Annotated in this window: 52 protein-coding genes and 4 tRNA genes (1 of these 56 only partly in view); 25 read left to right on the forward strand and 31 right to left on the reverse strand. The window is 54.0% G+C overall.

All coding sequences use genetic code 11. The features are described from left to right. From E9531_RS11125 to E9531_RS11140, 4 genes are all read right to left on the reverse strand, one after another. A partial coding sequence (locus tag E9531_RS11125) for an electron transfer flavoprotein subunit beta/FixA family protein (protein ID WP_425293583.1) occupies positions 1–353 on the reverse strand: 353 nt, incomplete at its 3' end. A 75-nt stretch (positions 354–428) separates the two neighbouring features. Next, positions 429–1,622 (reverse strand): CaiB/BaiF CoA transferase family protein, encoded by a 1,194-nt coding sequence (locus tag E9531_RS11130; protein ID WP_211343422.1) that lies wholly within the window; start codon positions 1,620–1,622, stop codon positions 429–431. Positions 1,623–1,644: 22 nt separating this feature from the next. Next, a complete protein-coding gene (locus E9531_RS11135) occupies positions 1,645–2,805 on the reverse strand; it encodes an acyl-CoA dehydrogenase family protein (RefSeq protein ID WP_136573844.1) in 1,161 nt (386 codons plus the stop codon). Between the two features lie 18 nt (positions 2,806–2,823). After that, entirely contained in the window at positions 2,824–3,672 is an 849-nt protein-coding gene (locus E9531_RS11140) for an HTD2 family dehydratase (protein ID WP_136573845.1), read from the reverse strand. Between the two features lie 129 nt (positions 3,673–3,801). Here E9531_RS11140 and E9531_RS11145 point away from each other — a divergent pair, with 129 nt between their 5' ends. Beyond that, the gene (locus tag E9531_RS11145; protein WP_244610079.1) at positions 3,802–4,743 is read left to right on the forward strand and encodes a LysR family transcriptional regulator; all 942 of its coding nucleotides are present in this window, start codon (positions 3,802–3,804) and stop codon (positions 4,741–4,743) included. A gap of 11 nt (positions 4,744–4,754) precedes the next feature. On the opposite strand, the gene pyk is transcribed toward E9531_RS11145, so the two are convergent. The 4 genes from pyk to E9531_RS11165 form a co-directional block, all read right to left on the reverse strand. Next, the gene (gene pyk, locus E9531_RS11150; protein WP_136573846.1) at positions 4,755–6,218 is read right to left on the reverse strand and encodes a pyruvate kinase; all 1,464 of its coding nucleotides are present in this window, start codon (positions 6,216–6,218) and stop codon (positions 4,755–4,757) included. Between the two features lie 54 nt (positions 6,219–6,272). Next, on the reverse strand, positions 6,273–7,553 hold the full coding sequence (locus E9531_RS11155) for a glycerate kinase type-2 family protein (RefSeq protein WP_136573847.1): 1,281 nt from the start codon (positions 7,551–7,553) through the stop codon (positions 6,273–6,275). A 201-nt stretch (positions 7,554–7,754) separates the two neighbouring features. Then, positions 7,755–9,779 carry a DEAD/DEAH box helicase gene (locus tag E9531_RS11160; protein WP_136573848.1) on the reverse strand — a complete coding sequence of 675 codons (2,025 nt, stop codon included), beginning with the start codon at positions 9,777–9,779 and terminating at the stop codon, positions 7,755–7,757. A gap of 2 nt (positions 9,780–9,781) precedes the next feature. Further along, a complete protein-coding gene (locus E9531_RS11165; protein WP_211343423.1) occupies positions 9,782–11,512 on the reverse strand; it encodes a DEAD/DEAH box helicase in 1,731 nt (576 codons plus the stop codon). A 400-nt stretch (positions 11,513–11,912) separates the two neighbouring features. Here E9531_RS11165 and E9531_RS11170 point away from each other — a divergent pair, with 400 nt between their 5' ends. Next, positions 11,913–13,052, forward strand: coding sequence for an aminotransferase class V-fold PLP-dependent enzyme (locus tag E9531_RS11170; protein WP_136573850.1), 1,140 nt, complete (start codon positions 11,913–11,915; stop codon positions 13,050–13,052). Between the two features lie 92 nt (positions 13,053–13,144). On the opposite strand, the gene E9531_RS11175 is transcribed toward E9531_RS11170, so the two are convergent. From E9531_RS11175 to E9531_RS11185, 3 genes are all read right to left on the reverse strand, one after another. Continuing rightward, positions 13,145–14,593, reverse strand: a complete 1,449-nt coding sequence (locus E9531_RS11175) for a biosynthetic peptidoglycan transglycosylase (protein WP_158291769.1) — start codon at positions 14,591–14,593, stop codon at positions 13,145–13,147. A gap of 142 nt (positions 14,594–14,735) precedes the next feature. Next, on the reverse strand, positions 14,736–16,217 hold the full coding sequence (gene xrtQ / locus E9531_RS17800; protein WP_244610080.1) for an exosortase Q: 1,482 nt from the start codon (positions 16,215–16,217) through the stop codon (positions 14,736–14,738). A 13-nt stretch (positions 16,218–16,230) separates the two neighbouring features. Continuing rightward, entirely contained in the window at positions 16,231–18,432 is a 2,202-nt protein-coding gene (locus E9531_RS11185) for a VIT and vWA domain-containing protein (RefSeq protein WP_244610081.1), read from the reverse strand. Between the two features lie 265 nt (positions 18,433–18,697). Between E9531_RS11185 and lspA the strand changes: the two genes are divergently transcribed. Then, on the forward strand, positions 18,698–19,240 hold the full coding sequence (gene lspA, locus E9531_RS11190; RefSeq protein WP_136573852.1) for a signal peptidase II: 543 nt from the start codon (positions 18,698–18,700) through the stop codon (positions 19,238–19,240). A 30-nt stretch (positions 19,241–19,270) separates the two neighbouring features. On the opposite strand, the gene E9531_RS11195 is transcribed toward lspA, so the two are convergent. Next, positions 19,271–20,287, reverse strand: coding sequence for a hypothetical protein (locus E9531_RS11195; protein ID WP_136573853.1), 1,017 nt, complete (start codon positions 20,285–20,287; stop codon positions 19,271–19,273). A gap of 156 nt (positions 20,288–20,443) precedes the next feature. Between E9531_RS11195 and E9531_RS11200 the strand changes: the two genes are divergently transcribed. Further along, positions 20,444–21,157, forward strand: coding sequence for a DUF937 domain-containing protein (locus tag E9531_RS11200; protein ID WP_136573854.1), 714 nt, complete (start codon positions 20,444–20,446; stop codon positions 21,155–21,157). An 88-nt stretch (positions 21,158–21,245) separates the two neighbouring features. Here E9531_RS11200 and E9531_RS11205 read toward each other — a convergent pair whose 3' ends face one another. From E9531_RS11205 to E9531_RS11215, 3 genes are read right to left on the reverse strand one after another with little or no spacing between them, the layout of a single operon-like run. Beyond that, complete coding sequence (locus E9531_RS11205; RefSeq protein WP_136573855.1) at positions 21,246–21,800, reverse strand: YbaN family protein; 555 nt, start codon at positions 21,798–21,800, stop codon at positions 21,246–21,248. A 13-nt stretch (positions 21,801–21,813) separates the two neighbouring features. Next, positions 21,814–22,839, reverse strand: coding sequence for a hypothetical protein (locus tag E9531_RS11210; protein WP_136573856.1), 1,026 nt, complete (start codon positions 22,837–22,839; stop codon positions 21,814–21,816). After that, positions 22,836–23,486, reverse strand: coding sequence for a sigma-70 family RNA polymerase sigma factor (locus E9531_RS11215; protein ID WP_136573857.1), 651 nt, complete (start codon positions 23,484–23,486; stop codon positions 22,836–22,838). Before E9531_RS11215 ends, E9531_RS11210 begins: the two co-directional genes overlap by 4 nt. Positions 23,487–23,809: 323 nt before the next feature. On the opposite strand from E9531_RS11215, the gene E9531_RS11220 reads away from it, so the two are divergent. Further along, positions 23,810–24,685, forward strand: coding sequence for a sulfurtransferase (locus E9531_RS11220; protein WP_136573858.1), 876 nt, complete (start codon positions 23,810–23,812; stop codon positions 24,683–24,685). A 20-nt stretch (positions 24,686–24,705) separates the two neighbouring features. Here E9531_RS11220 and mutM read toward each other — a convergent pair whose 3' ends face one another. Then, positions 24,706–25,521, reverse strand: coding sequence for a bifunctional DNA-formamidopyrimidine glycosylase/DNA-(apurinic or apyrimidinic site) lyase (mutM, locus tag E9531_RS11225; RefSeq protein WP_136573859.1), 816 nt, complete (start codon positions 25,519–25,521; stop codon positions 24,706–24,708). A gap of 160 nt (positions 25,522–25,681) precedes the next feature. On the opposite strand from mutM, the gene E9531_RS11230 reads away from it, so the two are divergent. From E9531_RS11230 to E9531_RS11295, 14 genes are all read left to right on the forward strand, one after another. Continuing rightward, positions 25,682–27,523, forward strand: a complete 1,842-nt coding sequence (locus E9531_RS11230; RefSeq protein WP_136573860.1) for a tetratricopeptide repeat protein — start codon at positions 25,682–25,684, stop codon at positions 27,521–27,523. Next, on the forward strand, positions 27,520–28,071 hold the full coding sequence (locus E9531_RS11235) for a lipoprotein insertase outer membrane protein LolB (protein ID WP_136573861.1): 552 nt from the start codon (positions 27,520–27,522) through the stop codon (positions 28,069–28,071). Before E9531_RS11230 ends, E9531_RS11235 begins: the two co-directional genes overlap by 4 nt. A gap of 3 nt (positions 28,072–28,074) precedes the next feature. Continuing rightward, complete coding sequence (ispE, locus tag E9531_RS11240; protein WP_136573862.1) at positions 28,075–28,953, forward strand: 4-(cytidine 5'-diphospho)-2-C-methyl-D-erythritol kinase; 879 nt, start codon at positions 28,075–28,077, stop codon at positions 28,951–28,953. A gap of 36 nt (positions 28,954–28,989) precedes the next feature. Continuing rightward, positions 28,990–29,066: transfer RNA gene (locus E9531_RS11245), tRNA-Gln, on the forward strand. A 174-nt stretch (positions 29,067–29,240) separates the two neighbouring features. Further along, positions 29,241–30,203, forward strand: coding sequence for a ribose-phosphate pyrophosphokinase (locus E9531_RS11250; protein WP_136573863.1), 963 nt, complete (start codon positions 29,241–29,243; stop codon positions 30,201–30,203). Between the two features lie 91 nt (positions 30,204–30,294). Beyond that, entirely contained in the window at positions 30,295–30,891 is a 597-nt protein-coding gene (locus tag E9531_RS11255) for a 50S ribosomal protein L25/general stress protein Ctc (RefSeq protein ID WP_136573864.1), read from the forward strand. 286 nt (positions 30,892–31,177) lie between these two features. Then, positions 31,178–31,786 (forward strand): aminoacyl-tRNA hydrolase, encoded by a 609-nt coding sequence (pth, locus tag E9531_RS11260; RefSeq protein ID WP_136573865.1) that lies wholly within the window; start codon positions 31,178–31,180, stop codon positions 31,784–31,786. 107 nt (positions 31,787–31,893) lie between these two features. Continuing rightward, positions 31,894–33,702, forward strand: coding sequence for a type IV pilus assembly ATPase TfpB (gene tfpB, locus E9531_RS11265; RefSeq protein ID WP_211343424.1), 1,809 nt, complete (start codon positions 31,894–31,896; stop codon positions 33,700–33,702). A gap of 118 nt (positions 33,703–33,820) precedes the next feature. After that, entirely contained in the window at positions 33,821–34,864 is a 1,044-nt protein-coding gene (locus E9531_RS11270) for a type IV pilus twitching motility protein PilT (RefSeq protein WP_136573867.1), read from the forward strand. Positions 34,865–35,003: 139 nt separating this feature from the next. After that, positions 35,004–35,540, forward strand: a complete 537-nt coding sequence (locus E9531_RS11275) for a cyclic nucleotide-binding domain-containing protein (protein WP_158291770.1) — start codon at positions 35,004–35,006, stop codon at positions 35,538–35,540. Between the two features lie 94 nt (positions 35,541–35,634). Further along, positions 35,635–36,771, forward strand: a complete 1,137-nt coding sequence (locus E9531_RS11280) for a PilT/PilU family type 4a pilus ATPase (protein WP_136573869.1) — start codon at positions 35,635–35,637, stop codon at positions 36,769–36,771. A 13-nt stretch (positions 36,772–36,784) separates the two neighbouring features. Next, positions 36,785–37,750 carry an NAD(P)-dependent oxidoreductase gene (locus E9531_RS11285; protein ID WP_280177195.1) on the forward strand — a complete coding sequence of 322 codons (966 nt, stop codon included), beginning with the start codon at positions 36,785–36,787 and terminating at the stop codon, positions 37,748–37,750. Positions 37,751–37,760: 10 nt separating this feature from the next. Further along, complete coding sequence (aroQ, locus tag E9531_RS11290) at positions 37,761–38,231, forward strand: type II 3-dehydroquinate dehydratase (protein ID WP_136573871.1); 471 nt, start codon at positions 37,761–37,763, stop codon at positions 38,229–38,231. A gap of 201 nt (positions 38,232–38,432) precedes the next feature. Next, entirely contained in the window at positions 38,433–39,077 is a 645-nt protein-coding gene (locus E9531_RS11295) for a DUF6806 family protein (RefSeq protein WP_136573872.1), read from the forward strand. 71 nt (positions 39,078–39,148) lie between these two features. Here the strand turns inward: E9531_RS11295 and murI are convergent, their stop codons facing one another. Then, the gene (murI, locus tag E9531_RS11300; protein WP_136573873.1) at positions 39,149–39,943 is read right to left on the reverse strand and encodes a glutamate racemase; all 795 of its coding nucleotides are present in this window, start codon (positions 39,941–39,943) and stop codon (positions 39,149–39,151) included. A gap of 343 nt (positions 39,944–40,286) precedes the next feature. Between murI and E9531_RS11305 the strand changes: the two genes are divergently transcribed. Beyond that, positions 40,287–41,222 (forward strand): LysR substrate-binding domain-containing protein, encoded by a 936-nt coding sequence (locus E9531_RS11305; RefSeq protein WP_136573874.1) that lies wholly within the window; start codon positions 40,287–40,289, stop codon positions 41,220–41,222. A 38-nt stretch (positions 41,223–41,260) separates the two neighbouring features. Here the strand turns inward: E9531_RS11305 and E9531_RS11310 are convergent, their stop codons facing one another. The 4 genes from E9531_RS11310 to cysM all read right to left on the reverse strand — a co-directional run bounded on the left by E9531_RS11310 (position 41,261) and on the right by cysM (position 44,520). Then, positions 41,261–42,508, reverse strand: a complete 1,248-nt coding sequence (locus E9531_RS11310; protein WP_136573875.1) for an MFS transporter — start codon at positions 42,506–42,508, stop codon at positions 41,261–41,263. A 270-nt stretch (positions 42,509–42,778) separates the two neighbouring features. Beyond that, positions 42,779–43,012 (reverse strand): sulfurtransferase TusA family protein, encoded by a 234-nt coding sequence (locus E9531_RS11315; RefSeq protein WP_136573876.1) that lies wholly within the window; start codon positions 43,010–43,012, stop codon positions 42,779–42,781. Continuing rightward, complete coding sequence (locus E9531_RS11320) at positions 43,009–43,587, reverse strand: NUDIX domain-containing protein (RefSeq protein WP_136573877.1); 579 nt, start codon at positions 43,585–43,587, stop codon at positions 43,009–43,011. Before E9531_RS11320 ends, E9531_RS11315 begins: the two co-directional genes overlap by 4 nt. A 30-nt stretch (positions 43,588–43,617) precedes the next feature. Then, positions 43,618–44,520, reverse strand: coding sequence for a cysteine synthase CysM (gene cysM / locus E9531_RS11325; protein ID WP_136573878.1), 903 nt, complete (start codon positions 44,518–44,520; stop codon positions 43,618–43,620). Positions 44,521–44,557: 37 nt separating this feature from the next. On the opposite strand from cysM, the gene E9531_RS11330 reads away from it, so the two are divergent. The 3 genes from E9531_RS11330 to E9531_RS11340 all read left to right on the forward strand — a co-directional run bounded on the left by E9531_RS11330 (position 44,558) and on the right by E9531_RS11340 (position 45,012). Beyond that, positions 44,558–44,644: transfer RNA gene (locus E9531_RS11330), tRNA-Leu, on the forward strand. Positions 44,645–44,741: 97 nt separating this feature from the next. Further along, positions 44,742–44,828: transfer RNA gene (locus tag E9531_RS11335), tRNA-Leu, on the forward strand. Positions 44,829–44,925: 97 nt separating this feature from the next. Then, positions 44,926–45,012 (forward strand) — tRNA-Leu (locus E9531_RS11340). Positions 45,013–45,242: 230 nt separating this feature from the next. Here the strand turns inward: E9531_RS11340 and E9531_RS11345 are convergent. Next, positions 45,243–45,593 (reverse strand): helix-turn-helix domain-containing protein, encoded by a 351-nt coding sequence (locus E9531_RS11345; RefSeq protein ID WP_136573879.1) that lies wholly within the window; start codon positions 45,591–45,593, stop codon positions 45,243–45,245. Positions 45,594–45,838: 245 nt separating this feature from the next. Between E9531_RS11345 and E9531_RS11350 the strand changes: the two genes are divergently transcribed. Next, complete coding sequence (locus tag E9531_RS11350; protein WP_136573880.1) at positions 45,839–46,969, forward strand: acyl-CoA dehydrogenase family protein; 1,131 nt, start codon at positions 45,839–45,841, stop codon at positions 46,967–46,969. A 126-nt stretch (positions 46,970–47,095) separates the two neighbouring features. Here E9531_RS11350 and E9531_RS11355 read toward each other — a convergent pair whose 3' ends face one another. From E9531_RS11355 to rpsF, 6 genes are all read right to left on the reverse strand, one after another. Further along, positions 47,096–48,217: a S49 family peptidase gene (locus E9531_RS11355; protein ID WP_136573881.1), complete on the reverse strand. Its 1,122-nt coding sequence runs from the start codon at positions 48,215–48,217 to the stop codon at positions 47,096–47,098. Between the two features lie 163 nt (positions 48,218–48,380). Continuing rightward, positions 48,381–49,082 (reverse strand): HAD family hydrolase, encoded by a 702-nt coding sequence (locus tag E9531_RS11360; RefSeq protein ID WP_136573882.1) that lies wholly within the window; start codon positions 49,080–49,082, stop codon positions 48,381–48,383. Between the two features lie 213 nt (positions 49,083–49,295). Continuing rightward, a complete protein-coding gene (gene dnaB / locus E9531_RS11365) occupies positions 49,296–50,717 on the reverse strand; it encodes a replicative DNA helicase (protein WP_136573883.1) in 1,422 nt (473 codons plus the stop codon). A 345-nt stretch (positions 50,718–51,062) separates the two neighbouring features. After that, a complete protein-coding gene (gene rplI / locus E9531_RS11370) occupies positions 51,063–51,515 on the reverse strand; it encodes a 50S ribosomal protein L9 (RefSeq protein WP_136573884.1) in 453 nt (150 codons plus the stop codon). Between the two features lie 14 nt (positions 51,516–51,529). Further along, the gene (gene rpsR, locus E9531_RS11375) at positions 51,530–51,811 is read right to left on the reverse strand and encodes a 30S ribosomal protein S18 (protein ID WP_095538797.1); all 282 of its coding nucleotides are present in this window, start codon (positions 51,809–51,811) and stop codon (positions 51,530–51,532) included. A gap of 100 nt (positions 51,812–51,911) precedes the next feature. Beyond that, positions 51,912–52,289, reverse strand: coding sequence for a 30S ribosomal protein S6 (rpsF, locus tag E9531_RS11380; protein WP_136573885.1), 378 nt, complete (start codon positions 52,287–52,289; stop codon positions 51,912–51,914). Between the two features lie 476 nt (positions 52,290–52,765). Between rpsF and asd the strand changes: the two genes are divergently transcribed. Then, positions 52,766–53,893 (forward strand): aspartate-semialdehyde dehydrogenase, encoded by a 1,128-nt coding sequence (gene asd, locus E9531_RS11385; protein ID WP_136573886.1) that lies wholly within the window; start codon positions 52,766–52,768, stop codon positions 53,891–53,893. 104 nt (positions 53,894–53,997) lie between these two features. Here asd and E9531_RS11390 read toward each other — a convergent pair whose 3' ends face one another. From E9531_RS11390 to argF, 3 genes are all read right to left on the reverse strand, one after another. After that, entirely contained in the window at positions 53,998–55,338 is a 1,341-nt protein-coding gene (locus tag E9531_RS11390) for an MFS transporter (protein ID WP_136573887.1), read from the reverse strand. Beyond that, positions 55,335–55,580: a hypothetical protein gene (locus E9531_RS11395; protein WP_136573888.1), complete on the reverse strand. Its 246-nt coding sequence runs from the start codon at positions 55,578–55,580 to the stop codon at positions 55,335–55,337. The genes E9531_RS11390 and E9531_RS11395 overlap by 4 nt, the downstream gene beginning before the upstream one ends. 369 nt (positions 55,581–55,949) lie before the next feature. Continuing rightward, on the reverse strand, positions 55,950–56,166 hold the final stretch of the coding sequence (argF, locus tag E9531_RS11400) for an ornithine carbamoyltransferase (protein ID WP_136573889.1). 719 nt of this gene lie beyond the right edge of the window; only the last 217 of its 936 coding nucleotides appear in the window; the start codon falls outside the window, past its right edge; it ends in the stop codon at positions 55,950–55,952.

The following is a 56,166-nucleotide window of genomic DNA, read 5'->3' on the forward strand; positions in this document are numbered from 1 at the left end:
TTGCCCAGCAGCACAAGGCCGGGTTGCTCTTTATCAACCAAGGCTTTGAGGATTTTGGCAACGGCCAGTGGCTGAACTTCTTCTGCGGTTTCCACCAGAATGGCGCGGTCTGCACCAATGGCCAGCGCTGTGCGCAGGGTTTCTTGCGCTTGGCTCACACCAATGGAGACGACGATGACTTCAGAGGCGGCACCTTTTTCTTTGAGGCGAACGGCTTCTTCTACGGCGATTTCATCGAAGGGGTTCATGCTGTGCTTGACATTGGCTATGTCTACACCGCTGTTGTCAGACTTCACGCGCACTTTGATGTCTTTGTCGACCACGCGTTTGACGGGTACTAGGACCTTGGTCATTGGGGGGAACCTTTTCTAGCAAGAGGATGATGAAGAAATAGACATTGCATCAGTTCTGATGCATGGTTTGATGCGTCATATCGCGTGTTCGGCGTGCATACGTGCAATATCGCTAGTGCTGTAGCCCAGCTGTTGCAGGATGGCTTCGGTGTGCTGCCCGAGCGCGGGCACCGCATCCATGCGAGGGGCATCCGCGGAGTTCATGCCTGGCGGCAATAGTGCAGGAATCGGGCCTGCCGACGTATTGACCTGAGCCCAGCGGTGGCGCGCTTGCAGTTGTTGGTGCTGCCATACGTCTTGCATAGTATTGACGCGGGCGTTGGCGATGTGTGCTTCGTCGATGCGTGCCAACGCTTGCTCGGTAGTGAGGCTGGCAAAGTGCTGCACGATGATTTCGCGCAGTGCTTGGCGGTTCGCCACGCGTTTGGAGTTCGAGTCAAAACGCGCATCGGTGGCCAGCGCTGGCGCTTGCAGTACGGTTTGGCAGAAGGCCGCCCACTCGCGTTCGTTTTGCAAGCCCAACATGACCGTATTGCCGTCGCCGGTAGGGAAGGGGCCATACGGGTAAATGGTGGCGTGTGCGGCACCGGCGCGCACTGGCGGCTTGGCGCCTTCAAAGGCGTAGTACATCGGGAAGTTCATCCACTCCACCATGCTCTCAAGCATGGAGATATCGATGCGTTTGCCTTTGCCGGTTTTACCGCGCTCAAGGAGTGCTGCCAGGATATTGCTATAGGCGTACATGCCAGCGGAAATATCGGCGATGGAGCAGCCGGCTTTGGCAGGCTCGTCGGCGGTGCCGGTGACCGACAGAAAGCCCGATTCGCTTTGAATCAGCAGGTCGTAGGCTTTCTTGTCGCGATACGGCCCTGGATTGGCGGGGTCGTCGCCATAACCAGAGATATCGCAAACAATCAGCTTGGGGTGCTTGGCATGCAAGGCTTCAAACGACAGTCCCAAGCGTGCAGCTGCGCCGGGTGCGAGGTTTTGCACCAGTACGTCGGCGTGTTCCAGCAGCTTGGCGAGCACATCTTGGGCATCGGCTTGCTTGACATCCAGCGTGATGCTTTCTTTGGAGCGGTTGGTCCACACAAAGTGCGACGCCAAGCCTTTGACGCGCTCATCATAGGCGCGGGCAAAGTCGCCCACACCCGGGCGTTCGACCTTGATGACGCGCGCGCCCAAATCGGCCAATTGGCGGGTGCAAAACGGCGCAGCGATGGCGTGTTCGAGGGTGACAACGGTCACCCCTTCCAGTGGACGGGACATGATGAACTCCTGATAAAGGTGTTTAGAAGGAGCGCGGCAGACCCAAGATGTGCTCGGCCACGTAGGAGTAAATCAAATTGGTGGAGATGGGCGCCACTTGGTACAGGCGTGTTTCGCGGAACTTGCGTTCCACGTCGTATTCGTTGGCGAAACCAAAACCGCCGTGGGTTTGCAGGCATACGTTGGCCGCTTCCCAACTGGCTTTGGCGGCCAGAAATTTCGCCATGTTCGCGGTGGCGCCTGCGTCTTGGTGGGCATCAAAACGGCGCGCGGCTTCAAAGCGCATCAGGTTGGCCGCTTCAGTCTCGATCAGGGCATCGGCAATGGGGAATTGCACCCCTTGGTTTTTGCCAATGGGGCGGTCAAACACCATGCGCTCGTTGGCGTATTTGGTGGCGCGGTCAATGAACCAGTAGCCATCGCCAATGCATTCGGCCGCGATCAAGGTGCGCTCGGCGTTCAGGCCTTGGAGGATGTATTTGAAGCCTTTGTCTTCTTCGCCAATGAGGTTTTCTTCCGGAATTTCCAGGTTATCGAAAAACACTTCATTGGTTTCGTGGTTGACCAAATTGGCGATGGGGCGCACTTCCATGCCGTTGCCAATGGCTTGGCGCAGATCGACGAGGAAGATCGACATGCCTTCGGATTTTTTTGTCACTTCCGCCAGCGGGGTGGTGCGCGCCAGCAGGATCATCAAGTCCGAGTGCTGGATGCGGCTGATCCACACTTTCTGGCCGTTGACGACGTATTTATCGCCTTTTTTTACGGCGGTGGTTTTGATTTTTGTCGTGTCGGTGCCAGTAGTCGGCTCGGTCACTGCCATGGACTGGATGCGCAGTTTGCCTGCAGCAATGTCTGGCAGGTATTTGTCTTTCTGCGCTTTGCTGCCGCTGCGCAGCAAAGTGCCCATGTTGTACATCTGGCCGTGCACGGCACCTGCATTACCGCCGCTGCGGTTGATCTCTTCCATGATGACGGTGGCCGCTGTCAGCCCCAAGCCGGTGCCGCCGTATTCTTCCGGAATCATGGCAGCCAGCCAGCCAGCCTGAATCAGGGCATCGACAAATCCCTCTGGGTAGGCTTCTGCGGCATCAATCTTGCGAAAGTATTCATCCGGAAATTGTTTGCACAGTTGGCGCACGGCATCACGGATTTCCTGAAATTCGTCTTCTTCTTTGTACATGAGGGCTGCTCCTGAAAATTAAGCGAGGGTGGCGGTGGCATCCATGTTCAGATGCCCTTCGGGTGAACGCACCCATAAATGCACGGTGTTGCCGTCTTGCCGGCCGCACAGGTAAAACGGCGCAATATCAAACACGGGTTTGACGGCGCGGAACTGGAAGCTGGCCACTTGCGCGTTGGGCAGTTCGCGGCGCAGCAGGTCCATCAGCAAGGTAGCCAACAGCGGGCCATGCACGATCAGGCCCGGGTAGCCTTCGACTTGCGTGACGTACTGGCGGTCGTAGTGGATGCGGTGGCCGTTGAAAGTGAGGGCCGAGTATCGAAACAGCAGTACATCGTCAGGGACGATCTGGCGTTCCCATTGCGCACCGCTCGGCGCTGGCGTGGGGGCAGGTGCTGCTTCATCGGGCGCAGGCATATCTCGGTAAACAATGTCGTGCCGTTCAGATATAGCCAATTGCCCATCCGCGCTGAGGGCATGGTCCACTTTCACAAAGACCAAAGGGCCAGTACGCCCTTCTTTGAGACGCACGTCGGCAATGGTGGATTGGCGCGCCAGCGCTTGGCCGGCATGAATCGGGGCGTGGAATGTCAGTTGGCTGCCCGCCCACATGCGGCGCGGCAGTGGTACGGGGGGCAAAAAGCCACCACGTTTGGGGTGGCCGTCTTCACCAATTTCGGATTGGCGTGCCACGGGCAAAAAGTACAGCCAATGCCACAAAGGGGGCAGGGGCTGATGCGCCCCAATCGGTGCATCGGTGCGATCGAGCGTGGCGGTCAGCGCGCGCAATGGGGCTTCGGTGACTGTGTCGTGGAGGGTCTCTTGGCGACCGATCCACGCTTGTAGTTGTGCAATATCGACAGACAAGTCTGATCTCCTTGTGATGAACACGTCAGCGGCATTTAGCCTCTGTGGTGGAACGCATTCTAGGAATGGCCTATCTATCTGTAAAATACATGTTTAATCTATTTGTTAGCTGTTTTTTATATACAAACCATGATGGAAATGCGACAGTTGCGCTATTTTGTCGGGGTGGCGGAGGCGGGCAGTTTGCTTGCCGCTTCTGAGCGGCTGCACATCGCACAACCTGCTCTGGGGCAGCAAATTTCTGCGCTGGAAGAAGATGTGCAGGCCAAGTTGTTTGAGCGTTCACGCCGCGGTATGCAGCTCACGGAGGCTGGTAAGGTCTTTCTGGAGCACGCCCATCTGATCTTGGCAGACGCTGAGCGTGCGCGGCTGGCAGTGCGTGACATGGCCAGCATTCCACGCGGGCAAGTGGCGCTGGGTTTGCCCACCACGGTGGCCTTGATTGCCTCCATCCCCCTGCTGCAAGCATGCCGCGAACAGCTACCCCAAGTGCAGCTCAATATCGTGGAGGCCTACAGTGGTTTTTTGCGCGAGTGGTTGCAAGCCGGGCGTTTGGATGTGGCTGTCTTAATGGGGGATGCCGCCGATGCCAGCCTGACCCAAACCCCCATGTTGATGGATGAGTTGGTGTTTGTGGCTGGGCCGCAGGGGAAGAAGCTACCACGTCAACTGCCCATGCAGGCGCTGGCTCAATGGCCCATGATTGTCCCAAGTAAAGGGCACGGTTTACGCAAGATCATTGACCAAGCCAACCAAGGCCACACCCACGCATGGAACGTGGTGGCCGAGATGGATTCCCTGGGCAGTGTCAAACGTGCTGTTCAGGCTGGTTTAGGTTGCACGATTTTGCCTGCGGGGGCTGTAGCGCAAGAAGTGCAGCAAGGTTTGCTGCGCACTGCCCATATTGACAGTGCCTTGATGAATCGACGGGTGGTGTGTGCGGTGCATGCCGCACGCCCCATGTCTGCAGCAGGCACTGCCGTCCATGGTTTGGTGCAGCAGGTGTTGCGCCGTATGGTGGCACAAGGCAGTTGGCCTGCGCAATGGATTGGTGATGACCGCCCAGCGTGAGCGTTCTCAAGTCAAGGGGCTTTGGCACCCTCGGCTTCAATTTGTGCAATACGCAGCAAATTGGTGGTGCCTGGCGTGGCAAAGGGCAGGCCTGCAGAAATCACAATGTGTTCGCCTACTTTGGCAAAGCCTGCGTCGCGTGCAATAGTGGTGGCCACTTCAGACATGCGCTCCACACTTGTACCGACAGCCAATTCAGGCGTGATGATGGGGTGCACTCCCCATACCAATGCCAAGCGACGGGCCGTTTGCAGGCTGGGCGTCAGGCCAATGATGGGCGCGGCAGGACGCTCGCGGGCAGTGCGCATGGCTGCATAGCCAGAGCTGGTGAATGCAACGGTGGCTGAGGCTTTGAGCAAGGCAATCACATGGCGCATGGCCAAGCCAATGGCGTCTGGCACGGTGGATGCGGGGGCCGATTGTGTGGCCTCGATGGCATCGCGCCAACTGGGGTCGGCTTCGCTGTTGGCAATGATGCGCTGCATCATTTGCACAGCTTCAAGTGGGTAGCGGCCTGAAGCCGACTCGGCTGAAAGCATCACCGCGTCGGCCCCTTCATAAATGGCTGTTGCCACGTCCGAGGCTTCTGCGCGTGTGGGCACAGGGGATGCCACCATGGATTCGAGCATTTGGGTTGCGACAATCACGGGTTTGCCCAATGCACGGCATGTACGCACGATGCTGCGTTGGATGGCGGGGACTTGCTCGGCAGGCATTTCTACGCCCAGATCGCCACGGGCCACCATGACGGCATCGGTGGCATCCACAATGGCCTCCAGTGCAGCAATGGCTGCGGGTTTTTCGAGCTTGGCAACAATGCCAGCGCGGCCTTGGAGCAGCTCGCGCAGTTCGATGATGTCGGCGGCGCGTTGCACGAAAGACAGGGCTACCCAGTCCACCCCTAAGTCAAGGCCAAATTGCAGGTCTTCACGGTCTTTTTCCGTTAGGGCCGAAATGGGCAAAATGGCATTGGGAACGTTGACGCCCTTACGGTTCGACAGCATGCCCCCCACGACCACCTCGGTCAGAATGTGTTCGGTTTCACATTGCAGTACGCGCAAGCGCAATTTGCCATCATCGAGCAGTAAGTCGACGCCTGGGTGCAGGGCGGCAAAAATTTCTGGGTGTGGCAGTGCGACACGCTCTGCAGAGCCAACCGTGGTGCTGTCCAGGTGCAAGTGAAAATGCGCCCCTTCTGTCAGGGTGATGGGGCCTTCGGCAAATGTGCCAATACGCAACTTAGGCCCTTGCAAATCTAGCAAAACTCCAATGGGCGCGCCGCATTCCGTTTCAATTTCACGAATCCATTGCAGGCGACGGCGGTGGTCGTCGTGCGTGCCGTGGCTGAAGTTGAGTCTGAAAACGTCGACTCCGGCCTGTGTTAACGCACGAATACTTTCCAGCGTATCTGTGGCTGGACCTAGTGTTGCAATAATTTTGGACTGGTTGCGGGGTGGGCGGGCAAAAGTGGTCATGCAGATGGTTTTCGATAGAGGAGTGCGGTTGCAGAACGTCGCAGATGGTGTGGCTTACTCAATCAGAATGGCGCGGAAATCGTTCACGTTGGTCAAGGTCGGGCCGGTCACTACTGCATCGCCCAAAGCCTCAAAAAAGCCGTGGCCATCGTTGTTGTCCAGCAATTGGGTGGGCAGCAGCCCCAGCGCTTGCGCACGCGACAAGGTCTCAGGGGTGATGATAGCCCCTGCATTTTCTTCAACGCCATCCACGCCATCGGTGTCGCCTGCCAATGCGTGAATACCAGGGCTTGCACGTAAAGCAATGGCCAGTGCCAACAAAAATTCCACGTTTCGGCCACCACGACCATTTCCGCGCAGGGTAACCGTTGTTTCCCCGCCTGAGAGCAAGACACAAGGGCGTTGGAATGGCTGGCCGTGGCGTTGTACTTGCAGGGCAATACCTGCCAGCGTTTTGGCCACATCGCGGGATTCGCCTTCAATAGCGTCGCCCAAGATGTGAACGGGCAATCCGGCTTGCTCGGCCACTTTGGCAGCTGCTTCTAACGCTTGTTGTGGTGTCGCAATCAAATGGGTTTCAATGGTTGGCAAAGAGCCGTCGTTCGATTTGATACTTTCACCACGGCCCGACTCCAGCACCTGCCGTACATGGGCAGGAATGTCTAAGTGGTAGCGGTCGAGAATGGCCAGCGCGTCACTGCATAAGGTGTCATCAGGCACAGTAGGGCCTGAGGCAATATCGGCTGGCGCATCACCAGGAACATCCGAAATAATGAGGTTGAGTACTTTCGCTGGCGCACAGGCTTGCGCCAAGCGCCCGCCCTTGATGGCCGAGAGATGGCGTCGTACACAATTCATTTCTTGAATGCTGGCACCACTTTTGAGGAGCTGTTTGTTCAGGGCTTGTTTGTCTTCCAAGGTTAACCCTTCCTGTGGAAGGGCTAGCAGAGAAGAGCCTCCGCCGGAAATCAGGCAGATGACCAGGTCATCTGCAGTCAAGCCTTGTACCCGTTGGAGCATCTCGCGCGCAGCGCGCTCCCCAGCCGCATCGGGAACAGGGTGAGAGGCCTGCACTATCTCAATGTGTTGACACGGAACCTCGTGGCCATAGCGGGTCACTACCAGCCCCTCCAGTATCGGGCCTTGCCAAGCTTGCTCCAGCGCTTGTGCCATGGCTGCAGATGCTTTTCCCGCACCAATCACCAAAACTCGACCTTTTGGAACAGGTGGCAGAAACGATGCGATTTGCTTAGCCGGTTGTGCGGCTGCAATGGCGGCATCAAACATGGCACGAAGCAGCGCGCGCGGTGTGGAGGTATTCAAAGTGTTGGGCATGCAAAGCATCTCATCAAAAAAGAACGCAGCGATTATGAATGTTTAATTCACTGTCTGAGGAATTTAATTGTTACCCCCCTCTTTGATTGGCGTGCCAAATGCGCCGTTGATCAAACCAGTGTCAGCCGATCATTCGCAGGTTTTCTGAATATTCACGACTTTTGTGGCTGGTGGATTGTCTGAGGCATGAGGCGCGCTACTTCAGGCGGAATGAAATTGGCTTGCAATTGCAGGGGCAACCGGTTCAGAGGTCAACAGAAATAGCGATTGACCAGCACGTGTCATGGCCATATAGAGCTTGCGCGCATGCTCTTCTGTGGCGGTTGCACGGGCCTCTCGGTCAGCAACGGTCGACAGAGATGCAGATGCAGCAGAGGAGACCAGTTTTTCCATGCCAATGAGGAACACGACTCCTGCTTCTAGCCCTGTGGCGGAACCGACGCTGGCCATGCGCAGGTATTCACGCCGGTAGCCTTGCGGGGGATCGTATTTTTTTTCTTCGAGGTTGAAGCACCAAACGGCGTGTTCTCCCAAATGCCTGCTCAGCCTTTGGTGCAAGGCGTTTTTCGAGATGCTGTCACCAAATACCACCAGCATGTCCTCTACTGTGAGATTGTGGTTTTTGAGTGCAGCATCAATTTCGTTGATGAGTTTGTCGATGCAGTCCTGGACTGATGCACATTGAATCAAAACAGGAGGGAGGCCGGGCTCCATGCCTTGCATGTCCGGCTCTAGGTAGTCGTCGGCATCGGCCTTGGTGTGCTGTTTGAGTATGCTGTTGGCTGCTGTAAGAATGGCTTGTGTGGTGCGATAAGACCGGTAGAGTTTTTTGGTGCGCCCTGCCACTTCCAGACCCACGCTTTTCCAACTCAGGCGGCTTTTCATGAAGCCTTGGTTGGGATCGGCGCAAAGAAACAGACTGCCGTGTGGTTGCATCCCCAAGCGCACGACGTGAAACCACGATGGCGCAAAGAACTGGGCTTCATCAATCAATACGTGGTCAGCCAGAACTAGATTGGAGTGGTCTTTGGCCTTACATATATCGTGCGGCATGGCACTCCAGAGCATGGTAGGCAAAGGGGGCGAGGCCAGCGCTTTGGTTACGGCCTGGTACAGCCCCCACATGGCGATACGCTCTTTTTCACGGAGTGCAAAACCGCGTCCGGCACGACTGGCCTGGAGGTAGCTGTCGAGGCTTTCTTGCAGCGTTTCGTTAATGAAATCCAACTCGTCGCTCAATTGCTCACTGGTTTGTGTCAGTTCAGGCCATGCGGAACGAAGGCGCGCTAGCAAGGGTGGGAGTTGCCGTGGCTTGATGTAGTTTGGAAAGCGGCCATTGAGTTGCTTCCATTGATTTCCCGCCCAGCTAAAGAAGGTACAGATTTCAAGGTTTTTGGGTATGGCGCCTCGTGAGCGAATCAATTTGGCGCGCAGGTCGGCGACAATGGGGCGGTTGTGGATTAAGAACAGTACTTGCTGATCGGGGTACATCTCTGCGAGTAGTAATGCCCGGGCCATGGCAATCAAGGTTTTTCCGCTGCCGGCGACTCCATTGATCAAACGCAGGGAAAGGTCTTTGCCTGCTTCAACTTGTTCTTGTGGCGCTGTCAAGTCCAGCTTGGCTGCCCATTCCTGGTTGTAGTCCAGAAAATATTTTCCCAGTGTGCTGCTGCTGTTGCGCACGAAAAGGCGCCTGGTAGTGTTGTGAGCATGGACTTCGGCTTCGGGGAAATACAGGCTCAATAGCCTGTCAGACTGTGGGCCACTGATCGCAGAAAGTGTGCGAGAAAAAACTTGCCCGTCATCTTGGTCGAAAGCCTCTCTCGACAAGAAGTAAATACCATGCGATTGGCTGTAGCGTGTGCTGATTTGTTGTATTTCTTGAGTATTGCAGCGCCACATTACCACCAGCTTTTTTAAAGGTTTTTCACCTGCGTGTAGTCCTGCTTTTTCGAAGGACTGAAAGTTCTTGAGCAGTGCTTCGAAGCGTGTTGTTTCTGAGGACTCAAACAAGCCATTGTTTGTAATTTTGCTGTAAGGCGTATCGCATACGGCAATGGCCGACCAACCTTTGTTGGCGTGTTGTACAAAAAAATTGGGCAACCATTCCTGGCGTGGAAACGGGCTTCTTACAACGTGAGCATCGTCGAGCTGGCTGAGTTTGCGCTTGATGTGTACTGCCTGGGCACCGGCGGTGCCCAGTTTTTCAGGAATAAATATCGCCATGCTTAAAGCAGCACTTTCTTACATTGGGAAATCAGGCTTTGGTATTGCTGCATCCATTGCTGCAGCGTCGGATTGTCAGTGTCGTTGGGGTCTATCGTTTCCGGACCCATGATGATCAATTTGGTTTTAGCTCTGGTGATAGATACATTGATACGTTCGGGCTGGAATAAAAATGGTGCTGTCATACTGATAAAAGCACGGTCACCGCTGGCCAGCGAGAGGATGACTACTTCACGCTCTTGCCCTTGCATGCGCTCGACCGTGTCTGCAATCAGGGCACTTGCCTGTGCGGGGTGCAGGTGTCGTTTGAGTTGTGTGCGAATGGCGCGGCCTTGTGCACGAAAAGGCGAGACGATGCCGATGTCTTTTGAGGATAAGCCCGCCTCTATCAAGGCGTGGCATAGTTGCGCCACCCATTGCGCTTCTTGTTGGTTCACCGAACGGGCGTGGTTGTCTTGATTTGGAATAAATACCGCAGGTGCATCGGCGGCCAGTACGGGACCCCACGCGTCTGACATGTTGCGCAATTGCAGTTGGCGTTGGGCATTGGGGCCGGCTGCGTGCAAATGCCCGCCGTAATAGGTTTGGCTGGGCCAGGCAGCAAGCCACTGGTTCATCCGATAGGTTTGATTGAGCATGATCAGATGATCGGCTTCGTTGGAGGTGAGTCTTGCGAAAACCGAGTGTGACTGCCCATCCAGAATAGAGCGGGTTAAAAGTACGGGGGGCAGTTGTTGCTGGTCTCCTATGAAGATGTAGCGCTTGGCTTTACGCATTGCCATCAAGGCCAAAGTTAAGGTGATTTGGCTGGCTTCGTCAAAAATAACCGTGTCAAAACTGGTATGTGCCAAGCGGGCAGAGCACGTTGCAAACGGCGTAGCGCCTATAACATAGCCCTGACCTGGTTGAGTGGGACGGTCATCCCAGTCGTCGAAATTTTCAACGTGCGCGATGTTTTGGTCTAGCCCTTTGCATTGGGTAGAGCGGCCTATTTTGATCAATGGCACATGGTGCTTGGCAATCGCATTGAGTGCGTTGTTGATGGCCGTGTGGGTGTGCGAAGTCACCAAGATGCGTTCGCCACGTTCAACCGCCATGCGTGCGATTAGGCCGAGGACTCGTGTTTTTCCTGTGCCTGGCGGCCCTTGGATGCATGCCACATGGTGCGCGCCGTGGGCCCAACTCACGGCTTCAGCTTGCATCGCATTGAAGTCCTCACTACGGGCTATGCAGGTAGCCTGATCCATGTCGTTTTCGTCAAACGTCAGCTCTAGCTCTCCCATCAGCATGGGCAACACGATGTCTTGTCCAATGGCAGAGGTGGCAATGTCATCGAGTGTTTGCTTGTAGTAGCCGGTCAGGTCAAGCGTGTCAGGGTCAGCATAGCAAGAACCTCCTTGGTAGTCTTGCCAAGCTGTTTCACTGTGCGTGCTGCGGATGAGCCAGCGATCATCCTCTTCGTATTCAAACGCAACTTGTCGGCATAGAGGCTCAAGCGCTTGTCCCTGATGCAGGCAGAGTAAATCGCCTTCGCGAAAGCGTGATTCACTTTCGTCGGGATACACCCAAAGCGTACCCGATTCGGGGCCTTTTTCGAGTTTGTTGAATCCCTGCGTAATGCCTTTTCTGAGCTTTTCAGCCAGCGGGCTCTCCCAGGTTTCAAAGAGCCGGGCGTGCGCAGCGTCTTGTTCGTCTTCAACCAGTTGGCGTAAATTGTTGAGCAGCGTATTCATGGCTTGCAGATCAGGCTAAATGGAGACAGATGGCAGATGGGTTGGTATGTGCCTAGAGGTTCGACGGGGTGCCATGCACCTGTTCCATGAACATGTTTTGAAAACAGGATTGATCTCACTCCAGGCTCCCCATCAGTCGCTGCGCCATGTTTGGCTGCACGCGATGTGCAGTGAATTTACACATTGTTAATGTTTTTCCTGATCATAAAGCCAGATGGCATGGCCTACGCGCAGTTTGTGTAACCTAATCGCCGCGCACTCATTGCGAAAGCTGGTTTGAAGAGATGGCTGCGGTATGCTTGCTGCTTTTGGCGTTTGTGTGGATCATGTGGCAACCGGTTTGCTCCACTTCACCGGTACATACGAACGGCCATTCCAACTAAAAACAACAGGAATTTTTATGCCCGCTTTGTTGCCCAATGTAGACCCCGATGGTTTACTTGAATACTCAGTCGTGTACACAGACCGCGCGCTGAACCACATGTCTGCCCGTTTTGTGGGTGTCATGCAGGACATCATTCGCACGCTCAAAAAGGTGTACCAGGCGCAAGCCGTGGCGATTGTGCCGGGCAGTGGTACGTTCGGAATGGAAGCGGTGGCCCGCCAGTTTGCACACAACGAGAAAGTGCTGATTGTGCGCAACGGTTTTTTCAGTTTCCGTTGGTCTCAGATTTTTGAGGTGGGCCAATTTGGTATGCACGGTGGTGCAGTTGTGCATAAAGCGGTTCAGGTGGGCGCAGGGGCGCAGGCGCCATGGGCACCTGCCAGCGCAGAAGCCGTGGCACAGAGTATTCGTGACCAAAAGCCTAAAGTGGTGTTCGCGCCGCATTGTGAGACTGCCAGCGGCATTTTGCTGAGTGACGATTACATCCGCACCATTGCGCAAGCGGCGCACGATGTGGGCGCTTTGATGGTGCTCGATTGCATTGCTTCGGGCACGATGTGGGTGGATATGCAGGCGCTGGGTGTTGATGTCCTGATCAGTGCACCGCAAAAAGGCTGGAGCAGCACGCCATGCGCAGCCTTGGTGATGTTGTCCGCACGCGCACGTGAGGCGATTGAAACCACACAAAGCAGCAGTTATGCCTGTGACTTGAAGAAGTGGTTGCAGATTGCAGAGGGTTACGAAAAAGGCCAACATGCTTACTATGCGACGATGCCCACAGACAGTTTGCTGCGTTTGCGCGACACCATGGTGGAAATGCAGGCCATTGGTTTTGACGTGCTGCGTGAGCGGCAAATGGAGCTAGGCACGAAGGTGCGGGCGTTGCTGCAGTCGCGCGGCATGCCCAGTGTTGCCGCTGCAGGTTTTGAATCGCCCGGCGTGGTGGTTAGCTATACGACAGACCCCGAGATACAAAGTGCGAAGAAGTTCTTAAGTGTGGGCATTCAGGCAGCTTCTGGCGTGCCTTTGATGTGCGACGAGGGGCCTGATTTCCGCAGTTTCCGCTTGGGCTTGTTCGGTATTGATAAATGGAAAAACGTTGACCGTACGGTGCTGCATTTGCAGCAGGCGCTGGATCGATTGGGGGTGTCGTAAACACACTCTAAGTGGGCTTGCATAAATACAGCGCTATTGCAGTGACATCACTGGATGCGATCGCAACTTGGTGGTCTCGCTTCAATGCCTTCTCACGGTTGGCGCTGCCAATCGTGTGTGGCTGCAAAGCGTTGCCAGCGCTTGCGTTCACGTAGGGTAAAACGTTGCGAGGTCGGCATTCGCAATTGGTCGATGACCCATTGCGTGCGCCGCACGTCAATGCGGCCCGTGTCTTGCCAGCGCTGGGCATGGGCGTCAGGTTTGTGCAGCATGGCCGCCAGCCAGGCCGCTTGCGCAGGGTTGAGGGCATCAACCGATTGGTGAAAGTAGTGCTGCGCAGCGCCTTGTGCTCCACAGGTGCCTTCCCCCCAGTACACACGCGCCAAATACTGCTGCAAGATGCCTTGCTTGCCCAAGGTGTCCTCCATCTCTACGGCGTAGAGTAATTCACGCAGTTTGCGCAGCGCAGTGCGGTCCCCGTTGGTATAAACGAATTTAGCCAATTGCTGTGAAAGCGTGCTGCCGCCCCGCAAAGGTTGTGCCATAGCGTTATCACGCGCTTGGTTGTGTTGCAGGCTTTGCTGCCATTCCACCAAGTCGTAGCCGGGATGAAGAAAAAAGCGTTGGTCTTCAGTGGCGATGACTGCACGCGCGAGGAAACCATCCAACGCAGCAGCTTGGTCGCCGCTTTTGGCGCACGCATTGGGCGCTTGTGGCAATGTTTCGGTCCCCAAGCCCCGGACGGAGAAGTCGTGTACCTGCGGCTCGATTTGGATACGACCGCTAGGTAAAGTTACTTGGGCTTGTAATGAAAAATAGCCACTGATCTGTGCGCGTGCTACTTCAGGAATTTGACTTGCAAACAAGGCAAAGGCATCGTGCAGCGCTTGCTCTTCAAAGGCGAGGTGAATGCGCAGGGCTTGCTGGCTTAGCAGGCCAGACCAGCGGCCTTGGATATCACCGGCTTGAATGCGGCCTTGCAATTGGTTGTGGTCACGCTGGATGGACAAACTTACTGTGGGCCATCCGATAGGGCTGGCACCGAATGCGGGCAAGGTGCTGGTGCAGCCGGTGCACTCAATGGTCTGGGTCTGGGTGCTTGCATTCCATTCGAATGTGACAGTTCCCGAAGGCGTCACCCATTGCGAACCACTCAACAGGCGCGCGATGCTTGGTGTGGTCAACCACTGCAGCGTTGTGGTGATGCTGATCGGAATGCTGAGCGCGCTTGCTGGTGTTGGCACATTCACAGGTGCTTGCTGCCGGCTTGGTGTGGCGATCAAGTGCTGGGATCGTGGCTCTGGGATTTTTTCTTGACGACGTATCTGCCAACTGTCAGGTAGCAGGCGCATGGCAGAACCACTCGCCCAATCAGCAATAGGAGCGGGAATAGGGATGCGCAGTTGGGTTTGCCAATCCCCTGCTTGCGGGCGCAGGTGGTGCAGGGCCAAACCTGCCAATGCTATGAGCGCAGTCAAAACCATCACTGTGCTGACAATGGTCGTCAACAGTGTTGATAGTAAGGCGCGCAGGAGGGGCATGCAGGGCAACAGGAAAGCAATCAGAGGGCTATTGTGGCAGAGCGTTTTGGCCATTGCGACCTTCGGTGCAGCTGGGGTGGTCACAGAATGTGAAGTCCCAAAGACGCGATTGCAAAACAGACGAATTACTTTGATCAGGCGCTTACAGTGGACTGACAACAGTCCAGGCTTGCCATGCCCCTGTACTGCGACCGAGCAGAGCATCCCAATACCAAGCAGAGGTGTCGGTATAGGTTTTGCCGGTGTTGTCTTGAATCAGCTCACATACGCGTAGTCTCTGGCCTTGGAGTTGCGCCTCAAAACAGCGCCACACCCGTCCATCGGGGCGTTGCGTCAATTGTTCGTTGCGGATGCTGTAGCCCATGGAGCGGAAACAGTCTGTGGCGGGGTGCAGCATGCGCGTGGCTTGTTGAACATGTCGCCAGATCAGGGTTTCGCGGCCTGTGGTCAAGCGTTCAATACGACCGGGAAATTGGTCTGCAAAGCGTGCCTCAACAGCGCTGAGTGCCAAAGGCCACAGGGGCATTCCTTGCCAATCCCGTGGCGCCTCAACGTAAGCGCTGCTGTGCGATGAGGTTAGCTGCGTGGTGTGTGCCGCACTGGTATGCTGGCCCAATAAAGCAGTCATCCCAATGAGCGCCAAAATCAGTGCCATCAGGTGCACCGCAATGCGTTGCCTTATAGGTGTAGGCCAGCGCGCGGCAGGCAAGAATGACGTAACCTTGAAGGCGTGTTTGCCGTGGTTTCTTGCCATGCTGCGCCACACCCCTAGGCAGACCAGCAGCAACACCAGCAAGCCAACCCCTTCATGCAACCACGGTGCTGCTATGCGGCCATCAGTCTGTAGTGCCACGAGTATTGTGTTGCGCACAATGTTGCCGCACAGCAGCATCAGGCCAACAACGGGCAGGCGGCGCAGGAAAACCGCATTGGGCCGCTGCAGCAGCAAGGCCGTTATGCAAGCGGTGAAATAGCCCCACCATGCCATTTGTACACCAGAACATGCGGCATCCACTAAGATCAGTTGGTCGTTGATTTGCAGGCTGGCACCATGTCGACTCACATTAAAAAATGGCATCAGCAACCAGCGAGTAGCTTCTGCGACCACTGTGCGTAGCGGGTAGCCTGCATAAAACTGCAATGAAGCCACTAGAGGCAAGGCCAATACCGTGAGGCCAAGAATGGGTGTGCAAGCTAGGGAAGGTGGGCGCACGGCCAGCCAGAAACACACCAATGCGAGTAAGGCCAATAGAGCGCAGACCAGGGCTGGCCAGGTCGCCTGGCTTAACGCTGCGGCGATGAAGAACACACAGCCAGCACCTAGCCATAACAGGTTGGCCGGTTGAGCGAGCGCAGCTCGGGCATGCATGAGCATCAACCCCAACAGGCTGGCCATAGATACCAGACCCAATGGATTGTCCGAACCGTCTTGCATACGCGCGGCCAGCCACTTCCACTGTGGCCACAGGGCAATGGCCAGCATCACCAACACATACAGTGCAGCGGTCGCTTTCGCTACGGGGTCGTTGACGTTCTGCGGGGTTGCGAATCGGCGTGCAACTGTCCGTATATGGCAGCGCAGAGACTGGTTCGGTGTGCAGGTTGGCGGCACGGCAGGTTGCATGGCGCCTCTTCCTTCAACGGGTGTAGGTGCCGCGCTGTTGGCGTTTGCGGTGGCGCGCCAGTACGGCGATTAAAGAGACGACCAATGCCAGTGAGCCCCATGTTCCTGGTTCGGGCGTGCTGGGCACGGCTTGGCCTGCCACGGCAAGTGTGCTGACGCCTTCGGGCAATGGATTGGGTTGTTCTACCGTGAGGGTATCGTCAGGAGTATGTGTTCGCACACGTTCGTCCACGGCCAGAAAACTGGTGTAGGGCGTCAACAGAGAGTAATCCAGACCCAGTTGCGTGATGGCCGCTTTCCATTCGCTGCCGCCAGTCAACGCTTGCTGGTCGCTGAGGCTCGCGATTTGCTGGCGTGCCCACAGCAGGCGCAATGCGGCATTGGTGTTCGTGGGCATGGCCTGATTGGTTTGATTTTGAGTGGTTTTGCCTGTTGGCAGGCTCTGCGTGAAGGGCAAATGCATTTCATAGGCACCATCAGCACTGTGGCCGGTAAGAATGAGCTGACCGAGCGGTTTACCTTGCTGAGGGGCGCGCCATTTGCCCATGATGACAACAGGCCGTTGTGCCATGACATCGGGGATCTGCGCAGGGACCAGATCGTAGGCATCGATGCCGGTGAAGCTGGCTTGAATGTGGGTGAGCACAGGGCGCTCAACCATGGCGCGAAAACGTCGCGCTTGTGCTCGAGCTTGCTTGGGTTGCGTAATGACAAAAGGCTCACCCATGCCTGCGCGTGCCAGGCTTTCAATCAAATGGCGGTTGACCGAACTGCCAATGCCAAACGCAAAGACGTTGGCGCGGTGCAGGTTGTTACGCACCAGGGCATAGGCTTCGTTCTCGACGGAAACATACCCATCGGTGACAACAATGATGCTGCGCGAGACGTTATCAGCTTTGGGCATGTCAATGGCTCTGCGCAAGGCAGGAATCAACTCCGTGCTGCCACTGCCATAGGACAGGTCAATGGTTTTGAGTGCTTGCTCAATGTTTGCTTTGGTCGCTGGAACGGAGGCGGGACTGAGCATTTGGTTGTTGCCCGAGAACAGCATGACGTTGAAGGTGTCGCTAGGGCGCAGGCTACCAATGAGTTCACGCAGCATGGTTTTTGCAGTCTCCAGCGGAAAACCATTCATGGAGCCAGAAATGTCTACGACAAAAATGTAGTCGCGCGGAGTGATTTGGGGTGCTGAGACGGTTTTAGGCGGCTCAATCATGGCAAGAAAGTAGTTGTCGTCCCCAGCCTTTTCCCCTTGGTAGAGCAGCACCCCTGATGCAATGGATTGTCCGGCCAATTGGTAATGCAAGATGAAGTCGCGTGGCTGGCTTGCTAAATCCTGTGTGCCCAGTGTGATGTTGGCACGTGCATTGTGGTGGGCAAACTCGGTTTCAATCTGGTGGCTAGGGGATTGCAGCAGGGCAATTGACATGGGGGCATTGAGCACTACGCTGAGGTGGAATGTCGGCTCTTTACTCTGTTGCGTGGTGTCTTTCTTAGTGATCTGGGGCGGTGCGATGGCTTGTGCAAAGGGGCGGTCGTTGCCATCTGGGCCTGCTTGCGCTGCTTGTGGGCTGTTGTAACGAGGCCCGACGACAGTAGGGAATACGAAGTCGTATTGCCCGTCGGTAGGTACCAACAATTCGGTGTATTTGAGCTCGACCTCAATCTCATCGCCAGGCACGATATTGGCTAGGTTCATCTCAAACACGTTGGGCCTGTGCTGTTGCAGCAATGCCGCTGTTTTCCCTTCTGCTTTGGCTTGCGCATAGTGTGCTAGCGCTTGTTGTTTCTCTCGAATTTCTGCACGCACGACTCGATCGCCAAGGCGCATTTGCAATGCATGCACGGCAGACTGACTGGAGCCCGGGAATACATAACGCGCTTCAATGGTACGAGTACCTTCGTTGCGGTAAGTCTGGTTGACGGTGACTTCCGCAATCACGCCTGAGATGGTGACTTGCACATCGGTTGATTTCAGAGGCAGGGCATCCAGAGCGGGATCTCCTGATGGCAACACGAAATAGGGACTGCATATGGCGTCTTCCTGACAAACTGGTGTGTTCGCTGTGTTTACGGTTGCATGGGTTGGCGTGCCCACCACCATAAGCCCGATGAGGATCAGTGCAAGCCATTGGATGCAGGTATGCCAACACCAGCCTGTGTTGATAGGAGAGGGAAATGTGTGTGCGTTTGAGCGTGTAGCGATAGGCCGCATAGCGTGCTCCTCCAACTGTTGAGAATGGGCAGAGCATCTCGCGCTGGTGTGAAGCCTTGTCGAACCCAATAAGCAGAGGGGGACGCTTGTGTGAAGGCTTTTGTGAAGTGGCCGTGAAATCGCCTGATGTTCTGTGTGCGATGCCCGGTGGCATTGGCCGCCATTGGCACTTGTGCTAAGGTTCTCACCCCATTAACGATGGCGCTTGGGTATTTTTCAGGCGTTCTTTGCGAATGGGCCTGTACCGCGCAACTTTCTTTTTCTTATGGACTCTCATCCAGCATCTCCTTCAGCGGCTGTGCCCGCTCAACAGCGGGCGCCTTTTTGGCGCTGGCTGGCCATTGGCGCCGTCGTGGCGTTGCTTGATCAACTGATTAAGTACTGGATCGTGAACCAGTACCAATGGGGCGATTTCACCCCGGTGACCAGTTTTTTTAATTTGGTACGTGCCCACAATACAGGCGCAGCCTTCTCATTCTTGGCAAATCATGATGGTTGGCAGCGCTGGTTTTTTATTGGCATTGCGACATTGGCCACGGTCTTTATTGTTTGGCAATTGCGCTTGCATGGCGCACAAAAGTTGGCTTCGCTGTCACTGTCGCTGATTTTGGGCGGTGCTATTGGCAATGTGGTCGACCGAGTCAGTCGCGGCTATGTGGTGGACTATTTAGATTTCCATTGGGCGCAAGTGCACTTCCCCGCCTTCAATCTGGCTGATGTCGCAATCAGTTGTGGCGTGATCGGCATGATCTTGGCTGAGTTGCTGCGCTGGATGCACGAGCGACGCATTCACGCACCGCCTAAGTAAGTGCTAGGCGTTGGCCATTCGCCATGCGAGCTATTGCTGCTCAGGAACTATTGCGGGGAGTGTTGGTGGAGCAATGCCGTAAGGGTTAGCGCAGGGGTCCATGGGCTTTTGTGGTGGCTTGCAACCGTTGAGGTATGCGGTGACTTGTTCGACCTTGTGTTGTATTCCCGCGTTGATGAGCGTTTCGCGTTGCCAGCTTAATGTGCTGAACCAGACTGCGTTTTGTACGACTGGCACCATGGGCAAAGTGGCCTGGTATTGCGCCACAACCCGACGTTGCGGCACGTCCACACTCAATACAACAACACGTGCGGGCACCAAAGCATGGTTGGCGCGTTGTGCATAGCTCAGACGTACAAAGGGCAAAGGATCTGCAGGCCAGTGCAAGACAATAGGCCGATTTTCGCCTGGCACTTTCAAAACAAGTCGGTCTCCCACATTGACAAAACCATTCAAACGTACACCCTGTGCAACGCGGGTTGCCCCCACACAAGGCACATAAACGTATTCGAGTACGCGGGCTGCAGCTCCGGTGTACCCCATCACGCCTTCATCACTGTTGGTTAGGTTGCGCATGTTGCGTTGCTGGCCAGACGCTGCGATCACATTGTGTAGTGTTCCCCCCAGTACAAATACGCCTGTGTCAGGAAAAAACACGGTGCGTTGGTTGTACCCCCCGCCATGCGCCATGCAGCGGTTATCGTCTTGCACAGGAGTGCTTTCATCAATAAAGCCTTCTTGCTGTGCGGTGGTGGGGGTCAATTGGCCTTCATCATCAAACAGGTAGGTAATTTTCATCGCCAGCGAGGTGTATTCGCCAAACTGGTCGATTCCAGCTAGGGTGAGGTTTGGGTAGGGCGTGAGATTGAGAACCTGAGGTGGAACCACAGGCTGGGTTTGGGGGCTTGAATTGACTTGAGCTTGCTGCGCGTCTGTGGTTAGGGCTTGTGGACGTTCGGCTTCAGGCAGGCTCTGGCAGCCTGCTAACGCAAAGAGTGAGGCTGTGCCGAATAGGCTGCACATCCAGTGCATTACGTATGTTTTCATGGTTTGTGTATGGTTAATTCCAGATTTTTGCTTACAGCGTATTGTTACCTTTTGTTTTTCGTGGCGGTGTTCTAAAAGTGCACCGCCTACAATGGTCTCTTATGGGCGCGTGAGTACGCTCACAGCATCAACTACCTATTACTGAAAGCTTTGTTTATGACAACCCCTTCCCTAACCAACGATCTTCTGGCGCAATTGCGAGCAGGCTCTTTGGGCCCTATTGCTGAACAATTGGGCGTGACAGAGGTGCAGGCGGACGATGCCGTTAGCACTGCACTGCCTTTTTTGTTGGGAGCTTTGGGTAGCAATGCGCAAACCCCCGAGGGCGCGCAAGCCCTGTTCGGTGCTATTGAGCGTGACCATGCTCCTGCTGTCAATGCTTTACAAGGAGGCGCTGCTGGTGGTTTGGATCTGGGCGGCTTATTGGGTGCAGTGCTTGGTGGCGGTGCGGGCGCTGGTGGCGCCGCAGGAGGCCTCGGTGGCTTGCTTGGAGGGCTGCTCGGAGGAGGCGCAACTGGTGGCAAACAGCTTGATGCTGGAGCCATCTTGGGCCATATTCTGGGCGGAAAAGGTGCACAAGTGGAAAGCGGGCTGAGCCAGGCCACGGGCTTGAGTGCGGGCAATGTGCAGAAATTGCTGCTAATGCTGGCACCCATTGTGATGGGGTATCTCGGTCGTCAGGTCGCGAGCGGCAAAGTCTCTTCCGCCGATTCTTTAGGTGCAGTGCTTGGGCAAGAAAAAACGCAGGTGCAGCAACAAGGAGGAGCAGCTGGTGGTTTGCTGGGAGCGGTACTAGATCAGAATGGCGATGGCAAACTTGATATGGGTGATTTGCTGAAGTTGGGGAGTCAGTTTTTGAATCGCCGATGATGTTGTTTGTGAGTGGCTTGTGGTAATTAAGTCGATGCCAATCAGTAAAAAGCCTTGTGATTGCACAAGGCTTTTTTCTTTTCTTGTGTCACGCTGCAGTGTTTTTTTCGGTTGGCGGTTCTGGACGGCGCCACAGATAGATGGCCACACAGGCCATGCATGTCGACGCGAAAAGCAAGGCCCAGGTGGGAACGCCCGCAAGCAGCATGATCAATACGGACGCCAACATGGTCAGAGTGGCTGCGCGTTTAGCCTTAGCACTGACAAATCCGCCTGCTTCCCAGTTACGCAATATGGGGCCAAACAGCTTGTGCTGTAAAAGCCAAGCATGTAATTTTGGTGAGCTACGGGCTGCAGCCCAAGCTGCAATCAAAATAAAAACGGTGGTCGGTAGCCCAGGAACAAATACCCCAAGTATGCCCATACCTAGCGAGGTGATCGCCAACAGGTACAACAGTACGCGCCCGATGATGCTGGGGCAACCGCGCTGGATTGGAGGGGGGGACCCAGTCGTGTCAGCATGCGTGTGTGCCAAGTGCACGGCCAGAGGACATTGGGCAGTCTGATCCTTGCCTGTCAAGGAAGGGGCAGATGCACTGTCTGGCGAGCTTGGGGTATTGCTGTCGCTTGGCTTGGCCGTCATGAGAGAAAGGGCGTCATTTGGACGAGGTGGCCGGTGCTTCCGGAGTTTCCAATATGGCCATGATGCGATTGTAGGTGGCTTGGTCGATGATGGTGTGGGCGATTTGATTGCGCTCGCTATCGAGCCAGCGAATGCGCAGACTAGGCGCAGGCGAGAGTAGTGCAGTATGGTGAACGGAGCCCTGTTGCACTAGATGAATTTGAACTGTGCTGGCAGGAATGGATTGCAGGGCAATTGGAGCGTGGCTTTGGTCGATTGAAATGGCCGATGCAGCAGACCGCAATATGGTTTGTAGTGCTTGTTTTTGCTGCGCTGTGAGGGTGGTATTCGCGCCTTTTCCGCGTTGCCAGGTGGCTGTATCAAATTGGTGTAGCGTTAGCACTATCTGCTGTTGTTGAGGCAGGGCGTTTGGTATTGCATCTGCCTGACCGCCGTACAGGGTTACCGATGAGGGCGTGCTCATAGGGGCTCTCGCAATGCGTTGTTCTTGTTGTGCAGCAGCAGCTATGGTTTGTTCCCGCTTTTTCTCTTGTGAGGGTGCGCGTTGTGCTGCCTTTGACGGTTCAGCAGGAGCAGGAGCAGGAGCAGGAGCAATTATCGGGGAGTGACTGGAGACAGTTGCCGCAGGCATGGCTGCCTGTACGGATTGGTCTGCAGGAGTGGCCATGATTTCTTGGGATGGGGCTGCTGGCTCAGAATCCCATTGTGGTTGCGGTACACGCTCATACCATAGCAGCAAGACCAAGCTCGCCAGCATGATGGATGCGAATCCAGTTGCCCAACGGGGAGGCCCATAGGTGCGGCTGCCGCGCCACCAAGCGGATAGTCTTCTTAACAAGTTGGATGTCTGTGTGTTCCCAGTAGGGGTAGGTGGTGTTTTTTTCGCTGCAGCGGCAAAAATGGCTGTGCGGGCCAGTGCCAGTCGCTGCGCGTCAATGGATGGCGTTGGTGCTGCAGCCATTGCTTTACTCCAAAAAGCGTTCAGTTGCAGATCATCTGCATCCTGGCCTTCTGGTGTGTGGTGGGTGGATGTGGTCATTGGCCTGCCTCCAATGCTTGTAGATAGCTGCCCATGCATTGCTTGAGTTTTTGGGTGCCGTAGCGCAAGCGGCTGCGCAGCGCCTCAAAGGCAATGCCTAACTGTTGTGCGAGTTCGTCCATCGGGCGGTCTTCCTCATGCTTGAGGATAAAGGCTGCGCGCTGCTCTGGAGTGAGTTCCTCAAGACAGTTGAGCAGTCGTCGACCTGCTGCGCGCCAGTAAGCCTGTTCTTCTGCAGAGTCGGCATGGCCAACTTGCAACGCTTCGTAGCTGATGCGCAAGGCCGCTTCATCAGGAGCTAGTCCCCATTCTTTGTCTTCTGCGTGCGTATGCGGAGTATCTACCAATTGAGGACTGCGTTGTGCCCGGCGAAGGCAGTCCATGGCTGCATTGTGCGCAATGGTGAATGCCCATGTGCGCCATTGCGCACCTTGAGGGGTGTAGCTGTTGCGGGCCTGAATCAGGCGCAACCAAGTGTCTTGAAATACTTCTTCGGCATGTTGTTGATGCGTACGGCCCAAAGTGCGTGCGATAAAGCGCAGCAAGCCTTTTTCATGGCGCGCATAGAGGGTGTTGAAGCTGGCTTGGTGTCCTCCAGCATAAGCTTGCATCAAAGCATCATCGGTCTCTTCGTATGGACTATTCATGGGGCCGAAGCGTATCAGGTGAGCAATATAAGGATGTTGCGCGGGTTGGGCGTTGACGTTGAAGCGCGTAGTGTAATGTGCTCCTATTTTTGTGGTGCGCCAAGCTAGGCGTTGGTGACTGCTGGGTGTGGGGTGGTGTAAATCAATAAAAAGGCTGTGCATGGTGCTTGATACGCTGTGCGTGCTTATTTCGGGTTGAACCCATTGCCGTTGCGGTAGGATGTTTTTGCCATTGAGGCCGTTATGGATGAGTATTTTTTTGTGTGTAGTGGTGCCGCTCGGTTGCGCGCAATACCAATGCATGCGCAATGGAAAGGCTAGTGATGTCGTTTTCGCATTTTGTTTCTGTGGCCACTGTTCAGCAGTGGTTGCAACTAGGGCAGGCTGACAATGGTTCTCGCGTGGCCATACTGGACTGCCGTTTTGACCTTATGCAGCCGACCTGGGGGGCTCAGGCCTATGCGCAAGGGCATATACCTGGTGCTGTGTATGTGTCGTTGGATGACGATTTATCGGCTCCAAAAAATGGTTGCAATGGCCGCCATCCTTTGCCAGAGCCTGCGGTGTTTGCGCACACTGTAGGCCACCTTGGTATTGAGGCTGACACTACGGTGGTGGTCTATGACCAGGGAGCTTTGATGATGGCTGCACGCGCATGGTGGATGTTGCGTTGGTTGGGGCATGCGCGGGTGTTTGTGCTCTCAGGCGGCTGGCCGGCTTGGGAAGCAAGCCAATTGCCTGTGCAGGTACAGGCGCCTTCCCCTAGCCCTGCACGTGTGTACGAGCCGCAGGTGCGTTCTGAGATGCTGGTTTCAGTAGAGGAGGTGTTGGCACAATTGGGGCAAGGCCAACGCTGGCTGGTCGATGCTAGGGCGCCTGAGCGGTATCGTGGTGATGTGGAGCCGCTGGATCGTGTGGCTGGCCATATTCCTGGAGCAGTCAACCGGCCGTTTACAGATAATTTAGAACAAGGCGTGCTCAAGCCAGTTACTCAATTGCGTGAGGCATTTGCTGCCGTGCTTGGTGGGACTGATTCTTCCCAAGTGGTGCATTCCTGCGGCAGCGGCGTGTCTGCAACTGCCAATATTCTTGCGATGGAAGAGGCTGGATTGACGGGCAGCCGTTTGTATGCAGGAAGCTGGAGTGAATGGTCGTCTGACCCCCATCGCCCAGTGGAAGTGGGCAGTGCCCAGTGCTGAATAGTGTTTGATAGGCGCGATCAGTGTTGGCAGCGGGCACAGTAGTAGGTGCTGCGCTGCCCTTGCACTATGTGTTTGATGGGCGTTTGGCATGCGCGACAAGGTTGGCCAGCGCGGCCGTAGACTTGGGCGCTGAGTTGAAAGTGCCCGTGTGAGCCATCGACTGCGACGAAGTCGCGCAGGCTGCTGCCGCCTTTGGCTACCGCTTCACCAAGTACGCTCACAATGGCAGCATGGAGTTTTACGAGGCGTTTTTTACTGATTCGACCTGCTGCCGTTTTGGGGTGAATGCCGGCCAAGAACAAAACTTCACTGGCGTAAATATTGCCAACGCCGACCACTACATCGCCAGCGAGCAATGCCTGTTTGATAGCGGTGCTACGCCCTTGGAAGCCTTTTTCAAGGGATTGTGGCGTGAAGTCAGCAGACAGGGGCTCGACACCCAAGGTACTGAGCAATTTAACAAGGTGTGGTGCTGCGGCATTTTGCGCATAAACCAAGGCGCCAAAGCGACGTGGATCGTGCAGCCGCAATACGTGGTCAGCAAATACCAAGTCTGCATGGTCATGCGGGCCGGCAGGCATGTTTTTGGGCAGAATGCGCAAGCTTCCGGACATGCCCAAATGCAGTGCCAGCACTGCGCCGCAGTCTAAGTCGAGTAACAGGTATTTGCCGCGCCTGCGCACATGGGTAATGGTGGCGCCGGTCAACAGGGCTGGGTCGCACCCCAAAGGCCACCGCAATGGTTTGCCCAAACGAATACCTTGTAATGTCAGGCCGGTGATGGCCGGGGCGATGCCCATGCGGGTGACTTCAACTTCGGGTAGTTCTGGCATACACAGGCATTCAAATAATAAGGCTATGGAAATCTCAAGATGACCTGGTGGGAACGATTGGCATCCGTGGGGTTCAGAGGAAAATCCTTGCCTGTGTGAAGGCAAGTAATTACTGGCAGACTTGCCTGGGCACGCAGACCAATTGGATTATTATCATCAGATGCAAAAAATTCACCATCGCACCTTGTTGCCCCTAAGCCTGATGGCGACATTACTGGTTTCAGGCTGTCAGGCTGCGCCAAGCCCGGCGCAGGTTCAGGCCTCAGAGGTTGCAGCCCAGGATCACGTTTCAGGCCTCACCCCTCGGGCAGCGGCCGAGAGTTTTTATGAAGCGTTGGTTGCGGAAATTCTGGTGCACGAGGGCGATGCCGGTTCGAGCTATGAATTGATGTTGCGCGCAGCACAAACACGCCAGCAAGAAGATCTGTTCAAACGCGCCATGCAGACGGCGTACATGATGGGGGATGGGAATCGTGCGTTGCGTGCAGCAAAAGCTTGGAACGAAGCGTTGCCGCAATCGCGTGATGCCAATAAGGCTGTTCTGCAGGTGTTGGTGGGGCTCAACCAGATTCCGCAATCACAGTGGCATTTACGGCAGGAGCTGCGGTTCGCCACTGATGAGGAAATGGAGGAGAATCTGTATGCGATTCCTCTGGTCTACCAGCGTGCGCCTGACAAGGCTGTAGTGCTTCAAGTGGTTAAGGCTGCGCTTGTTGATCAACTCGCTGAGCAGTCTGTTTGGCGCGGCGATGCTTTGGCCGTGCTGGGGCGTATTGAGCTGCAAAAAGGTGATCAAGCCGCTGCATTGGAGTTGCTGCGACAAGCGTATGCGGCCAATGCGCAAGCAAGTGGCGCAGCCTTTTTGGCTTTGGAGCTGTATGCACGAGGAGAGACACAAGCAGGAGCACTGCTGCACACTTACGCTGTCAGCGAGAAAGCCAATCCGCAGTTTCTAGTCAGTTATGCGCGTTTATTGGTCGCGCAGCAGCACGAAGACCAGGCCTTGAAGGTGCTTGAGCGCGTGACGGCTGCGCACCAAGATATGGCCGATCCGTGGTTGGCACTGGCTGCTGTGCATGTGAACAAGGGACAGTTTGCGGATGCCCGCGCGGCACTGGATGTTTTTGATCGGCTGGTGGATGGGTTGAATAACCCAGAGTTGCAGATGCGTGGTGCTGACGAGTCGTTGGTTTTGCGTGCGCAAATGGCCGATAACGAAGGCCATTCTGATCAAGCGCAAAGTCTGCTTGAACAAGTGAGCGAGCCAACGTTGTTGATGCGAGTGCAAGTTCAGCGGGCGCAAACCAAAGCGCAGTTAGGGCAGCTTGACGAAGCCAGAGCTTTGATTCGCAGCATCCCTGCGCCTAGCGAGGAGGTTGAGCGCTTGAAGCAAAGAGCAGAGGTGCAACTATTGCGTGACGCAGGACAAACGCAAGATGCATTGGCATTGCTGGGGCAGTTGATTAAAAAAGACCCAGACGATGATGACTTGGTCTATGAATACGCTCTGATGGCTGAGCGTTTGGGCAATGTCAAAGAAATGGAAGCGCAGTTGCGCCGCATCATCGCCCGATCCCCTGGTCATTTTCATGCGCTCAATGCTTTAGGGTATTCGTATGCAGACCGGGGAGTGCGTTTGGCCGAAGCGCGCAAGTTGATACAAAAAGCATTGTCGTTTGAGCCGAAAAATCCGTACGTGCTCGACAGCATGGGGTGGCTTGAATTCCGCTCAGGCAATCTTGAAGAAGCACGGACTACTCTGGAGCAGGCTTACGAAATTGACCCTGATGCGGAGATTGCGGCGCATCTAGGCGAGGTGATGTGGGCGCAAGGAGAACATGAACAAGCCCGTGGGATTTGGCGGCAAGGTTTGCGAAACAACGCCAAGAGCGAGACGTTGCGCATGACCATTGAGCGCTTGGATGGCAAAGCCAGTGTTTTGCTGCACAGCAGTCCAGCGCTTGTGGACCCCGTGCCAAAACAGCAAGGAACCGCGCCATGAGCAACCAGCATGAGCCAGTGGCTGAGGCATTTCTTGAGGCGTCTAAGGGCGCAGCATTGTGGCATCGCAGGGCGTGGTGTTTGGGTGCGGCTTGGTTGCTTGCTGCATGTACAACACCTGCTATATATACACCGCAGCAAGGCTTGTGGCGAGGACGTTTGGCGCTCAATACTGAAGAAGAGCGTCCGCGCTCTTATACCGCCAGTTTTGAGCTCAAAGGAAGTCAAACGCAGGGTGAGTTGGAGGTCTATAACCCTTTGGGAAATGTCCTTGCCAAACTGATTTGGTCATCTCAGCAAGCGATGGTGGATACGGGCTCAGAGCGTCTGGTGAGTGACTCTCTTGATGAGCTGGTAGCCCATATTTTTGGTACACCCATTCCTGTGCAAGCCCTGTTTGCGTGGTTGCAAGGCGATGCGCAGCAGGTGGCAGGTTGGCAGTTAGATTTGTCGCGCTATAGCGAAGGGCGCATCAGTGCGTTGCGTGAGCAGCCGTTGCCGCGTACAAGCTTGCGGGTGATTTTGCAGTCGCCTGAGGATGAGGGCTGAGCAATGCTTGTGCGATTGGATAACGTCTTGGCGCCAGCCAAGCTCAACTTGTTTTTGCACATCACAGGGGTTCGCGAAGATGGGTACCATTTGCTCCAATCGGCCTTTGTCATGATCGACTGGTGTGATGTGCTGCACTTTGAAGTGCGTACGAATTCCAGTGCAATCACGCGTGAAGACATAACCCAACCATTGCCTGCAGAAGATTTGATTGTGCGTGCAGCGAGGCTTTTGCAGCAGGCCGCAGGGGTTGTTCGGGGTGTGCATATCCGCATAGAAAAAAATATTCCGGCAGAGGCTGGTTTGGGCGGAGGTTCTTCGGATGCGGCGTCCACGCTGCTCGCGTTGAATCAATTGTGGGGACTACATTGGTCGCGAGAGCAATTGCAGCAGATTGGCGTGCAATTGGGTGCAGATGTACCGTTTTTTATTGGCGGTACGAATGCGTGGGTAGAAGGCATTGGCGAGAAATTGACGCCTTTAGTGGGGCCGTTAGCGTTACCAGATGCCCGCTTTTTGGTAATTAAACCTCAGGCTGGGCTGTCAACAGCGCAAATTTTTTCACATCCGTTGCTGAATAAGGAATCTGCTTGTGCTAGAATTACGGACTTCGCTGCGATGCCTTATGAATTTGGTTTAAATGCACTGCAGCGTGTAGCCGAAGTTCTCTGTCCTGAAGTTAAAAAAATTATTTATTTTTTAAAAGGGCGTAAATTACGAGCTATAATGACCGGCTCAGGTTCTGCGGTTTTTGCAAAAATTAATAATTCGGTTTCTGGTGATGAAATTGATGCGTTAATCGTCGATATAAAAGATGTTTTTGTGGGTTCCGAAGTAAGAGTCTGTGCAGGTTTGTTTAAGCACCCTTTTGGTGGTGTGTGAAAGTTTTTCGAATGCCAGAATTTCTGGCGTTTGTGTAGGGGAGTCGCCAAGCTGGTTAAGGCACCGGATTTTGATTCCGGCATGCGAAGGTTCGAATCCTTCTTCCCCTGCCAAGTTTCTTACGATAACGCCGCTTTGCGGCGTTTTGTTTTGGGTGGTCTGCTCTATTTCGTTTAATCTTAGTAGACTCACTTTGTTGCTGTGTCTTCGTTTTGGATGTTGCAAGCCAGAATGGATAGACTTGGCGTAGTTTATTGTCCCGCCATCCCACGTTTAGCGGTCATCATATGAGCTCCTACCATCACCCTGACTTCATGGTGTTTACCGGCAATGCCAATCCTGGCTTGGCTGAAGAAATCGCAAAGCATTTAGGAACTGGCTTGGGGGCGGCGCAAGTTGGCCGGTTCTCTGACGGTGAAGTGACAGTCGAGATCAAGCAGAACGTGCGCGCGCGTGATGTGTTTGTGGTGCAGTCCACATGCGCGCCAACCAATGACAGCTTAATGGAATTGCTGATCATGGTTGATGCGCTCAAGCGTGCTTCTGCTGAACGTATCAGTGCGGTGATTCCTTATTTTGGGTATGCCCGCCAAGATCGTCGTCCGCGTTCGACGCGCGTGCCTATTTCGGCCAAGGTGGTGGCTAATCTATTGCAGACAGTGGGTGTGGCCCGAGTTCTGACTATGGATTTGCATGCGGATCAGATTCAGGGATTTTTTGATATCCCTGTTGACAATATTTACGCGTCTCCCATCTTGCTCAATGACCTGAATCAGAAAAACTATGAAGATCTGATTGTGGTATCTCCTGATGTGGGTGGGGTGGTGCGTGCGCGAGCTTTGGCTAAAGAGTTGGGATGCGATTTGGCCATCATTGATAAGCGCCGTCCAAAAGCCAATGTTAGTGAAGTGATGAATGTGATCGGTGAGATCGAAGGGCGCAACTGTGTGGTGATGGATGACATGATCGACACAGCAGGCACTTTGGTTAAGGCCGCTGAGGTGTTGAAAGAGCGCGGCGCTAAGAGTGTGCATGCGTATTGCACCCATCCTATTTTCTCTGGTCCTGCAATTGACCGCATTGCCAATGGCGACGCGTTGGATGAAGTAGTCGTTACCAATACGATTCCACTGTCTGATGCCGCCCGCAACTGCAGCAAGATTCGTCAGTTGTCCGTGGCGCCGTTGTTTGCTGAAACGATTCAGCGGATTGCGCGTGGTGATTCGGTGATGAGTTTGTTCACTGATTAAGCAACCTAAGTTTTTTATCGGCACGGTGTGATACCGTGCTTTATCAACCGGAGCAGCGCTGGTCGCGGCGCGTTCCAATTAGGAGAGAACTATGCAAGTTGTTGCATTTGAACGTGAAAAGCAGGGAACGGGTGCGAGCCGCCGTCTGCGTCATTCAGGCCGTACGCCAGGTATTATTTATGGTGGTACTGCCGAGCCTCAGTTGATTGAGTTGGATCACAATCCACTGTGGTTTGCGCTGCAAAAAGAAGTGTTCCATTCCAGCGTGTTGGATTTGGAAATTGGTGGCAAAGCGCAGAAAGTGTTGCTGCGTGATGTGCAATACCATCCCTACAAACAATTGGTTTTGCACGTTGACTTCCAGCGTGTTGACGAAAAAACACGTATGCACATGAAAGTGCCAGTGCATTACACCGGTGCTGAAGAGTCTCCTGCAGTGAAAACTGAGGGCCAACTCATCAACACAGTGACTACTGAAATTGATGTGACTTGCATGCCTTCTGACTTGCCAGAAGCGATTGTGGTTGATCTGAGCAAACTGGGTAAGAATGCTGTGTTGCGTTTGCGTGACATCAAATTGCCACGTGGCGTTGCTGCGCTTAAGCGTTTGTCTGCGCAAAATCCAGTGTTGGCAACTGCCACTGCGGCCCCTGCTGCTGAGGAAGCTGCAGCTCCTGCTGCTGAGTAAATATTTGAGATCAGACATTCTGCATCGCTCAGTGGCGTAAGCTGCTCGTGGGGTGTTGAATGTTTCAAAACAAAAACCCGCAACATGGTATGTTGCGGGTTTTTGTTTTGTGGATATTGGTGTTAATGCAGGGGCCGTGATTAGCGCGGCCATTTCGATTCGATGGATGTTGTGGCAGCACAGGAGTCTCTAGTTGGAGCAAAAGATTGCGTTTTGCCTTGGATTGCATGTCTGGATTTGCTGATGCAATTTGTCTCACTGTGCGAACAGGGAATGAAGGTTGACTATGACGTTGAAGTTGTTGGTGGGATTGGGCAATCCCGGGCCTGAATATGAGGCGACTAGGCACAATGCTGGTTTTTGGTGGATTGATGCAGTAGCCCGCATGTCTGGGGTCAATTTACAGCCAGAAAAAGGTTTTTTTGGAAATGTGGCCAAAGCGCGTATTGCTGGGCAAATGGTTTGGTTGGCAGAACCCATGACGTTCATGAATCGTTCAGGTCAGTGTGTGGGGGCTTTGGCCCGCTTTTATCGTATAGAGCCACATGAAATTTTGGTGGTCCATGATGAGTTGGATTTGCAGCCAGGGCAAGTCAAGTTGAAAAAGGGTGGCAGCCATGCAGGCCATAATGGACTCAAAGATATACAAGCGCAGCTGGGAAGTGCTGATTTTTGGCGCTTGAGAATTGGGGTGGGACATCCTGGCGTAAAGAGTGAGGTGATTCACTGGGTTTTACGCAAACCTGCCCGAGAGGATATGGATGCCATTGATCTGGCTAGTGCGCGTTCGATAACGGCATTGGATGACTTGGTGCAAGGAGAGATGGAGTTGGCCATGCGCAAAATCCATAGCGCAGCAATGCAAGAGAAAAAGTTCAGCAGCTTAGAAAAGTGAGTGAGCATTTGGCGCATGCCTTTGGCTCTGCCAAGTGCATTGCGAAAAGTGTCGACCTTGAATACAGCGGGGGGAGCATGGGAGCAGAAATACAGAAAGGCGCATCAATGGTTGCATCGCATGAGCAAATGTCAAACAAAGCAGCTAAAGGATTTTCCGGCAAACTCGATTGGTTGCATGTGGTGCAGTGGTTGCATGAAGACGATGTTATTTCCCCTGAAGAGGCGCAACGCACAATCGGGCGCTTTTCACGGACAGAAAGCGCGCAGAATCCCTTGGTGCGTCTAGCGGCCATTTCCTTAGTGCGTGCCGATGGCCGAGGCACATTAAGCCTTGATGACCTGTCAGAGTTCGTTGCCAAACGGGCTGGGGTTGAGTTTTTTCTGATTGATCCACTCAAGGCTGATGTGGGGCGCATTGCTGAAGTAATGAGCGCGGCGTATGCCAGTCGCTATCAAATCTTGCCCATTAAAGTGCTGTCGCATGAGGTGGTGGTGGCAACCAGTGAGCCGTTCACCACGGACTGGATTAAAGAAATTGAGCGTCAAATCAAGCGTCCGGTGCGCTTGGTGATGGCCAATCCTCAAGAGCTCAAACGCTATATTGGCGAGTTTTATGCCTTGTCCAGTTCAGTCAGTTCTGCACAAAAAAGCGGCACCAGCAATGCCAGCTCGATGGCCAGCTTTGAGCAGTTGGTGGAGTTGGGCAAAGGCAACAAAACACTGGATGCAAATGACCAAGGGGTTGTCCGTGTGGTGGAGTGGTTATGGCAATACGCATTTGACCAGCGCGCCAGCGACATCCACCTAGAGCCACGACGTGAGCAAGGTGCGATTCGTTTTCGCATTGATGGTGTGTTGCATACGGTGTACCAAATGCCGATTGGTGTTCTCAATGCCATGATTGCGCGCATCAAGCTGCTTGGCCGCATTGATGTGGTGGAAAAACGGCGTCCTCAGGACGGACGTATCAAGACGCGCAATCCGGACGGGGAAGAGGTGGAAATGCGCCTGTCAACATTGCCTACGGCATTTGGCGAAAAAATGGTGATGCGAATCTTTGATCCTGGCAATGCGATCAAGAGCCTGGCTGAACTGGGTTTTTCTCCGCACGATGGTCGGCGTTGGGAGGAGTTGATACATAAACCTCACGGTATCATTTTGGTAACCGGGCCGACGGGGTCGGGCAAAACGACGACTTTGTACTCCACACTCAAGCGTGTTGCGACTGATGAGGTCAATGTCAGTACGGTTGAGGATCCGATTGAAATGATTGAAGCGAGTTTCAATCAAACCCAGGTACAGCCTCAAATTGATTTCAGCTTCGCGGAAGGCTTGCGTGCCTTGATGCGGCAAGATCCTGACATCATTATGGTGGGCGAAATTCGTGACTTGGAAACAGCAGAAATGGCGATCCAGGCTGCGTTGACAGGGCATTTGGTTTTTTCAACCTTACACACCAACGATGCCCCATCAGCCGTCACGCGCTTAATGGAGCTGGGAGTGCCTGCCTATTTGATCAATGCCACCTTGCTAGGTGTATTGGCGCAACGGTTGGTGCGTACTTTATGCACTAGCTGCAAAGAGCCTGATGATGCATTTGACGCCACAACGTTGGAGGCCGCCGTCAAACCATGGAAGATCAACCTCAATGATAAAAAAATCAGCCCATACAGACCTGTTGGTTGTGCAGATTGCCGCATGAGTGGCTACCGCGGACGTTTAGGGTTGTATGAGTTGTTAACGGTCAATGGTGAGGTACGAGAGCAGATTCATGCACAGTTGAGCCTTCCCAAATTGCGCAGAGAGGCTGCTGCTGCAGGTATGCGTCCGTTGCGCTTGTCGGGCGCGCAGCGCGTTGTTGATGGAACCACCACGCTGGAGGAGGTGTTGATGTCAACACCAGAGCCTGGCTGAGTGGGCGCAGGCCTACAAGTTCATGTTCCTTGCACCTGTAGTTGTTTCGCCTTGAGTGAGTCGCGATAATATATGTGACAGAGATATATTTTTGTAATGAATTGATTGGAATAGAGCTGTGGATATCACTCAATTATTGGCATTTAGCGTAAAAAACAAAGCTTCTGACTTGCATTTGTCGGCGGGCTTGCCCCCCATGATCCGTGTCAATGGTGATGTCCGGCGTATCAATGTGGAGCCACTAGACCATCGCGCTGTTTTTTCCATGGTGTATGACATCATGAGTGATTCGCAGCGCAAAACGTACGAAGAATTTCTCGAGGTTGATTTTTCTTTCGAGGTCGATGGCTTAGCACGGTTTCGCGTGAATGCATTCAATCAAAATCGTGGTGCAGCAGCGGTGCTACGGACAATTCCCAGCAAAGTGCTGACCCTCGAGCAGCTCAACGCCCCCAAGATTTTTGGTGATTTGGCCTTGAAACCCCGAGGTTTGGTGCTGGTGACTGGGCCAACGGGGTCAGGAAAATCGACCACGCTGGCTGCCATGATTAATCATCTCAATGAATCGGAGTATGGTCACATCCTGACGGTGGAAGATCCCATTGAGTTTGTGCACGAATCGAAAAAATGCCTGATCAACCAGCGCGAAGTGGGCCCCATGACCCACTCTTTCACGGCAGCTTTGCGCTCAGCATTGCGTGAAGATCCGGATGCCATTTTGGTGGGCGAGTTACGTGATTTGGAAACTATTCGTCTGGCATTGACGGCCGCGGAAACGGGGCACTTGGTGTTTGGCACACTTCATACCTCAAGTGCCGCAAAAACCATTGACCGTGTCATCGACGTTTTTCCAGCGGAAGAGAAAGAGATGGTCCGCTCCATGTTGTCAGAGTCGTTGGAAGCAGTGATTTCTCAAACGCTGTTGAAAACCAAAGATGGCACAGGGCGTGTGGCTGCACATGAGATCATGTTAGGTACACCTGCGATCCGTAACTTGATTCGTGAGGCGAAAGTGGCGCAGATGTATTCCACGATCCAAACGAGCCAGAGCATGGGGATGCAAACGCTGGACCAGAATTTGGTGGAGCTGGTACGACGTAATGTGGTTAGTGCAAAAGATGCACGCTACAAAGCCAAAATGCCAGAGAACTTCCCAGTTTGATCAGCCTTCGCACAAGGAGTTGCCTGTGTGGTGGAAACGCAAAAAGGATCTTTTGCCGAAGTCGACTGACCGAGGTAACCAGAGTCAGCACGTGAAGCAGAGTGGAGAGGACGCTGAAGAGCTCTTGTTTTTGCAATCCATGATGCATTCGCGCATGCATGCACAAGACTTGATGGTTCCTTGGACTATTCGCTCGAACGAGTTGGGTGCAAGGCCTTTGTCACTGGATCGAGGGTTGGTTCTGTTTCAGGCGGCTTGGTCAAGTCAAGGCGCGCTACAACCATTCAGCCGGGGGGATATCTTGGCAATGGGCCCTTTCTTTGAGTATGTTTTGGTGGGCGCTGACCGCGAAGTGGTGCATCAAAATGAATACGGCGATTTTATGCTGGTTCAATTGACCGGAGTTATTGCCGTGGAGCGTGCCAATGCGGCTGGCGCGCCTGTGCGAATGGCACAAACACATATTGGAGATGTTATTGGAGAAATGTCCCTGATGGACCAGGGGGAGCGGTTTTCTACTTGTGTGACATTGACGCCGTGCGATTTGGCTGTGCTCACTTATGATGGCTTGGAGCAATTGATGCGTCATCAGCCGCATTTGGCGGCCAGAATGTTGTTGGTTTTGGCTCGCAAGCTATCGGTTCGGCTGCGTTCGATCAGTGCAAAAATGCATTGATCCACAGTAAATGAAAAGTCAAAACGGGTATTGCGGTGCACAGCAGATGGTCGGGCATTAGTAGCCTAACTACGAAATCTTAAGGGGAGAAAGCATGGAGCGTGATCAGGCCAGTAAATTCATCAATGATTTGCTTCGATTGATGGTCAGCAGAAATGGCAGCGATCTATTTATTACGGCTGACTTTCCACCTGCAATCAAGGTGGACGGGAAGGTGACAAAAGTCTCTCAGCAGGCTTTGACTCCTGCGCATACTTTGGCACTAGCCCGCTCGATCATGAGTGATAAGCAAGCCGCAGAGTTTGAGCGCACAAAAGAAGCCAATTTTGCGATTTCGCCAGCTACGGTTGGACGTTTCCGGGTTAATACGTTTGTCCAGCAAGGCCATGTTGGCATGGTTTTGCGGGTCATTCCTCTGGATATTCCCACTATTGACGGACTGGGATTGCCACAGGTCAGTAAGGACATCGCCATGCAAAAGCGTGGGTTGTGCATCTTGGTGGGGGCGACTGGTTCAGGGAAGTCGACTTCATTGGCTGCCATGGTGGATTGGCGCAACCAGCATTCCTTTGGGCATATCGTGACGATTGAAGATCCCGTGGAGTTTGTGCATACGCACAAGAACTGTGTGATCACGCAGCGTGAAGTGGGGCTGGATACAGACTCATGGGAAGTTGCGCTGAAAAATTCATTGCGTCAAGCACCTGATGTTATTTTGATGGGGGAGATTCGAGACCGCGAAACGATGGAACATGCCATCGCATTCTCGGAGACGGGGCATTTGTGTTTGGCAACCCTGCATGCCAATAGTGCCAACCAAGCGATGGATCGGATCGTGAACTTCTTCCCTGAGGAGCGGCGTGCACAGTTGTTGATGGACTTGTCTTTGAATTTACGCGCCATCATGTCCCAGCGCTTGATTCCTCGGCAAGATGGCAAAGGACGTGTCGCGGCTCTGGAGGTGCTGATCAATAGTCCTCGTATTGCAGATTTGATTTTTAAAGGTGAGGTCTCTGAAATCAAGGAGGCTATGAAACTCAGTCGAAACCAAGGTATGCAGACGTTCGATCAGGCCATGTTTGACCTGTTTGAGGCCAACATCATTTCCTACGAAGATGCACTGCGCAATGCTGATTCGCTCAACGATCTTCGCTTGCAAATCAAGTTGCACAGTACGCGTGGGCGTGTGGCCAATTTGAGTGCAGGCACAGAACATCTTTCGGTGGTTTAATGCGATTTTTGACATTCCTTGTTTGACCATGACTTCTACTGCACAGACTCCTTCTATCCAAGCGCGCTCCTATCCTGCTGAAAGTAAGCGCAAAGTCGCATTTATTGGGTTGGGTGTCATGGGGTATCCCATGGCTGGGCATTTGGCGGCAGCTGGGCATGAGGTTGTGGTTTTCAATCGAACTGAAGCCAAAGCCGCGCAATGGGTCAAGGAGTTTTCAGCCATCAACCCTAACGTCAAACACGCTTTGACTCCAAAGGAGGCTGCGCAGGGGGCTGAGATCGTGTTTGGTTGTGTGGGCAATGATGACGACCTGCGATCTGTAACTGCATCGGAGGACGGCGCCTTTGCCGGAATGCATGCTGGAGCAGTTTATGTGGACCACACTACCGCATCGGCCGATGTCGCGCGTGAGTTGTGCGCTGTTGCTCGAAAACAAGGATTGACGTTTCTGGATGCCCCCGTTTCTGGTGGGCAAGCGGGTGCACAGAACGGCCAATTGACAGTGATGTGTGGTGGCGACCAAGCTGCTTTTGACCGTGTAGCACCTGTGGCTGCAGTGTTTTCACGTGCATTTACGTTGATGGGAGATTCTGGCGCAGGTCAATTGACCAAGATGGTCAACCAAATTGCGATTGCTGGTGTTGTGCAAGGCTTATCTGAAGCAGTCGCTTTTGGCCTGCACGCTGGGCTCGACATTCCTGCTGTGATTGATGTGATCAGCAAGGGGGCTGCACAAAGCTGGCAGATGGAAAATCGCGCTAAGACCATGGCTCAAGGGCAGTTTGAGTTTGGTTTTGCAGTGGATTGGATGCGCAAGGATTTGGGCTTGGTGTTGGAAGAGGGGCGTCGCAATGGCGCGCATTTGCCTGTTACAGCGCTGGTCGATCAGTTCTATTCTGATGTTCAAGCCATGGGCGGAAACCGTTGGGATACATCCAGCCTGATCGCTCGATTGACCAAACCTTCTGCAAAGTAAGGGGCTGGAAATGTCTGAGTCTTCGGCACCGCTGGTGGTGTTTGTCCTTAACGGCCCTAATTTGAATTTATTGGGTACGCGCGAACCCCATTTGTATGGCTCCCAAACCTTGGACGATGTGGAAGCCTTGTGCCGCCAGAAGGGGGGGCAATACGGCTTTGAGGTGCGCTGCCACCAAAGCAACCATGAGGGAGATTTGGTGGGATGGATTCATGATGCCGGTCAGTTGCACCGCGATGGGCGGTTGGCAGGGGTTGTGCTCAATGCCGCAGCCTACACGCACACCAGTGTGGCTTTGCTTGATGCCATCAAGGGCACAGGTATTGCCTTGATTGAACTGCACATTAGTAACGTCCATGCGCGTGAACAGTTTCGCCACCACTCATACATAGCCAGTGCCGCCAAAGCGGTCATGTGCGGTTTTGGTGTTTTAGGTTACGGCTTGGCTATCGATGCGATTGCACAGTGGCAATCCCACTAGATTGAGGCTAGGCCACATACAATACGAATGTGATATATCCGTTGAGTGTGTATTGCACACGCGGTGTGTGATGAATTGCACTTTTGAAAGAACCATGCCACTTCCGCTCGGCATGGTGTGATAGATGAACATAGCGGTATAGTGTTAGCACGCAATACAAGGCGCGAAAGCGCTTTGTATGCTTTTGAAGTTAGGCCAGCTATGACAAATGACAACGATGCCCCTTTTGAAATCCATGTTCATGGGCAAATTTTTGTTCGCCCGGATGTGGTATTTGCCGATATTGAAGAGGCGCTCAAGCCCATGTGGCGTTACGCTGGAGCACGGTCTTTGGCGGCTGCGGCGGTAGGCCACTACGAAGAAGAGCCCGGTATTGAATTTGTCGCACGTGAACATGCATTGCAAATTTGCTGGACGGTGCAAGGCGATGAAGGTTTTCGCCAGGTTCTCAATGATGTCTGTATGAACCTCAACGAACTTGCAGACCGCGGATGCGCCATTGAGGTCACGTTCTACGATCGTGCCTTTGATGAGATGGACGAAGATGAAGAGGATGCGCCTGAGCACGAAGGCGAATCCCGTGATGATTTCTTCTTGCTGTTTGTTGGCCCAACTCCATCAGCCATCATGCAGGTGCAACGCGACTTGCTGGTGCAGGACGTAGTGACCTTAATGGAGCGCCATTTCGATGCCTCCGAGCTCACAGGAGTGGTTGCAGAAGTCGATCGGCTATTCACAGGGCGTTTTGATGCCTTGGTTAGCTCTTTGGAATTGGGTAAGCCCCCAAGAGGAGAGTCAGGTGCAGGTGGTCATGGAGGAGGACGCCGTCCTCGGCATTTACACTGAGCATCAATGCGAACCAAGCGGGCGATCAGCACGCTTTTTTTGAGCAATCTCCGATGGTTGCTGTGACTATTTCAGACGTGTTGCGGATATCCCAGAAAGCGCTCAGCCATAGAGAAGAGAATGGCTTGATTGCCTGATGTTTCGAATCTGATCGAGCCCACAGCTTCTGAGCGGTTGGCTATGTCTAAGTTATTGAGTCGGCTCATGGTTTGGTTTGCGACTGCGCTAGCGGAATCCAACCATCGCATGGATGCTGGGGCATAAGCTTGTAAAGCATCCAGAATCAGTGGGTAGTGGGTGCAACCTAGCACGATGGTGTCAACAGGTGGGCCGCCAATTGGCTGCGCTTGCGCCATATAGGTTTTGCACAGTAACTGTATTTGCTTGTCGTCCTGATTTTCAATGGCTTTGGCCAAGCCATTGCATGCCACATTCGAGATGCGAGCCTCTCCTTTGAGCCTTTCTAGAAGATGTTGGTATTTGGCGCTTGCCAATGTTCGGGCGGTTGCCAATACGGCAATATGCCCGTTTGCGGTCGAGGCCAACGCGGGTTTGATGGCCGGCTCTACGCCAATAATAGGCATGGGGGCGAATCGTTCCCGCAGGATGTGAATGGCAACCGTGGTCGCAGTATTGCAGGCCACGACCAAAGCTTTAATTTGATGCTGCTGCTGGAGCTGTTGCGTGATGGCAATACTGCGGTCAATGATGAAAGCATCACTGCGCTCACCATAGGGTGCGAAGCCTGAGTCAGAACAATATATGAACGACTCGTGAGGTAGTGTTTTTTGAAGCGCTTTGAGAATGCTCAGGCCGCCGATTCCGCTGTCAAAAACGCCAATTGGGTTGGAATTGAAAGGGGTCATGGTGGCCAAGAACAGGCATGGCAATGCGGTTAAACACTGCGCCATTGTATGCTTTTGCTCAGGATGGCGCTGCTGCTACGACGGCATAAGTTCTCAATTTCTATCCCGTTACAGCGCTATTGCGCATTTGAGTCATGCTGCTCAGACAGACGTGTCCGAATGTGTCTATGGTGTTGCCGTAGGCGCTGACTTTCTTTGTGCGGAGACACTCTATTTCTAAAGTGCAAATGCCGCGACAAGCAGTTAAGGAGATATTTATAAAAATAACGATTTTTGCGATTTAAATGAAAAAAATCAGCATTGAAACTATTTTTTATGTAATTGATTTAAATAAAATTAAACCATGAGCACCACTACTCCATCCCAGATTCATGCGCGCTTGAAAGTGTTTGTTGTGGCTGCCCGCAGCCTGTCATTCACGGAGGCGGGGGAGAGCTTATGCATCACAACTGCGGCGGTGAGTCAGCAGATCAAGGCGTTGGAGGAGTGGCTCGGGTTTAAATTATTTCAGCGCTTCTCTAGGCGGCTGGAGTTGACAGAAGAGGGTGATCGTTTATTGGCTACGGTTAGCCCTGCTTACGCTAATGTTGATTTGGCCATTCACCGATTGCGTGGTGGGCCGCTTTCAGGCGTGGTGCGGGTTCGTTCACTGCCATCCTTCCTTGGAATTTGGCTGGTGCCAAGGCTGCCTTTGTTGATGGAGCAATATCCGCATATTGAATTGAGTTTGGAGGCAGAAGACAGTGCGCACTCATTGCGGGAAGGTGATTTTGATATCGCCATTGACCTCAATGATGGCCTGATGCCGGGCTTTCAAAGTACGGTGCTTATGCAAGAAGCCATTTTTCCGGTTGTATCTCCCAAGCTGTTAACGGCTGAGCGACCACTCGCAAGCGTTGAAGATCTGAAGCATTTTCCTGTATTGCACGATGTGACTGCTTGGCGAGGCAGTGAACCTTATGGTGAGTGGGAGAGTTATTTGCGTGCTATTGGTGCTGGGCATGTGGATGTGCGGCGAGGCTATATGTTCAATCGGCACCAAGTCACGATTGATGCAGCCAAGGTCGGCATGGGCGTGGCCATTGCCCGTCAACGATTGACTTCGGACGAGCTGGCCTCGGGTCTGTTGGTGGAACCCTTTGGCAAGCGGGTCATGACAGGCAAAAGCTACTGCTTGGTTTATGCCGCAGGTGCGCTGGATGATAGGCGCGTGGCAGCCGTGCACAACTGGTTTGTAGAGCAAGCCGCACTGGAAGACGTGCAGAAGTTAGTCGGCTGAATTGCGCATCAAACCGTAGTGGGTTAATACCCGAGCGTTTATAGCGCTTGTTGTCGCGACTCTTCTGCACGTGCGAGCTTGCGGTCGTACATGTTGGCTGCCAATGCGGCCAGGCCTAACGCCAATCCGAGCCAGCATACAGTAGACCAACCGCCTGCATCCCAGGCTAGAACACCCAAGGCAGAGCCGGCTGACGCGCCAAGGAAATATCCTGTCATATAGATGGCATTGGCTCGAGAACGCGCTTGACTGGTGAGTTTGAAAATCACGCTTTGGTTGGAAATGTGTGTGCCCGCAATAGCAACGCCAAGCAATAGTAAGCCAATGCCAAACATGGTGGTGCTTTGTGCCGCCAGCCACATGGGAGGCCAGGTGGCAATCACTAGCAGGCTGGCGCCCAATGAAGTCTTGGGTTCATCGCCTTGGTCGGCCCATTGGCCAATAGGTTTTGCTACCAGCGCACTGGCAACGCCTACCAGACTTAATAGCCCGATTTGTAGATCGCTTAAACCATGAGGCGCTTTTCCTAGCAGCAGCGCCATGGTTGAGAACAGCACCGCCAGGCTCCCGAAGCTGAATGCGCCCATCAACGTTCGGCTGCGCAAGCGCGGCATACGTATAAACAAATCAACCAATGAGCGCATGGTGCTGCTGTAACTGGCTTTATGTGCCCCTGTTTGTGCCATGTTTACAGGGGGCAATGCTGCCGGGGTTGGCAGCATTTTCGCCAAGGCAGCAGCGACAAGCAGCATCAAAATGGCGGTGAGTATATAGACCGATTGCCAGCCCGCCGTGCCTGAAAGAACACCAGCAATACTTCGCGCTGATTGAATGCCAATCAAAAGCCCTGTCATGAGAATGCCCACAGCACGGCCTGCTTGTTGGGGCAGCACCATTAGCGTCACCAATGGCACCAAAACTTGTGCTGCGACTGAAAATACTCCTGCCACTGCAGAGCCTAACCAGAAAAATCCAATCTCCCCGGTGAATGCGCACAGCAGCAAACCTGCAGCCGCAAGTCCCATTAGCACCACAATCAACTTGCGTCGATCAACCAAATCACCAAGTGGGACTAGAAATAGTAGGCCCGCGGCATAGGCTAGCTGTGACACGGTGACACTGAAGGCCGCTTGGGCTTCGCTCACATGCAGCCCGGTTGCAATCGAATGCAGTAGCGGTTGGCTGATGTAATTACAGCCTGCGCATAAACCGCAGGCAATGGCCATCAATAAAAGCAGAGAGCCAGACGCTTGAGTGTGTGGCGTAGGAGATGAGGAAGGAGACATTGCAACGCAATAAAAGGCAGAAACCGCGCAAGTCTAATGACTTTGAATCAAACGCGCTTGCCGTTTATCGCCCAATGGTATTTGGTTCATCTGGTCTGCGTGCTCCGCACGCGCGAAGAGCGTGTTTCGGGGCCCTACACAGTCGCGCAAGACGCAAAAAAAGAGATAGTGCAAGGCACCTGTTGCCGCGCAGCGCATCATTTTGGACTCCAACGCAGTCTGTGTGGAGATCCTACGTGTCAAGTTTCTGACGTTCCAAGAACTGTGCCCTTATCTTCGGCGAATCACAAAGTGGTGCACTCCTGCGTCATCACTGTATTGCTCAACCAACGCATTGCCGGTTTGTTTCGAAAATGCGGCAAAGTCTTGCAATGAGCCATTATCAGTTGCTTGTACATGGAGTAATTGGCCGCTTTGCAGCGTTGCCAGTGCCCGCTTGGCGCGCAGAATGGGCTGCGGGCAGCGCAGGCCCTTTGCATCGACATCTAGTGCAATATCTGTCATGACTTGTTGAGCCCTGATGAGGAGCTGTTATTGTCTTCTGTCGGTCTGCCATTGGGATAGCGCTCAATCACCTCGGGTTCAAAACCTTGGGTGCGGAGCCATTTCTGTAAGGCCCGACCGGTACCTGATGTCCATACCGTAGCTTGGCTGGGGTCAACCAGTTTGTATTCAGACAGTTCGGGGGAGAGTTTGATGATGCCTGTAGCCACTACGTGGTAGGCAATCAAGACTTGATTCATCCGTAAGAACTCAGACACATCAATCAACTGGCAGCTTTGCACGTCGAGGTTGATCTCTTCTTTGACTTCTCGCGCGATACCTGCTTCAGGGGACTCGCCTGCCTCCATGAAGCCGGTGATCAGGCCAAAGAAGGGGTCTTTCCATAATGCATTGCGCGCCAGCACGATCTTGTCTTGGTATTGCACAATGGCCGCTAACACCGGAGTGGGATTGTTCCAGTGTGTCCATCCGCATGCAGGGCAGCGCAGGCGGTTTACCAGGCCACTGTCTTCTTGTGAGGGCATCCACTCCAGCGCCGTGCCGCAGTGGCTGCAAAAACGCACTTCATATGTCATCGTGGTTCTTTTTAGGTAGAAGGTGAGGGATCACGCAGGAAATACACCGGTGGAGAGGTAGCGGTCGCCTCGATCGCACACCACAAACACGATGGTCGAATTCTCAACGCGAGCGTTGATTTGCATGGCAACCCATAAAGCACCTGCGGCAGATATGCCGCCAAAGATACCCTCTTCACGAGCCAGGCGGCGACACATGTCTTCTGCGTCGTCTTGGGTAACGGAGACCAATTCATCAACGGCAGACGGGTCGTAAATTTGGGGCAGGTATTCTTGCGGCCATTTACGGATGCCAGGAATACGTGAACCCTCAGCAGGTTGCGCACCAATGATCTGAATGGCTGGGTTTTTCTCTTTCAAAAAGCGTGATACCCCTGTAATCGTGCCTGTGGTACCCATGGCACTGACGAAGTGTGTGATGTTTCCTTGGGTTTGCTCCCACAGCTCAGGCCCAGTGGTTTCGTAGTGGATGCGAGGATTATCTGGGTTGGCAAATTGGTTGAGGATCACTCCCTGGCCTTGCTGCACCATCGTATCGGCCAAGTCACGAGCGGCCTCCATGCCGCCACTTTTTGGGGTAAGAATCAATTCGGCACCAAAGGCTTTCATGGTTTGTGCCCGTTCAATTGATAGGTCTTCCGGCATGATCAAAATCATCCGGTAGCCTTTAATAGCGGCGGCCATGGCTAAGGCAATGCCGGTGTTGCCAGAAGTGGGCTCGATCAAAGTATCGCCAGGCTTGATGTCGCCACGCTCTTGCGCGCGCTCAATCATAGACAGCGCCGGACGGTCTTTGACCGAGCCTGCAGGGTTGTTTCCCTCCAGTTTGGCCAAAATTGTATTGCCGCGCTGGTGGCTGGTTGCGATGTCGATGCGTTGCAAAGCAACCAGTGGCGTATTGCCAATTGCATTTTCAATGGTTTTGTATTTCATGCCGTAAATATGCCATATAATGCGTGCTTCGACGCCTGCCGGAGTGGTGAAATTGGTAGACGCAGGGGACTCAAAATCCCCCGGGGTAAAACCCGTGCCGGTTCGATTCCGGCCTCCGGCACCATCTTAATCAAGGTGGTCATCGGCAGGTAGTTCGAAACAAATTCAAGCATGAATGCCACCTTGCAAGGTGGCATTTTTAATGCAAGTAGTTCGCTCCTGCCGGAGTGGTGAAATTGGTAGACGCAGGGGACTCAAAATCCCCCGGGGTAAAACCCGTGCCGGTTCGATTCCGGCCTCCGGCACCATCTTAATCAAGGTGGTCATCGGCAGGTAGTTCGAAACAAATTCAAGCATGAATGCCACCTTGCAAGGTGGCATTTTTAATGCAAGTAGTTCGCTCCTGCCGGAGTGGTGAAATTGGTAGACGCAGGGGACTCAAAATCCCCCGGGGTAAAACCCGTGCCGGTTCGATTCCGGCCTCCGGCACCATCTTTTAGATGAAAAACTCTGCAGCCTAACCCGCACGCTGTTTCTTGGCGCATTCGTTGCGCATATTCAAAGCCACCTTTAGAGGTGGCTTTTTGCCGTTTGCAACTTTCTCCTGCGTTACCTGTTTCGTGTGGGTATTTCTTGTTGATCAGTTCGGTTTTTTGGGTGCGAGACAGTTTGCGAAAACACTTACTGCTGGTAACGCAGCAGGGGTTATGGGCTGGGCAAGCTTAGTCCCATAGTTTGCTGAGGTCTGGATTTTTGATCAACAGCTCAAATAGTCGAACAGCGGCGCCCGGTGGAGTTTTTCGGCCTTGCTCCCAGTCGTTCAATTCCGCCGCAGAGGTGTGGATCAAGCTGGCGAAAGTGGCTTGGGGCATGCCCAATGCCTTTCTGGCTTGACGGGTTTTAGCCTGCGCTTGTGCGGGATCTGTCTCAAATGGCTTGTTTGATGCGCTCGTGCTGTTGGGCGATGTCGTGTTTTCTAATGCCGCACTCAGCGGGGACTGCATTGAGGGCGGTTCGACTTTTGCAAAGACTGCCTGTGCCATTTCCTCGAGATTGATTTTTCGTGCATTCATAGCTTATGCATAGACCTTGGGACCAAAGATCAGGCCATTTTATGGGGGCTGCGCGGCTACGCATCCGTTATGACGTGACTTTTAATGTACTGTGAAGTCAGGGTCAAGTGTTGCTTGGAAAAATCGCGGTCTAGACGGTGTGGGTTCTGGCTATGGTTCGAGCCAGATGGAAACCAGCGCTGCACTCTACAATCGGGAATGCATGCCTGCAGGCCATGCACAACAACGACTAGGAGACAGCAGTAATGTTATTGAATGACGATCAAATAATGGTTCGCGATGCCGTGCGTGCTTTTGTGCGTGAAGAGGTGACCCCTCATGCTGCGCAATGGGATCGGCAGCACCATTTTCCGCACGAGGTGCACCAAGGGCTTGCTGCGCTGGGGGCATATGGGATTTGTGTACCAACGGAATATGGTGGTGCGGGCTTGGATTATTTGAGTTTGGCGCTGGTGTTGGAGGAAATTGCAGCAGGCGATGGTGGCACCAGTACGGCTATCAGTGTGACCAATTGTCCGGTGAATGCGATTTTGATGCGCTACGGGAGTCCTGCGCAAAAGCGCCAGTGGTTGGAGCCCTTAGCGCAAGGGCACATGTTGGGCGCTTTCTGTCTGACCGAGCCGCACGTCGGCTCAGATGCATCGGCGCTGCGCACGACAGCGCGAAAGCAGGGTGATGACTATGTGCTCAATGGGGTCAAGCAGTTCATCACCAGTGGAAAGAATGGCCAGGTTGCCATAGTGATTGCGGTGACTGATGCCCAAGCTGGTAAAAAAGGCATGAGCGCTTTTCTCGTACCTACCAATCAGCCAGGCTATCACGTTGAGCGTTTGGAAGAAAAACTGGGGCAGCACTCCAGCGATACGGCGCAAATTCGTTTGGAGGACTGCCGTATTCCTGCCGAGAACTTGATTGGTCAGGAAGGGGAGGGTTACAAGATTGCCTTGTCTTCGCTGGAGGGGGGGCGAATTGGTATTGCATCGCAAAGTGTGGGCATGGCGCGTGCAGCGTTCGAGGTAGCTGTGCAGTATGCCAAGGAGCGGGAGAGTTTTGGCACTGCCATCGTCAACCACCAAGCAGTGGGATTCCGGTTGGCTGAGTGCGATATGCAGATTGAAGCTGCGCGCCAATTGATCTGGCATGCTGCCAGCTTGCGCGACGCTGGGCAGCCGTGCCTGCGTGAGGCCGCGATGGCCAAACTGTTTGCCAGTGAAATGGCTGAGCGCGTTTGTAGCGTTGCTATCCAAACCTTAGGGGGTTACGGCTATGTGAATGACTTCCCGGTTGAGCGTATTTACCGCGATGTGCGCGTTTGCCAAATTTATGAAGGTACCAGCGACGTGCAAAAAATCTTGATTCAACGTGCCCTGATGTGATCGAGATGAGGCAAGTCAGTTGCTGGTGACGGCTGGCTGACTTGTTGCGTGCATGGTGGTTGGATGCAAAAAACGCCTCGTATTGTAGCAATACGAGGCGTTTTTTTTATACCTGCTTTTATTGACTCAGTCGTAAGACCATATGTGTTTGCTGTCTTGTGCAATGGTATCGATAGCCGCTGAGCTGGCACTGGCGCCAAACGAGGCGCCTAGGCGATTGGCAATCGAATCTGCCAAGCCGCGTTTGTAGGTGTAGTCCACCAGTGTGTCGGCCTTGACCACGTCACGTGCCACAGAGTAGAGCGAACCAAGTTGGTCTGCCAAGCCCAATTGCACCGCTTCTTCTCCGGTCCATACCAGGCCGGAAAACATCGTCGGTGTTTCTTTGAGTCGCTCGCCGCGACCTTGACGAACCACTTCAATGAATTGATTGTGGATCTGGGCCAGCATGCGTTTGGCATGGTTGACATCAGCAGGGTTCTGAGGGCTGAATGGATCTAAAAAGCCTTTGTGATCACCTGCAGAAAGCAGTCGGCGTTCAACGCCAAGCTTTTCCATCGTACCTGTGAAGCCGAAGCCGTTCATTAATACGCCAATGCTGCCGACCATGCTGGCCTTGTCGACGTAAATGTCATCAGCGGCAACGGCTATGTAATAGGCTGCAGATGCGCCCAACTCCCCAATCACAGCATGTACAGGTTTTTTATGCAGGCCTTTGAGGCGGATGATTTCATCATGAATGATGCCTGCCTGTACGGGGCTGCCGCCCGGGGAGTTGATGTTCAGGACAACGGCTTTGGCATTACTGGCTTCAAATGCTTCGCGTAAGGAGCGCAAGACGTAGCGAGCACTGGCTTCGCTGTCATCGGCAATGGCGCCTTTGATGTTGACCACGGCGGTATGCTCTGCCGCTGTTGGTGTATTTAGGCTGCTGTTTTTGAGTACTGTCCATGTGATGAAGCCAATATAGACAAAAAACAGCATGGTGAAAAAAAGCTTCCAGCGCCGGGCGCGGCGCTGTTCTTTGAGGCTGGCAAAGGCCAATTTTTCCAATACTGAACGCTCCCAGTCGCCCTCGGATTTGCTTTGGCGTTTTTTGTTCGTTAGCGTTTCCTCAAGGTTGACGTCAGCACGGTTGCGCTGTTGTGCGCCTGGCCTTTCTGCCCACACGTTTTCGGGTGTATGGGGAGGCTGCTGCGTGTGCGGTGTTTGGTTTTGGGGAGAGGGCTCGTCATTGTGGCCTTGCATCTTGAATTCTCCTAACAGTCAATGGAGTGGGAGAGGCGAGTGTGCGGAACACCAGCCCTTCGTGTTTGTGTCTGTGAATGGGGACTAACGGGCTGGCCCCTGTCTTGTCCGTTCGCAGCTGGTGCAAATTTGGGGGGGGCATACATGCATTGCGCTGAATCTTTCAGAGGTATTTTTTACGTTGCCCAGCAAACGCGTGTGTCTGAAACCAGGAAGCCAATTGCGCAATGCTTTGGGCGATAGTCAGTGGTTGGTATTGCTCTAGCCCTTGCGCTGCATGGGCCCCGTAAGTCACTGCAATGCTGGGGCAGCCTGCGTTGATGGCCATTTGCAAGTCGTGGCTGGTGTCGCCGATCATCAGCAGCCGCTCTGGTGGAATGCTCCAGACGTCCATCATCTCTTGCAGCATCAGAGGATTGGGTTTGCCTGCGGTTTCATCTGCCGTGCGGGAGTCGTCAAACAAACCATGCAAGTCATGGCTGGCTAGAACGTCATTGAGGCCACGGCGGCTTTTTCCTGTGGCCACGGTCAAGATAAAGCCTGCCTCCTTGAGTTGATGCAGCATCGGCAGGGCACCGGTGAACAGTGCAATGTCGTCTTGCCGTTGGATGTAGTGGTAACGGTAGCGACGTGCCAGCTCTGGGTACGCGGCAGGGAGGACGTCTGGTGCAGCTTTGGCCAATGCGGCATTGAGTTCAAGGCCGATGACCCAGCGCGCGGCCTCATCGGTTGGGGGTGTTCCTCCAACGTCCCGCACGGCATCTTGAATGCTGCGGGCGATGATGGCGGTTGAGTCAAATAAAGTGCCATCCCAATCAAACGCCAGCATGTCGAAAGCGCGGGGGGAACTGGTGTTTGGATTCATGGTGTGAGAAGAGTTTGGGCTGGCTATATGTGAAAGGTCGGGGGGGCGTGCGGCAGAGCGTGTGGCATGCCGCGCGCATGCCCCGGCTTAGAGCGACTAACACAACCCTTGATACGTCGAAAGCAAAACCTTGTCGTACTACTTGTGCTGCCTGCGGTTTTGCGCCTAGTCTCAACCGCAAACCTTCGGTTTGCTGGGTTGTGTTAGCCGCTCTTAGTATGCTGGTTCGTCGCCCATGGCCAAATTTTCGAAGCGGGTCTGATTTTTCTGGAAGTACAGATGTACCGTTCCTGTTGGGCCGTTACGCTGCTTGCCGATGATGATTTCCGCTTGGTTGGGTGCTTTACTGGCCTCTTTGAGGTAGTAGTCGTCACGGTAGATGAACATGATCACGTCCGCATCCTGCTCAATGGCGCCAGACTCGCGCAAGTCACTCATCATGGGGCGTTTATCGGTACGCTGCTCTACTGAACGGTTCAACTGCGACAGCGCAATGACAGGGCATTGCAATTCTTTGGCCAGCATTTTCAAGCCGCGCGAGATTTCGCCCAATTCAGTGGCACGGTTGTCTTCAGAGGAATTGCCTGATCCGCTCATCAACTGCAAGTAATCGACCACGATCAACCCGAGTTGGCCGTATTGGCGCGCAAGGCGGCGTGCGTTGGCGCGCAATTCGGTTGGGGTCAGGCCTGGTGTTTCGTCAATGTGTAAAGAGACTGTGCGCAGCCGCTCCACGGCTTCTGTCAGGCGTGGCCATTCGTCGTCATTGAGCTTACCGGTGCGCAGGCGCCCTTGGTTAATGCGGCCGATGGAGCCGACGATACGCACGGCCAATTGAGCCGCGCCCATTTCCATTGAGAAGATGGCTACAGGCAAACTCTCATTGAGTGCGACGTGCTCTGCGATGTTGATCGCAAAGGCAGTTTTCCCCATTGAAGGGCGAGCAGCCAGTACGATCAAATCGCCTTTTTGCAGCCCCGATGTCATGCGGTCCAAGTCAGAAAAACCTGTGGGTACGCCAGTGATATCGCTGGTAGTTTGAGCCATTTCCTCAACCTGATCGAGCAGGTTGACCACCAGACTTTCCATGGATTGAAAGCCCTGCTTCATGCGCGAGCTCTCTTCGGCGATACCAAAAATTTTGGCTTCAGCTTCGTCCAGAATGCTGGTGACTTCGCGGCCGCGTGGGCTGAAGGCATTGGAGGCGATTTCGTCGCTGGCAGCGATCAGTTTGCGCAGAATGCCACGTTCACGAATGATTTCGGCATAACGGCGGATGTTGGCTGCGCTGGGTACATACTGCGCCAACATGTTCAGGTAGGGAATGCCGCCGACTTCCTCTGCTTTACCCATGCCGCGCAAATGCTCAAACACGGTAACGACGTCCGCAGGACGGTCACTTTCGAGCAGGGATGCGATAGCGGCAAAAATTTCTTGGTGTTCGGCGCGATAAAAATCAGATTTCTTTAGTAAATCTGACACCCGCTCCCACACTTGGTTATCCAGCAGCAAGCCCCCTAGTACGCTTTGTTCAGATTCAACCGATTGGGGTGGCAGGCGTAAATCAGCGACTTGCGGATCGTTTTTGATTTCTTGTCCGCGCGAACCTGATATCGCAATCACATCAACGCTCATGGCAGTGTCTTTCGTCAACTTCTCAGTGTATTTATAGGGTGCGCCGTGGCGTGCTGCAGCCTCTGCGACTAATGGGCGTTATCTTACGCGCCAAGCCGGGTTTGTCATGGCATAACCCGTTGGATAAGTTGTGGATAACGCTTGCATAAGTCTGTATAAAAAGGCCGTATTTTTATGCGGTATTGCAACTTCCTGTTAGCGCATTTGCAGGCCTGTTTGCTCGCTAGGCTGCATGCAATGTTTGGCATTTCACATGGAGTGCTCATGTGCACCAAAACAAAAACCGCCTGCATGAGGCGGTTTTTGTTGATGCACCAAGTCTTTGGACTTGGTTTTTGCGCTGACTTAAGCAGTTTCGCCGTAAACAGCCACAGTGATTTCAGCATCCACATCGGTGTGCAGAGCTACGATCACGGTATTATCGCCAACCAGCTTGATAGGGCCGTTAGGCAGACGAACTTGTGACTTGTGCACTTCGTAACCTTGCTTTACCAGCTCGGCAGCGATGTCGTGGTTGGTCACGGAGCCGAACAAACGGCCGTCCACACCTGCTTTTTGGCTCAAACGCACAGTTTGACCATTGAGCTTCTCGCCCAAAGCTTGTGCTGCAGCCAGTTTTTCAGCAGCTGCTTTTTCCAGTTCGGCACGGCGTGCTTCGAATTCGGCCTTAGCAGCTTCAGTGGCGCGACGTGCACGACCTGTCGGGATCAAGAAGTTGCGAGCGTAACCGTCTTTGACTGTGACGATCTCACCGAGGTTGCCCAGATTGACAACTTTTTCCAGAAGAATAATTTGCATGGTGACGTCCCCTATCAGATTTTGTGCTGGTCGGTGTACGGCAGCAAAGCCAAGAAGCGAGCGCGCTTAATGGCGGTGTTGAGTTGGCGCTGGTAAATGGCGCGGGTCCCGGTCAAGCGAGCGGGGATGATTTTGCCGTTTTCGGCGATGAAGTCACGCAGTGTATCGACATCTTTGTAGTCGATCTCTTCCACGCCAGCCACTGTGAAGCGGCAGAAACGCTTGCGGCGGAACAGCAAGTTTTGGTTGTTGCGCTTTGGGCGACGGTCTTTGTTGAAACGTTTTGGTCCGGCCATGATTGGCTCCTGATGAAATCGTGAATGCAAGAATGAGGCGGGTCACACCATACGGGCGCAGGCCCAATTCAATGGGGTGAGGAACCTCAAGACAAATGGATCAGTCCTTCTGGGCAGCTTGTTCAGCGGCCTGGGCAGTTTTGCGTGCTTCTTCACGCTCGACTGTCTTCATCATGGAAGAAGGTGCTGTCTCAGCCTTTTTCTTCTGCACAGTCAACTGGCGCAGAACTGCATCGTTGAAGCGGAAAGCGTGATCAAGTTCGTCCATCACGGCTTGACTGGCTTCAATGTTCAGGCTCAGGTAGTGGGCCTTAACCAGTTTGTTGATTGGGTATGCCAATTGACGGCGGCCCCAGTCTTCTTCACGGTGGATTTTGCCGCCGCCTTCGACGATCATGCCCTTGTAACGCTCCAGCATCGCTGGCACTTGTTCGCTTTGATCGGGGTGGATCAGCAAAATGATTTCGTAGTGACGCATCGTTGAACTCCCTTATGGAATGAACTGCCACCCGCAGCGTCAAACAGCGGTGGTGGCAAGGAAACCGCGCATTATAGCTGCAAGTATATTTACAGTGCAACTGCAATGCATATGGCCAACCAGTTGTGGAAATGGCAAGGGCTGCTTTCGCGGTTTGTAGCGCGTGTTGCACTGATGTTGCAGATGCTTTGGGTGTTGTATTTATTTATGTAGCCGATGCTTGTTGATCATGATGCAATAAAGCTATACTTGCGCCCGTTATGCCAATGCTGCACTTCTTATCCATCCACGCAGGCGCTGCCCACAAAGCAGATGCTGGTGTGTTGGCGTGCGCCTGCATGTGCATCACCATCACTATTAAGACGATTAAGGGCTAACCAGCTCCGGATCGTCCTGCCCGCAAAAAAACCGGCCAGACGAGCCGGAGCAGAAAAGCCCTTTTTCTGCAACACTTTTTTGTAAAGGCATTTCCCATCATGGCAAAACTCACAGGACTGGTCGGTTGGCGCGGCATGGTCGGCTCGGTACTGATTGACCGCATGCAGGCTGAAGGTGATCTCGAGGTTATTGAGCCGGTGTTTTTTTCGACCTCCAATGCAGGAGGTCAAGCGCCTGCACAGGCCAAGAACGAAACAAAGCTGCAAGACGCATACGATATTGAAGCATTGAAAAAATGCGACATCATCGTGACGGCGCAAGGCGGTGATTACACCAAGGCCGTGTACCCTAAGTTGCGTGCTGCGGGCTGGACTGGCCACTGGATTGATGCTGCATCTTCACTGCGCATGGACAAGGACTCGGTGATCATCCTCGATCCGGTCAATATGCCTGTGATCAAAAATGCGCTGGCCAATGGTGGCAACACCTGGGTGGGCGGCAACTGCACTGTCAGCTGCATGCTGATGGGCGTGGGCGCTTTGTACAAAGCCGGTCTGGTCGAGTGGATGAGCACCCAGACTTACCAAGCCGCTTCCGGCGGCGGCGCGCAGCACATGCGCGAGTTGCTGACCCAGTTTGGCTCTTTGAACGCGGAAGTGGCCGGCTTGTTGCAAGACCCGAAAAGCGCGATTTTGGAAATCGACCGCATGATCGTGGCTAAGCAGCGCGCTTTGAGCGCGGAAGAAACTGCTAACTTCCTGGTGCCGCTGGGTGGCTCCTTGATTCCTTGGATCGACTCCGATTTGGGCAATGGCGTTAGCCGCGAAGAGTGGAAAGGCATGGCCGAAACCAACAAAATCCTCGGTCAGGGCGAAGGCTTTGGCACGGCAGCGATTCCGGTTGATGGCTACTGCGTGCGCATTGGCGCAATGCGCTGCCACAGCCAGGCGTTGACTTTCAAGCTGAAGAAAAACGTGCCTCTGGATGAGATCGAAGGCATGATCGCCGCCGACAACCAGTGGGTCAAAGTGGTGCCCAACACCAAAGAAGCGACCATCCGTGATCTGACCCCTGTGGCCACGACCGGCACTTTGACCATCCCTGTGGGCCGTATCCGCAAACTGGCAATGGGCGATGATTATCTTGGTGCATTCACCATTGGCGACCAATTGCTGTGGGGCGCTGCAGAGCCGCTGCGCCGTATGCTGCGCATTCTGGTTGATTAATCTTAGGGTGGCAGCCACGGCTCAAACAGCCGTTGTCCCCAAGAAAAAAAGCCACTGGCCATTTGTGGGGCCTGTGGCTTTTTTCAATGCAGCAGAACGGTTGCTTAATGGGCTTGGGCGTTGCTGCCAGCGTTGTTTTTGTTCAGCGCTGTCCAGCCTTTGGTGGCCAGTGGAACAAAGGCCAGCAACATCGCCAGCACGCTCACGATGGTGACGTAGTGGGCGGCGGCCATGCGGTCTTGCTGCAGCCACATTTGCGTCAGCACCGGTGTCAGGCCACCAAAAATCGCATAGGCGACGTTGTAAGAGAAAGACAGGCCAGAGAAGCGAATCACTGGGGGGAAAGCGCGCACGCCGACAATCGGCATCGTCGCAATCGCGCCAACAAAAAAGCCCATGATGGCGTAGTTCAGCATCAATTGGCCATCGGTGATGCTAGGCAGGGTCGAGAAGAAATGGTAGGTGCTCAGCGCCAGGCCGCCCCAGCTGACAATCAAGGCTTTGCCGGTGCCAAAGCGGTCAGAGAACCAGCCAAACACCGCGCAGCCAATCACCAGCATCAAGGTGGCGATGCAGTTGGCTTCCATGGCGGTGGTGGCTGGAATTTTGTAGGCTTTTTGCAGTACCACTGGCGTCATCAAAATCAGCACCACGACTGCGGTGGACAGTGACCAAGTCATCACAGCCGTCACCAGGCAAGCGGCGCGGTGCTCGCGCAACACGGTTTTGACTGGCAATTCTTTGGCGACGGCGCGGGTTGCTTCCAGCTCTTTGAAGACAGGCGTTTCAGACAAGAAGCGGCGCAAATACACCGACAGCAGGCCAAACACACCGCCCAAGATAAATGGAATACGCCAGGCCCAAGCGTGGATTTCTTCGGTCGAGAACTGGTGGTTGATGGCAATCGCCACCAATGAGCCCAGCAAAATGCCGCCGCAAATGCCCGAGGTCAAGACGCCAATGCCAAAGCCAAAGTTTTTGGCTGGCACGTGCTCGGCCACAAACACCCAGGCGCCTGGCATTTCACCGCCAATCGCAGCGCCTTGCAGTACGCGCATCGCCAGCAGCAGCAGTGGCGCGGCAATGCCAATGCTTTCGTAGGTGGGCAAGAGGCCAATGATCAGCGTGGGCGCGGACATCAGAAAAATCGACAGCGAGAACATGCGCTTGCGACCCAGCTTGTCGCCAAAGTGCGCAATCACAATGCCGCCGACCGGGCGGGCCAGATAACCGGCGGCAAAAATGCCCAGGGTTTGCAGCTGCACCATCCAGTCCGGCATCGAGGGCGGAAAGAATAGGTGGCCGAGTGCGACCGAGAAAAAGACGAACACGACGAAGTCGTAAAACTCCAGCGTGCCGCCCAGGGCGGAGAGGGAGAGGGTTTTGTATTCTTCACGTCCGAGTGAACGTGGTGCGGCAGCGGCTGCCGAAGGGGGATTGCTCATGGTGAGTCCTTGCAAATGGGCGTGGTGCGATGGCATGCATGACGGGCCCTTTGTGCGACGGTGACGGGGCGTGACGCCAGTGGGGCTGCTGGCCAAGCGGCGACCGTGCGCGGGTATAGCCGCGCCGTGAGACTGGCTTTGGCGCGCAGGCTTGCGGTGGCAAGCGGGCGGCCAATCAGTGCAAACGAGCGGCAGGGGTGGTGCCGGAGCTTGCGCTGGATCCAGGAGGTCGGGGAGAACATGGCAAAAGCAGTGCTGTGCGTCTAAAGGGAGAGGAGCGTGTCATCAAAACCCCATGCAAAAAGCCCGCTAGCGGTGAGGCTGGCGGGCTTTTTGGGGCAGATCGGCGAATCAACTGGCTGGGTGTTTTTCAACAGCGAGCATACGACGAGGACCTACCAAGCCCGAAAGCCGGTAGGGTGCTAATCGAAATCAGGGAGGTAACGATCTTCATAGGGACAACCATTATAGGGTAATTGCGGATTTGTGTGGCAGACCGCTGAAGTGGATGTTCGCTGCTGCGCCGGGCGCTGCAGTGCCGCCCATAAAAAAAAGCCTTTGCGGCACATGCGCAAAGGCTTTTTTAGAGGAGGTAGAAGTGTGCGGCTGAATCAGTGAATATTGCTTTGCTTGCCCACCAACAAGTATTCCATCAGCGCTTTTTGCACATGCATGCGGTTTTCTGCTTCGTCCCAGACCACCGATTGCGCGCCGTCGATCACATCGGCGTCGACTTCTTCACCACGGTGGGCGGGCAGGCAGTGCATGAACAAGGCATCCGACTGGGCCTGGGCCATCATCGCGCTGTCGACCTTCCAGTTGGCAAAG

Origin of the sequence: Lampropedia puyangensis, from assembly GCF_004833285.1 — a bacterium.
In the GTDB taxonomy this organism is placed as follows: Bacteria; Pseudomonadota; Gammaproteobacteria; order Burkholderiales; family Burkholderiaceae_C; genus Lampropedia; species Lampropedia puyangensis.

Excerpts from the sequence above, each read along its gene's own strand:
- E9531_RS11320 (WP_136573877.1), bottom strand. The coding sequence starts at position 43,587 with ATGACATATGAAGTGCGTTTTTGCAGCCACTGCGGCACGGCGCTGGAG.
- tfpB (WP_211343424.1), top strand. The coding sequence starts at position 31,894 with ATGGTTGCATCGCATGAGCAAATGTCAAACAAAGCAGCTAAAGGATTT.
- dnaB (WP_136573883.1), bottom strand. The coding sequence starts at position 50,717 with ATGAGCGTTGATGTGATTGCGATATCAGGTTCGCGCGGACAAGAAATC.
- E9531_RS11295 (WP_136573872.1), top strand. The coding sequence starts at position 38,433 with ATGACAAATGACAACGATGCCCCTTTTGAAATCCATGTTCATGGGCAA.
- E9531_RS11215 (WP_136573857.1), bottom strand. The coding sequence starts at position 23,486 with ATGAATAGTCCATACGAAGAGACCGATGATGCTTTGATGCAAGCTTAT.
- mutM (WP_136573859.1), bottom strand. The coding sequence starts at position 25,521 with ATGCCAGAACTACCCGAAGTTGAAGTCACCCGCATGGGCATCGCCCCG.
- E9531_RS11255 (WP_136573864.1), top strand. The coding sequence starts at position 30,295 with ATGCAAGTTGTTGCATTTGAACGTGAAAAGCAGGGAACGGGTGCGAGC.
- E9531_RS11220 (WP_136573858.1), top strand. The coding sequence starts at position 23,810 with ATGTCGTTTTCGCATTTTGTTTCTGTGGCCACTGTTCAGCAGTGGTTG.
- rpsR (WP_095538797.1), bottom strand. The coding sequence starts at position 51,811 with ATGGCCGGACCAAAACGTTTCAACAAAGACCGTCGCCCAAAGCGCAAC.
- E9531_RS11145 (WP_244610079.1), top strand. The coding sequence starts at position 3,802 with ATGATGGAAATGCGACAGTTGCGCTATTTTGTCGGGGTGGCGGAGGCG.
- E9531_RS11160 (WP_136573848.1), bottom strand. The coding sequence starts at position 9,779 with ATGGCGATATTTATTCCTGAAAAACTGGGCACCGCCGGTGCCCAGGCA.
- pyk (WP_136573846.1), bottom strand. The coding sequence starts at position 6,218 with ATGACCACTTTTGCCCGCCCACCCCGCAACCAGTCCAAAATTATTGCA.
- cysM (WP_136573878.1), bottom strand. The coding sequence starts at position 44,520 with ATGAAATACAAAACCATTGAAAATGCAATTGGCAATACGCCACTGGTT.
- E9531_RS11175 (WP_158291769.1), bottom strand. The coding sequence starts at position 14,593 with ATGCCCCTCCTGCGCGCCTTACTATCAACACTGTTGACGACCATTGTC.
- ispE (WP_136573862.1), top strand. The coding sequence starts at position 28,075 with ATGCTTGTGCGATTGGATAACGTCTTGGCGCCAGCCAAGCTCAACTTG.
- murI (WP_136573873.1), bottom strand. The coding sequence starts at position 39,943 with ATGACCCCTTTCAATTCCAACCCAATTGGCGTTTTTGACAGCGGAATC.
- E9531_RS11205 (WP_136573855.1), bottom strand. The coding sequence starts at position 21,800 with ATGACGGCCAAGCCAAGCGACAGCAATACCCCAAGCTCGCCAGACAGT.
- aroQ (WP_136573871.1), top strand. The coding sequence starts at position 37,761 with ATGTCTGAGTCTTCGGCACCGCTGGTGGTGTTTGTCCTTAACGGCCCT.
- E9531_RS11185 (WP_244610081.1), bottom strand. The coding sequence starts at position 18,432 with ATGCGGCCTATCGCTACACGCTCAAACGCACACACATTTCCCTCTCCT.
- E9531_RS11395 (WP_136573888.1), bottom strand. The coding sequence starts at position 55,580 with ATGTTCTCCCCGACCTCCTGGATCCAGCGCAAGCTCCGGCACCACCCC.
- E9531_RS11390 (WP_136573887.1), bottom strand. The coding sequence starts at position 55,338 with ATGAGCAATCCCCCTTCGGCAGCCGCTGCCGCACCACGTTCACTCGGA.
- E9531_RS11315 (WP_136573876.1), bottom strand. The coding sequence starts at position 43,012 with ATGACAGATATTGCACTAGATGTCGATGCAAAGGGCCTGCGCTGCCCG.
- asd (WP_136573886.1), top strand. The coding sequence starts at position 52,766 with ATGGCAAAACTCACAGGACTGGTCGGTTGGCGCGGCATGGTCGGCTCG.
- E9531_RS11130 (WP_211343422.1), bottom strand. The coding sequence starts at position 1,622 with ATGTCCCGTCCACTGGAAGGGGTGACCGTTGTCACCCTCGAACACGCC.
- lspA (WP_136573852.1), top strand. The coding sequence starts at position 18,698 with ATGGACTCTCATCCAGCATCTCCTTCAGCGGCTGTGCCCGCTCAACAG.
- E9531_RS11305 (WP_136573874.1), top strand. The coding sequence starts at position 40,287 with ATGAGCACCACTACTCCATCCCAGATTCATGCGCGCTTGAAAGTGTTT.
- pth (WP_136573865.1), top strand. The coding sequence starts at position 31,178 with ATGACGTTGAAGTTGTTGGTGGGATTGGGCAATCCCGGGCCTGAATAT.
- E9531_RS11165 (WP_211343423.1), bottom strand. The coding sequence starts at position 11,512 with ATGAATACGCTGCTCAACAATTTACGCCAACTGGTTGAAGACGAACAA.
- E9531_RS11350 (WP_136573880.1), top strand. The coding sequence starts at position 45,839 with ATGTTATTGAATGACGATCAAATAATGGTTCGCGATGCCGTGCGTGCT.
- E9531_RS11230 (WP_136573860.1), top strand. The coding sequence starts at position 25,682 with ATGCAAAAAATTCACCATCGCACCTTGTTGCCCCTAAGCCTGATGGCG.
- E9531_RS11200 (WP_136573854.1), top strand. The coding sequence starts at position 20,444 with ATGACAACCCCTTCCCTAACCAACGATCTTCTGGCGCAATTGCGAGCA.
- E9531_RS11235 (WP_136573861.1), top strand. The coding sequence starts at position 27,520 with ATGAGCAACCAGCATGAGCCAGTGGCTGAGGCATTTCTTGAGGCGTCT.
- xrtQ (WP_244610080.1), bottom strand. The coding sequence starts at position 16,217 with ATGCAACCTGCCGTGCCGCCAACCTGCACACCGAACCAGTCTCTGCGC.
- E9531_RS11135 (WP_136573844.1), bottom strand. The coding sequence starts at position 2,805 with ATGTACAAAGAAGAAGACGAATTTCAGGAAATCCGTGATGCCGTGCGC.
- E9531_RS11355 (WP_136573881.1), bottom strand. The coding sequence starts at position 48,217 with ATGCAAGGCCACAATGACGAGCCCTCTCCCCAAAACCAAACACCGCAC.
- E9531_RS11310 (WP_136573875.1), bottom strand. The coding sequence starts at position 42,508 with ATGTCTCCTTCCTCATCTCCTACGCCACACACTCAAGCGTCTGGCTCT.
- E9531_RS11155 (WP_136573847.1), bottom strand. The coding sequence starts at position 7,553 with ATGCCCAACACTTTGAATACCTCCACACCGCGCGCGCTGCTTCGTGCC.
- rplI (WP_136573884.1), bottom strand. The coding sequence starts at position 51,515 with ATGCAAATTATTCTTCTGGAAAAAGTTGTCAATCTGGGCAACCTCGGT.
- E9531_RS11345 (WP_136573879.1), bottom strand. The coding sequence starts at position 45,593 with ATGAATGCACGAAAAATCAATCTCGAGGAAATGGCACAGGCAGTCTTT.
- E9531_RS11195 (WP_136573853.1), bottom strand. The coding sequence starts at position 20,287 with ATGAAAACATACGTAATGCACTGGATGTGCAGCCTATTCGGCACAGCC.
- E9531_RS11275 (WP_158291770.1), top strand. The coding sequence starts at position 35,004 with ATGATGCATTCGCGCATGCATGCACAAGACTTGATGGTTCCTTGGACT.
- E9531_RS11170 (WP_136573850.1), top strand. The coding sequence starts at position 11,913 with ATGCCCGCTTTGTTGCCCAATGTAGACCCCGATGGTTTACTTGAATAC.
- E9531_RS11360 (WP_136573882.1), bottom strand. The coding sequence starts at position 49,082 with ATGAATCCAAACACCAGTTCCCCCCGCGCTTTCGACATGCTGGCGTTT.
- rpsF (WP_136573885.1), bottom strand. The coding sequence starts at position 52,289 with ATGCGTCACTACGAAATCATTTTGCTGATCCACCCCGATCAAAGCGAA.
- E9531_RS11280 (WP_136573869.1), top strand. The coding sequence starts at position 35,635 with ATGGAGCGTGATCAGGCCAGTAAATTCATCAATGATTTGCTTCGATTG.
- E9531_RS11250 (WP_136573863.1), top strand. The coding sequence starts at position 29,241 with ATGAGCTCCTACCATCACCCTGACTTCATGGTGTTTACCGGCAATGCC.
- E9531_RS11210 (WP_136573856.1), bottom strand. The coding sequence starts at position 22,839 with ATGACCACATCCACCCACCACACACCAGAAGGCCAGGATGCAGATGAT.